The sequence below is a fragment of the Pseudomonas yamanorum genome, from assembly GCF_900105735.1.
Taxonomy (GTDB): domain Bacteria; phylum Pseudomonadota; class Gammaproteobacteria; order Pseudomonadales; family Pseudomonadaceae; genus Aquipseudomonas; species Aquipseudomonas yamanorum.
Genome location: NZ_LT629793.1, coordinates 6,145,922 through 6,202,019, shown reverse-complemented (window position 1 = coordinate 6,202,019; position 56,098 = coordinate 6,145,922). Strand labels below are relative to the sequence as shown.

Genomic DNA, 56,098 nt, shown 5'->3' with positions numbered 1-56,098 from the left:
CATCCCAACCTGGGTGCGTTGCGCCAGGTCGTCACGCCGATCTTCAGCGACGCCGCGCCGACCGAGCTGCAACGACCCCCGCCGCTGCTTGGGGAGCACAGTGTCGAAATCCTCCAGCAAGCCGGTTTCGACCCGGCCTCGATCCAGGCCTTGCTCAACTCCCATGTCATCTTGCAAGCCACGCACCCCGAACACGCCACAGGAGTCGCACCATGACCGTCAACGTTTCCCTCACACTGCTCGACAAGCGTATCGCCCGCCTGGTGTTCAGCAACCCCAGCCAGCGCAATGCCCTCAGCGCGCAACTGCTCAACGGTCTCGACGAAAGCCTGGTCGCCCTCGCCGCCCAGGGCGTCGGCGTGGTGATCCTCGGCGCTGAGGTTGGCCATTCGGTGTGGAGCGCCGGCCACGACATCGGCGAAGTGGCGCACGACCGCGACCCGGTGGCCTACGGCAAGCCGCTGGAGCAAGTGCTGCGGCGCATCCGCGCCTACCCCGGTGTGGTGATCGCGGCGATCTCGGGCTCAGCCTGGGGCGGCGCCGTAGACCTGGCCATGAGCTGCGATATGGTGGTCGCCGACCACAGCGCCAGCTTCGCCATGACCCCGGCCAATATCGGCCTGCCCTACACCACCAGCGGCCTGCTGCGGTTCTTCAACAACCTGCCGATTCACGTGCTCAAGGAAATGTTCTTCTGCGCCCAGAAGCTCGACGCCGAACGCGCCGAACGCTTCGGCGTGATCAACCGCTTGGTGGCCACCGACGCCCTGGAAGCCACCGCCCTGGAGATCGCCCGGGGCATCGCCGCCAAGGCACCGTTGGCAATCCAGGCAGTGAAGGAGCAACTGCGTATCCTCGAAGACCTGCAACCGATGCCGGTACAGGCCATGGAGCAGATCGCCGAACTGCGACGCCAGGCCTGCGAGAGTGCCGACTTCGGCGAAGGGTTGGCGGCGTTTGCCGAACGGCGACCGCCGGTGTTTGAGGGGCGCTGAAGCGTTATTAACAAAATTTTCATGTTTGCGCGGCTATGATCCGCCACCTCGTTGGGGAGTAGCCTGCTTCGGATTCTCGAAGCGTTCGTATCAACATTCTCGGCAACATGCCGTGGTGCGAACACCATTTTGGTTGGTGAGACCAGCGACACATCCATGCCTAAAGTCGGGCGTGTGGTTGTGTCGTTGACTCATATAGCCCGACTGGAAGTCTTACCGTGAACCCCATTTCCCTCATCCTTCTCGCCCTTGCCATGTCCACGGACGCCTTTGCGGCGGCCATCGGCAAAGGTTCCAGCCTGCACAAACCCCGTTTGACCGAAGCCCTGCGGGCCGGTCTGATCTTTGGTGTGATTGAAGCCATCACGCCGATCATCGGCTGGGCTATCGGCCAGGCCGCCACCCGCTGGGTGGAACAGTGGGACCACTGGATCGCCTTTACCCTGCTGGTAGCCTTGGGTCTGCACATGATCTACAACGGCTTGAAGGCCGATGATCCAGAAGAAGAGAAACCGAGCCAGCACTCGTTCATGATTCTTGCCGTGACGGCGTTTGCCACCAGCATTGATGCCCTGGCGGTCGGTGTGGGCCTGGCGTTTGTTGACGTGAATATTCTGGTGGCCGCTGCGGCGATCGGCTTGGCGACCATGACCATGGTGACCATCGGCATGATGCTCGGCCGGGTGTTGGGGACTGTGGTGGGCAAGCGCGCCGAGATGGTCGGCGGCGTGGTGCTGATGCTGGTGGGTGCGACGATTTTGTATGAGCACCTGTCGGTCTGACCGACGCATAACAAATGTGGGAGCTGGCTTGCCTGCGATAGCGGAGTGTCAGTCAGCAACGATGTTGACGGGTACACCGCCATCGCAGGCAAGCCAGCTCCCACACTGGATCTACTGGAACTTATGGAGCGTATTTCAGGCCGCGTGTTTTTCTTTCTTCAAACTCTCGATGTCGATCACAAACCGATACTTCACATCGCCCTTGAGCATGCGCTCGTAGGCTTCATTGATGCTCTGGATGTCGATCATCTCAACGTCCGAGACGATCCCGTGCCTGGCGCAGAAATCCAGCATGTCCTGGGTTTCCTGGATGCCGCCGATCAACGATCCGGCCAGGCTGCGGCGCTTGAAGATCAGGTTGAACACAGTCGGTGACGGGTGTGGGCTGTCCGGCGCGCCTACCAGGGTCATGGTGCCGTCGCGCTTGAGCAGGTTGAGGAAGGCATCGAGGTTGTGGGACGCGGCCACGGTGTTGAGGATGAAGTCCAGGGAGTTGGCAACCTTGGCCATTTCATCCGGGTTCTTCGACACCACTACTTCGTCGGCTCCCAGGCGCAGGCCGTCTTCGCGCTTGTTCGGCGAGGTGGTGAACAGCACCACGTAGGCGCCCATGGCGTGGGCGATTTTCACCGCCATATGCCCCAGGCCACCCAGGCCGACGACGCCGACGCGCTTGCCCGGCCCGACCTTCCAGTGGTGCAGCGGTGAGTAGGTGGTAATGCCTGCACACAGCAGCGGCGCGACCGCCGCCAGGTTGCTCTCGTCGTGGGAGATGCGCAGGACGAACTTCTCCTTGACCACGATATTGTCCGAGTAGCCGCCGAAGGTGTTTTCGCCGCCAAACACCGGGCCGTTGTAAGTGCCGGTGAAGCCGTTTTCACAGTACTGCTCTTCGCCCTCGGCGCAGGATTCGCAGTGTTGGCAACTGTCGACCATGCAGCCGACGCCGGCCAAATCGCCCACCTTGAACTTGCTGACATTGGCGCCCACGGCGGTCACTCGGCCAACGATTTCATGGCCCGGCACCGATGGGTACAAGGTGTTGTGCCATTCGTCGCGCACGGTGTGCAGGTCCGAGTGGCAGACGCCGCAGTAGAGGATGTCGATTTGCACGTCGTCGGCCCCGGGGGCGCGACGTTCGAATGTGAAGGGTTTGAGTGAGTCCTTGGAGTCACGAGCGGCGTAGCTGTAAGTCTTGGCCATTTCGTTCACCTGTTTGTTCAGACGGTTGAAGTCAGTTGACCAGCATAGACGCTGAACCGTTCAACCGAGCACGCCCATACAATCCGCACGGCCGCCCGGCCCCTAAGCTGGCGACTTTTCGATCACGCTGAAAAGTGCTGGAGAATGGGCATGTGCAAGAAAGTGACGACGATATCCCTGGCCTTGACGCTGTTGGGCGCGCAGATGATGGGCAGCGCGTTGGCGGCAACACCGAATGTGGCCGTGGCGCCGCAATACGACACCAGTCACGTCTATGTCGCCCCGGCTGACGTGGACCGCTTTGCCCAGAGTTTCCTCGCCACATTCGGCGGAAAAAGCACGCCCCAGGTGGTGGTGAATGTACTGCCGGTGCCCAGCAGCACCACCTCGCAACTCCTGCAGACACCGGCGGGCACGGTGTCGCTGTTCGGCTTCACCACACCTGTCCCGCACCCGTTCGGCCAGGAGCGCAACGGCTACCTGGTCAAGGACATGGACGTTGCACTCAAGGCTGCCCGGGAAAACGGCGCGGCGGTGATTGTCAGTGATTTTCCCGACCCCATCGGCCGTGATGCGGTAATCCAGTGGCCAGGCGGCGTGAATATGCAGCTCTACTGGCACACCAAGGCCCCGGATTACGCGGCGTTCCAGACCGTTCCGGAGAACCGTGTGTATGTCTCCAACGACCGCGCCGACACGTTCATCAAGTCTTTCGTCGGGTTTTCCCACGGCAAGGTCCTGGCCGATGACAAGCATGCCCCGGCGGTGGATATCGGCCAGGCCAGCGGCAGCTATCGCCGCGTTGACATCGAGTCGCCGTTCGGACGCATGGCGGTGCTGGTCACCAACGGCCAACTGCCCTACCCCTTCGGCCATGAAACCACCGGCTACCAAGTGGCCGACCTGACCGACACGCTGGGCAAAGCCACTGGTTCCGGCGCCAAGGTGCTGGTGCCTGCGTTTGACACTAAGGGCCGGCGCAGCGCGCTGGTGGAATTCCCGGGCGGTTACGTCGCGGAGATTCACCAGCTCAGCGGCGCAAAATGATCCGCGGCACAGGCTGGGGCCTGGCGGTGCTGTGGCCGTTGCTGGCCGGCAGCGCCCACGCTGATGATCAACCGACGCGGCCGGACATCAAAGCCAACCGCTGGCAGGAAGACTGGTCCGTGCTCAAGGACCCGACGCTGCGCACCCAACCCCTGGACAGCCTGAAATACATCCCGCTGTCCAGTGCCAACCCGTTCACTTACCTGTCCCTGGGCGCGACCTTGCGTGAGCGCTTCGAGATGAACGACGCCGCCGGTTTCGGCGCGAAGAACGTGGCCCGTGACCAGTACCTGATCCAGCGTTTCCAGGTACACGCCGACCTGCACCTGGATGAAAACTGGCGGGTGTTCACCCAGTTGGAGGATGCGCGGGCCTATGACAAGACGACGATCGGCGGCGCCGACCAGAACCGCGTCGACCTGCGCCTGGCCTTTGCCGAATACATCAACACCTTCAGTGCCGGTACGTTCAAGGGCCGCGTCGGTCGGCAGGACTTTGCCTTCGACTTGCAGCGCTTTATTTCTTCACGGGACGGACCGAATGTGCGCCAGTCCTTTGATGCGCTATGGGCTGACTGGGAAACCTCGAACTGGCGTTTTATCGGGATCGCCAGCCACCCGGTGCAGTACCAGGACGAGCGACACTTCGACGATAAATCCAACGCTGATGCGCAGTTTCACATGCTGCGGGTCGAGCGGCTGGTAGGTGGCAAAAATGAGCTGTCGGCCTATTACGGGGTGTATGAACGCAGCGATGCCCACTACCTGGACGGCGAAGGCGATGAGAAACGCCAGTTGTTCGACGCCCGGCTGGGGGGCGCAGCCCTGGGGTTCGATTGGGACATTGAAGCCATGCTGCAAGGTGGCTCAGTGGGCCACAAGGATATTCGCGCCTGGGGTGGCGGCAGCCGCGTGGGCTACACCTTCGACAGCCTGGCCTGGACACCGCGCCTGGGGCTGCAGATGGATATCGCCTCGGGCGACCGCCACGCCGGTGACGGCACGGTGGGGACGTTCAACCCGCTGTTCCCCAATGGCTACTACTTTTCCCTGGCGGGTTATACGGGCTACAGCAACCTGATTCACGTCAAGCCGTCGATCACCGTCAAGCCCATCGCCAAGCTCAGCGTTCAGACCGCCGTAGGCCTGCTCTGGCGGCAAACCACCGCAGACGCGGTCTACACTCAGCCCAACCTGCCGGTTGCCGGCACCGCAGGCCAAGGTGAACGCTGGACCGGCGCCTACGCTCAAGTTCGCACCGACTATGGTTTTACCCCCAACCTCACCGGCGCCGTCGAGGCCGTGCACTACGCGGTCGGCCAAACGCTGCGGGATGCGGGCGGCCATGACAGCAATTACCTGGGGGGGGAACTCAAGTTCAGCTGGTAACCCCAACCAAGCACACCCGTACAAGCGCTGCCTGCGCCTGTTCGACAATAGTCAGCCTTTGCCTTCGTACTCACCCAAGGAGTTTCCATGAGCACTTTACTCACCAAAGACGGCACCGAAATCTACTTCAAGGACTGGGGCAGCGGTAAACCCGTGCTGTTCAGCCATGGCTGGCCGCTGGACGCCGACATGTGGGAATACCAGATGGAGTACCTGAGCAGCCGCGGCTACCGCACCATCGCGTTTGACCGCCGTGGTTTTGGCCGCTCGGACCAACCCTGGACCGGTAACGACTACGACACCTTCGCCGACGATATCGCCGAACTGATCAACCATCTGGACCTGCAGGACGTGACGCTGGTGGGCTTTTCCATGGGCGGTGGCGACGTCGCCCGCTATATCGCGCGCCATGGCAGCGCGCGCGTCGCCGGCCTGGTGTTGCTGGGGGCGGTGACGCCGCTGTTCGGCCAGAAACCCGACTACCCGCAAGGTGTTCCCAAGGATGTATTCGACGGCATCAAGGCCGGCCTGCTGAAGGACCGCGCGCAGTTCATTTCCGACTTCAACACACCGTTCTTCGGCATCAACAAGGGCCAGAAAGTCTCCGACGGTGTACTGACCCAGAGCTTGCAGATCGCCCTGCTCGCCTCGCTCAAGTCCACCGTGGATTGCGTCACTGCGTTCTCGGAAACCGACTTCCGTCCAGACATGGCCAAGATCGACGTACCGACGCTGGTCATCCACGGAGACGGCGATCAGATCGTACCGTTCGAAACCACCGGCAAGGTGGCCGCCGAGATGATCAAGGGCGCCGAATTGAAAGTGTACAAGGATGCGCCACACGGCTTCGCGGTCACCCACGCCGAAGCCTTGAACGCAGACCTGCTGGCGTTCCTGAAACGCTGAACCGACTGCATCACGCTGCTACACCTCTTTTTTGGCCGGGCTTGCACCCGGCCTTTTTTATTCAGGCGTAACGCAGCGCGCCGGCCCACCGCTGGTTGAACGCTATTCGCCCGGGCCCGGCAATCAGGATGCTGGTGAAAATGATCAACAGCAGCCAGCCAAACTGCCCTTCGAGCAGTGTCCATTGCGGATGCACCACCAGCATGGCGATCAGCAGCACACTCAGGATCGGCAGGCAGGCCAGGCGCACCAGCACCCCGGCGATGATCAACAGCGGGCACAGCACTTCGGCGAAAATCGCCAGCAACAGTGTCACGCTCGCCCCCATGTGGAAGGGATCCTCGATCACCTTCAACTGTTCACCATAGTCCAGCAGCTTGGGCAGGCCATGGACCCACAGCAGGAACAATCCCCCGCTGACCCGCAAAAACAGCAGCCCTAAATCCCGTGCCCCGTCATCCCGTAGTAATGCGTTCATAAGCGACCTGTTCCCGTGACGTTTTACCGACGTTTTTACGCCGGAACCGGAGCCGATTGTGCGGCCACGGACGCCTCAGAAATTGCAGCGTTGTGCTGACCTGGGACCTTACTCACCCGTGTCGGCAAACCCGGCGACGATCTCATCGATCACCACCCGCACCCGCGCGGTGTGCCGCAAGTCGGCGTGGGTCACCAGCCACACGTCGTAGGGCAGCGGTCGCGTACGCTCCGGCCACAGCCGCACCAGCCCGTCCCGTTCGCCGGAAATCAGCGGAATCTCACCGATGCCCAAGCCCGCGGCGATGGACCGGCGCACCAGCAGGCTGGAACTCATGGCCGCAACGATGCGCCCGCGCCCCAACGGCTCGGAGACCAGGGTCAGGTCTTTTTGGCTTTGCAGGTGTGGCTGGTACACCACCAGGTCGTGTCCTTCGAACAGGCTGCCAGGCTGCGGTGCGCCGTGGCGGGCGATATACGCCTGCGAGGCAAATAGCCCCACCGGCCAGCGGGCGATGCGCCGGGCGATCAGGTCGGGGTTGTCCGGGCGGGTGTTGCGCACGGCGATGTCGGCTTCACGCTTGGCCAGGCTCAGGATCTGGGTCGAAGCGTCCATCTGCACCCGCACGTCAGGGTGCGCGTCGTGCAGCCGGGCGATGGCCGGGATCAAGAAGTCGATGGCCAGGGAGTCGGTGGTGGTCACCCGCACGGTGCCGGTCAGACGGTCGTCCAGGCCCTGGACCTGACGTTCCAGGTCAATGGCCGAACGCTCCATTTTCTCCACTGATTGCAAGGCGGCCTCACCCACGGCTGTCAGCGCATAGCCTTCGGAGGTGCGCAAAAACAACGTCGCGTTCAACGACTTTTCCAGGGCATTGACCCGCCGCCCCACAGTGGCTTGATCCACCCCCAGCACCCGCGCGGCACCGCGTAATGTGGACTCGCGGCACACCGCGAGAAATACCCGGGCATCGTCCCAGTTCATGATTCCCCCCCTTCTAATGCATTTATGCATCACTGTGACGTGTAATCGCAGCATTATTGCATCACTTATCCCGGATATGCTGGGCGCCAGAGAAAATCCTCCGGATCGCCAGCCTGCTGAACCGCCCGGTACCGGGCGCGGTCCCAACCCATACGTTCATTGCTACAGGTGCGCTCAAATGAATCTGCCCCACGAAATGACCCTGATCGAAATCACTAGCCCCGGCGGCCCCGAGGTTCTGCAACCGCGCCAGGAGCCCATGCCTGTTGCCGGCCCCGGCGAAGTACTGATCCGCGTGCACGCCGCCGGTGTCAATCGCCCGGACGCCCTGCAACGCGCCGGCACCTACCCGATGAAACCCGGCATGAGCCCGTTCCCCGGGCTGGAAGTGGCCGGTGTGGTGGTCGCGCTGGGCGAAGGCGTCAACGAGTACGCATTGGGCGACAAGGTCTGCGCCCTGACCAATGGCGGCGGGTATGCACAGTACTGCGCGGTACCCGCCAGCCAGACCTTGCCGGTTCCCGATGGTCTGGACTGGATTCAGGCGGCAGCGATTCCGGAGACCTTCTTCACTGTGTGGGCCAACCTGTTCGGCATCGGCGGCGCGCATAAAGACCAGCGCGTACTGATCCACGGCGGCACCAGCGGCATCGGCACCACCGCGCTGATGCTGTGCCGCGAGTTTGGTATCGAAGCCTTCGCCACCGCCGGCAGTGCAGAAAAATGCGCCACCATCCGCGAACTGGGGGCCGAACCGATCAACTACCGGGAACAGGATTTCGCCCAGGTCATCGCTGACAAAACCGCTGGCGAGGGCGTCAACGTGATCCTCGACATCATGGGTGGCTCCTACCTGAACAACAACATCAGCGCCCTGGCCATGGAGGGTCGGCTGGTGATGCTGGGCTTCCTGGGCGGCGCACGCGCCAAGGACATCGACCTGCTGGCGATCCTCGGCAAACGCGCGATCGTGACCGGCTCGTTGCTGCGCTCGCGCACCCGGGAAGAAAAAGCCGCGATTGCCGCACAGCTGCGCGAACACGTGTGGCCGGTGCTGTCGGCCGGGCGTTGCCTGCCGATGATCGATGAGGTGTATGCCTATACCGACGCCGCGAAGGCCCATGCGCGGATGGAAGGTGGTGACCATATCGGCAAGATTGTGTTGCGGGTGGACTGAAAAAAACGCTGCGGGTCAGGCCTGGGGTTTCAACAGGGCCTGATACGCTTGCGCCTCGGCGAACAACCACTCGGAAAACTCTCGCTGCTTGTTCGCCGCACGCTCCCGGGGCGGCCACACCAGCCAATACGGATAACGGTACGGTGCGGTGATCTCACTCAACTGCACCAACTCACCTCGCCCAATGGCGTCCTGCACCAGGCTGCGCCGATCCAGCGCGATGCCCTGCCCTAGCCGCACCGCCTCCAGCACCAAGTTCGAATCGTTGCTGCACAGGCCTTGGCGCTCCACAGCCATTTCCACACCCGCCGCCTGGCACCAGGGCAACCAGGATTCGGTGCTGTGAATAATCCGGCTCGCGATGATCTGCGCGGGCGTGCGCGGCAGTTGCCCGCCATTGAAGTGCGGCGCCGCGACTACCACCACTTCGTCATGAAACAGTAACGCCTGTTCCACCCCCTCCCAATCGCCTTTGCCCATGCGAATGCCGATATCCACCGACTCCTGATGCAGGTTGGAAACCGTCAGGCTGGCTTGCAGGCGGATGTTGATGTCCGGGTAACGCTGCTGAAACGCCGGCAGCCTGGGGATCAACCAGGCGCGGGCAAACGAGGGGATGACGGCCACCACCAGTTCGCCCATTTTCGGCTGGGCCTGGATTGTCCGGGTAGCGTGCTCGATGTCCGCCAACGCCTGGCGGATTTGCAGCGCGTACAAGCGGCCATCCTCGCTGACACGCAGCCCGCGACCTTCACGCACAAACAGGGTAAGGCCGACCATCTCCTCCAGCGCCTTGATCTGCTGGCTGATTGCCGAGTGGGTGACGTGCAATTCCTTGGCGGCCAGGGTCACGCTGCCGAGCCTGGAGGTGGCTTCGAAACTACGCAGTGCGGCCAGGGGTGGGAAAGCGTTCATGTAAGCGCGGCTAACCTTTCGTGATAAAAAAGATCGATATTGCAGGAATGGATGCCCCGATAAAGTAATCTGAATTTAACACTGCGGTAAATGGAGGCTACATGAAACTGGTCGGCATGCTGGACTCGCCCTACGTGCGCCGCGTGGCAATTTCCCTGGAGCTTTATGGTGTCGCGTTTGAACACCAGTCACTGTCGGTGTTCAGCACCTTCGACGAGTTCTCCAGGATCAACCCGGTGGTCAAGGCCCCGACACTGGTGCTCGACGACGGTACGGTGCTGATGGATTCCGGCCTGATCCTCGAATACCTGGAAGCCCTGGCGCCGGCTGACAAAAAGCTGTTGCCCCAGCAAGCAGTGGCACTTGCCCGGGATCTGCAAGTGATCGGCCTGGCGCTGGCCGCGTGCGAAAAGACCGTGCAGATCGTCTACGAACATCACCTGCGGCCTGCCGAAAAACTTCACCAGCCATGGATCGACCGTGTGACCGAGCAACTGCTGGCCGCTTATTCGTTATTGGAGACGCTGGTGGCCGATCGCAACAGCGACACGCCGCTGAACCAGGCGAGCCTGACGGTTGCGGTCGCCTGGTCCTTCACCCAGCTCAAGATAGCCGACGTCGTGAAGGCCGATGCGTTCCCGCACTTGCAGCGCCATGCGGCACGTGCGGAACAACATTCGGCGTTTCACAAGTACCCGACCGAGTAGCCGCGTTTACCCGGCGTACACCGGGTAATCGGTAAAGCCCACTTCCGTGCCGCCATACAGGCCGGCAGCGTTCAACGGGTTCAGCGGCCAACCGTTGAGCAGGCGCTGGGGCAAGTCGGGGTTGGCAATGTATGGCCGGCCAAATGCAATCAGGTCTGCCTGCCCCGCCTCTACCAGTCGCACGCCGCGCTCTGCGGTGTAGCGGCCGGCGTAGATGATGCGACCGGTGAAGGTGTCGCGCACAGCCCGGCGGAACGACTCGGGCAATTCCGGCGCGTTGTCCCAGTCAGCCTCGGCGATGGACACGTAGGCGATGCCGGCCGCCTCAAGCACCTTGATCGCCTCAATGTAGGTGTGATGCGGGTCTTCCTCGACCAGGCCGATGTAAACCCGGTCCTGGTCAGTGCCGCTGAACAACGGCGCAAAGCGCACACCCAGGCGTTCCGGGCCGACCACTTCGGCCACCGCCTCGACGATTTCCCGCAAAAAACGCAGGCGATTGTGCAACGAGCCACCGTATTCATCGTCGCGCTGGTTGGAATGCGCCGAGATGAACTGGTTGACCAGATAGCCGTTGGCCGAATGAATCTCCACGCCATCGAACCCGGCGGCCAACGCGTTTTTTGCAGCCTGGGCATACAGCCCCACCAGCTCCTTGACCTCTGCGGTAGTCAAGGCGCGGGGCACTGGTGGCTGCACCAACTCACCGGTACCGGGCCCGGTTGCAACGAATGCCTTGGCTTGCTGCGGCTGGATCGCCGACGGCGCGATGGGGGCTGCGCCGTCAGGTTGCAGGTCGTGATGGGACACGCGGCCCACGTGCCAAAGCTGGGCGAAGATCACACCGCCTTCGGCATGCACGGCATCGGTCACGGTGCGCCAGCCGTCGATTTGCTCCGGCGTGTAGATGCCCGGAGTCCAGGCATAACCCTGGCCGCGAGGCTCGATCTGCGTGCCTTCGCTGACCATAAAGCCGGCGGTGGCGCGCTGGCGGTAATAGAGCGCCATCAAGTCCGTGGCGATATCACCGGGCTGTGCACTTCGCTGGCGGGTCAGTGGCGGCAGGACGATGCGGTTTTTCAGGGTGTGGTGCCCCAATTTGATCGGGGTACCTAAAGCGCTGTTACTCATGATGGGGGTTCCAGAAGCGAATTTCGGGCGTGCAGAAGTGGCCGGCTCCCGCTCAGGGGAGCCGCCAACCACTTACTTTGGGGGGATTTAGCGGGTTACGCGGTCAGCTTCAACAGCGCTTTGGCGACGTCGCTGGAACTGGCAGGATTCTGCCCGGTGACCAGCAGGCCATCTTCAATCACAAAGGACTGCCAATCGGCACCCTTTTCATACTTGCCGCCCAGTGCCTTGAAATCGTCCTCGATCAGGAACGGCACTACGTCGGTCAGGCCAACCGCGGCTTCTTCGGAGTTGGAGAAGCCGGTGACGCGTCGACCCTTGACCAGCGGTTCGCCGTTGACGGCCTTGACGTGACGCAAGGCGCCCGGGGCATGGCACACAAAGCCAATCGGCTTGCCGGCACGCTCGAAGGCTTCGATCAGGGCGATGGAGGTTTTCGACTCTGCCAGGTCCCACAGCGGGCCGTGGCCGCCTGGGTAGAAGACGGTATCGAAGTCGTCGACGTTGACCGAGTCCAGCTTCAGCGTGGTGGCCAGGGCCTGCTGTGCCGCCGGGTCGGTGGCGAAGCGACGGGTCTGGTCGGTTTGCGAATCCGGCAGGTCGCTGACCGGATCCAACGGCGGCTGACCACCGGCTGGCGAGGCCAGGGCCACGTCGGCCCCGGCGTCCTTGAACGCGTAGTAGGGAGCAGCAAATTCTTCGAGCCAGAACCCGGTCTTGCGGCCGGTGTTGCCAAGCTGGTCGTGAGAAGTCAAAACCATCAATACTTTCATGTGCCAGTGCCTCGGGGTGATGTGGGGTGGAATGGAGTGAAGCTTAGGAGCCGGGCCAACACCGCACAATGTCATGTCCGCAAGGATTCCGGACATTGTGCCAAGCCGGTTGCCGTTTACCGGTTACACGCCGACAATCACCGCTCCGCGCCCCTTGGAGAGATGAGATGCACAGCATTGCGCTGATGGTTTACCCGAACTTTCAATCCCTCAGCCTTAGCCTGGGCTCGGTGTTCGAGTGCGCGAATCTGCTGCGGGGCGAGCAGGCCTATGAGTTTCACCTGGTGTCGGAGAGTGGCGGCCCGATCATGACGTCCCAAGGGTTCTCGGTGAACAGCACACCGATCCGGCCCGAGGGCTATGACACATTGATCGTCAGCGGCTACCTGGAGTTCCAACTGCCTGATGCCAACCTGCTGAGGCTGGTCCAGGCGGCCTCCAAGCAGTCCCGACGGATTGCGTCGCTGTGCATGGGCATCTTCGTGCTGGCCGAAGCCGGGTTGCTCGAGGGCAAGCGCGCCACCACCCACTGGCTGCATGCGCCGGCGTTCGCCAAGCGTTACCCGCAGATTCGCCTGGAAGAAGACAAACTGTTCGTCGTCGACGGCCAGATCTGGACCGGCGCCGGCATGAGCGCCGGGGTGGACCTGGCGCTGGCGATGGTGGAGAACGACCTGGGCAGCGACCTTGCCCGTCGCATCGCGCGCAAGCTGGTGATTGCCCAGCGGCGTGGCAGCGAACAGTCGCAATTGTCGGCGCTGCTGGAACTGGACCCCAAATCCGACCGCGTGCAGCTGGCCCTGGCCTACGCTCGGGAGAATCTGACTCACGACCTTTCAGTCGAAGCGCTGGCGGCCGTGGCGCGCCTCAGCCCGCGCCAGTTCAGTCGGGTGTTTCGCGAGGAGACCGGGCAAACCCCGGCCAAGGCCATCGAATCCCTGCGAGTAGAAGCTGCGCGGGCGATGATGGAAACCAGTCGCCATCCGGTGGAAGTGGTCGCCCGCGAGACCGGGTTCGGTGATCGCGAGCGCATGCGCCAGGCGTTCCTGCGCGCATTCGGGCAGCCGCCTCAGGCGATGCAGGCGGCGCTGTTCAGTGCAGGGGCTGGTGCAGCGTTTAGCTGAGGCCTCAGTGCAGCGCCGCCCGGGTCACGAGGAAGCTCAGCAGGTTCGGCTCATCATCCAGCTCAATGGCCTGCACCGGACGGGGCAGGTTATCCAATACCGTGCGCCAGAACGCCTGGCTCACTTCGTCCTGATCATAGAAACGCACCAGCCAGTTCGCCTCGCCACTGCTCAATACCTGAGTAGCGATGGCGCGGCCGATGCCCTTGCGGCGGTAGCGTTTCAAGATGAACAGGTCCGCCAGTTCCAGCGCATCAATCCCCGGCAATTCGCTGCCTTCAATCAGCAGAAAGCCGGCGATATAGCCGTCCACCAGCAGTAGGTTGGCACTCCACTGCGGGTCTTCCCAATAGCGGGCCAGGTGCTCCTCATGGATGTAGAAGCGGCCGTCCACCTCGACGTCTTCCTGTTCCCAGTCCGAGGACTCGTAGGCGTAGAACTGGTAAAGGTTGGCGATCAGCGCGGCGTGTTCCGGGCCGGCCTCGATCAATTCGACGGTGGTATCGGGGATTGCAGGCATGGGCATCTCGGCAAAAAAACAGGGCGCCATTGTCAACAAAGCCACAGGCAATGCCAATACACCGGCGAAGCTTTCTGTTGGCTGAACCGATCGCGCTTTTCTCTTGTCAACGACAAAATCATTACAAAGTTAGACTAAACTCCGCAGCACTTCCCTCCCCTCGCTTTCAGGATAAGTACTTTGACAAACGTCTGCACCAGCGGCCTCGATGTCGGCTTTGCATCCCTGGATTACCTGCAAATCGGCATCCTGGGCATCATTCAGGGCATCACCGAATTGCTGCCCGTGTCTTCCACCGCCCACATGCGCATCGTGCCCGCCCTGCTCGGCTGGCCAGATCCCGGCTCGGCGTTTTCCGCGGCCATGCAGCTGGCCGCACTGGCGGCGGTGGTCAGTTACTTCTGGAAGGATGTGCGCCAGGTCACGGTGGGCAGCATCAGCGCGGTGCGCCAGGGCGACTACAACAACCAGTGGTTCAAGCTGGCGGTGGCGATTGTGCTGGCGACGATTCCGATTGGTATAGCCGGGATTGCCTTATCGTCGACGCTCAACTCGTGCAACTCGCCGTTGCGCGGGCTGATGGTGATCGGGATTTCCTGCCTGGTGATGGCGGTGCTGCTGGCCGCGGCTGAACTCAGCGCAAGGCACAAGCGCACGGTGGGCGAAATGCGCCTGCGGGATGCGCTGATTGTCGGCATTGCGCAGATCGGCGCGCTGATTCCCGGGGTTTCCCGCTCGGGTTCAACCCTGACCGCCGCACTGTTCCTCAACTTCAAGCGTGAAGAAGCGGCGCGGTTTTCGTTCCTGCTGGGCTTGCCGGCGATCGCCCTGGCGGGATTGAAGGAGCTGTGGGTGTTGTTCCACGCCGACCTTCCGGCCCATGCCTGGCCGCACCTGATCTTTGGCCTGGTGGTCGCCAGTGTCTCGGCGTTCTTCGCGATCTGGGGCCTGATGAAGTTCCTGGAGCGGTTCTCCACCTGGCCGTTCGTGATCTACCGTGCGGTGCTGGGGGTGTTCCTGATTGTGGCTGTGAGCACCGGGTTGTTGGCTTAAGGCACGCGGTCGGCCAGTTCCTCGAGCAAATCCGCAGACGGTATGAAGAACAGGCCGCCGGTGACCGCCGTGCTGAAGTCCAGCAGGCGGTCATAGTTGCCGGCCGGTCGACCGACAAACATGTTCTCCAGCATCAACTCCAACGGCTCCGGCGAGCGCGCGTAGCCGATGAAGTACGTACCGAACTCCCCGGCGCCTGGACGGCCAAAGGGCATATTGTCCCGCAGGATCTTCACTTCCTCGCCGTCCTTGGTGATGGTGGTCAGCGCACTGTGGGAGTTGGTCGGCTTGGCCGCGTCGTCGAGTTCGATGTCCGACAGTTTCGTGCGCCCGATCACCCGCTCTTGAGCCTCGACTGACAATGCGTTCCAGGCCGTCATGTTGTGCAGGTACTTCTGCACCAACACATAGCTGCCGCCGCTGAAGTCCGGGTCCTCATCACCGACAATGGTAAAGCCCACCGCCTTGCGCCCGACCGGGTTCTCGGTACCGTCGACAAAACCGATGATGCTGCGCATGTCGAAGTAACGGAAACCCTGGACCTCGTCCACCACCGTCACCGCATCGCCCAACGCCGCCATCAACTGCGTAGCCAGCTCAAAACACAGGTCCATCTGATCGGCACGGATGTGCAGCAGGATATCCCCCGGCGTAGCGGGTGCCAGACGGCCTGCCACGCCCACTTCCATGAACGGATGCAGCGCTGCCGGGCGCGGGCTGCCGAACAGCGCGTCCCAGGCCTTGGAGCCAAAACCTGCAACACAGGACAGGTTGCCCGCCGGCACACGCTTACCGACTGAACGCACCAGGCCGGCAATATCAGCGCACCAACTGCGTACCGCCTCCGCCGAGTCGCTGCCAGGAGCCAAGGTGGCGACCATGAAAATGGCGCTGCTGGTGATCGGGCTGCAGACGGATTGGGGTTCAAGGTTTGGATCGGTTGGGGTTGTCATTGAGAGGTCCACGGGTGGCGGTCGATATTTCAACGAACGCAGATTAGCAGACAGAAGAAGGACGGTCGCGGCTCAGCGCTTAGAGGGTGGTCCCGCCTGCCGGGCTACAACGCTCGGCATTCAATCCTCAGCAATTGAGGGCCTTGTTCGTGGCTCTCAAGTACCACCGGCAAAAACCGCTGGATCACCGCCATGTTGCTCTGCAGGTGCTCGGTCATCCGCGGCGTGGTGAAACTGCCGCCGCCCGCGAGCGCCATCGGCAGCAATAGCTGGTCGGCCAGATGCTCGGCGGCGACCGCTTCGCTGGCAAGCCACTCGAGCGCCTGCTCGATGGCCTGATCGGCCACCGCCTCTGCGCGCAACCTGGCCTGGCCAAATGCGCTGAACACTTCGGTGACGTGCGCATGAGCATATTCCAACAACAGGACATTGCCTGGCCCGTGCTCCGCGTCAAGGTTCACCGCGTGCAACTGCTCTTGCTTGATCGTCAGCCGCTGACGAACACGCTCCAGCTCACGCTCGGCCACATGAACAGGCAACCCGGCACTCAGTGTGGTGGCTCGAGAGCCCCGCAACTCACCCCGCTCTGTGAGGTGCAACGGCATCAATGTGCTCGGATGTATAAACGCCACAAGCTCGCCACCGCCCGCCGGTACAAAACCGTGACGCACCAGTGTCAGTTCCACTCTGGCGCCCATCCGCCGCAATTGCGGCAACCAGGCGCGGTCAAGAAAATCCACCGGAGGCGCCATCGGATTGTGGGTGCCTCCGCAAATGCTGACGCGACTGGCTTGCGGCGCCAGCAGCAATGCCGGCAACACTGTCTGCAATACCAGGGTGCAACTGCCGGCCGTGCCGATAGAAAATTTATAGTCCCCGCCCTGAATCAGTCCAGGCTCGAACAGCAACGCCTGGGAACCCAGCTCGGCACCTTCGACCCGGGCGCCACATACCTGGGCAGCGGCCAGAACCGCCGTCAGGTGCTGACGCAGCAGCCCTGGCCGACTGCGCCTGGCACGAATATTTTTAATCCGCAGCGTGCGCCCCGTCACCATCGACAGGCTCAAGCCACTGCGCAACACCTGGCCGCCGCCCATGGCGCCGTCCAACTCGATCACATCCTGGTCCATAACCATTCCTTATGCGTAGTGCTTTACCGTTTCCCTCAGGTAGTGGTCCAGCAAGTGCGTGTGTTCCTGGGTACGTGGCAATTTGGGGACTTCGCGCTCCAGCTCTGCCGAGATAAACCGGTGCAATGCCGGGCGCCTGGGTCCATACGCCGCTTCCCCGGCATTACGTTTCAGGGCCAGCAACGTCGCCACTTCATCCAGCAAGAGTGGGTCCGTGACCGTCGACAACAGGTCGGCAAATGTCATCGGTGGCCGTCCGAGCCCAAGGTCGATCCAGCGCACCGCCAGCAACGGCCGCAGCACATAGAAGTACTTTTTGAAGCGCACCGTGTCGCCTTGCAGGTACCCACGAAAGGTCTTCCTGGCCATCGACAAATAGTGACTGCGGGCCGCAGGCGGGCTGTAGAACGCTTCCGCCAGGGCCTGCAGGCGCGAGGTCGCAGGCGTCTCGCTGCGATACACCAGCGGCGAATCGAGCCACTCCAGCAGCGTCGGGTTGGATTTACGCAGCAGACCGAGGGTCTTGCGCAACTCCCAGCCGCTGATATCCAGCTCGTCGTCCAGCGGGCGTTCGATCACGTCCCGTGGCGTATCCACCTGGACAAACCAGTCCGGCTTTTCCACATAGACGAAACGCACGTCGTAATCACTGTCGGTGGACGCAAAGCCCCAGGCACGACTGCCGGATTCACAGGCATACAGCACCGTAACGTTTCGCTCACGCTCTATGCGCTCCAGCTCAAGCAAGACCCGTTCGCGCATGGCGAGACTGAGGGGGTGACCGTCGTCTTGTTCCCTATTCATGTTTAACGCTCCTGTACAACCATCAAATTCCAGACTTTATCCCTTCACGCACACCACCTGACGCAAGGTGTGCAGCACTTCCACCAGCTCGCGCTGGGCGTGCATGACTTGGTCGATATCCTTGTAGGCCATCGGAATCTCATCGATTACCGAGGCGTCCTTGCGGCATTCCACGTGGGCCGTTGCCCGAACCTGGTCGGCCACCGTGAAGGTGTTTTTGGCCTTGGTACGGCTCATGGTCCGGCCAGCACCATGGCTGCAGGAGCAGAACGACTCTTCGTTACCCAGCCCCCGCACGATGAAACTTTTCGCGCCCATCGAGCCGGGAATAATCCCCAGCTCACCCTTCTTTGCCGACACCGCACCCTTGCGAGTGACCAGAATGTCCTCACCGAAATGCCGCTCTTTTTGCACATAGTTGTGGTGGCAGTTCACCGCCTCCAGCGCCACTTCAAACGGTTTGTGGATCACCTTGCGCGTCGCCTCAACCACCGCCCGCATCATCATCTCGCGGTTCTGACGGGCAAAATCCTGGGCCCAGCCGACCGCCTCCACATAGTCATCGAAGTGCTGGCTGCCTTCCTCGAAGTAAGCCAGGTCGCGATCCGGCAGGTTGGCGATGTGCTGACGCATGTCTTGTTGAGCCAACTGGATAAACAGGTTACCGATAGCGTTGCCGACGCCACGGGAGCCGCTGTGCAACATGAACCAGACCCGGTTGGCTTCATCCAGGCAGACTTCGACAAAGTGGTTACCCGATCCTAGCGTCCCCAAGTGTTGGCGGTTGTTAGTGTTCTTCAGTTTCGGGTACTTGTCGGTGATCGTTTTGAAGCGTGGCTGCAACGCCGCCCAAGCCTGGTCGGCCTGCTGCGGAACAGTGTCCCAGGCACCCTTGTCACGCCCGTTACGGCCACTGGTGCGACCATGGGGCACCGCCGCCTCGATCGCGCAGCGCAGGCCGTGGAGGTTATCCGGCAGGTCGGCGGCAGTCAGCGAGGTACGAGCGGCAATCATGCCGCAGCCGATATCCACGCCAACCGCGGCTGGGATAATCGCGCCCACGGTGGGGATCACGCTGCCAATGGTCGAGCCCTTGCCCAGATGCACATCCGGCATCACCGCAAGGTGTTTGAAAATGAACGGCATCTTCGCCGTGTTCATCAATTGCTGGCGCGCCTCTGGCTCAACCGGTACCCCTTGGGTCCAGAGTTTGATGGGCTTGCCGTTGGCAACTTCCAGCAGTTGGTAGGTCTTCTCTTGCATGATCTCGATTCTTTTTGTATGTGCCGCAGGCGCGGCGTTTCAAGTAAACAGACGGCGACAAAAGAGGGGGGAAACATGCGGCACGCTCTCCCGCTGAGCTACAGTCTTGCGACTGGCGGGACTCGAACCCGCGACCATTCCGTACTGTAGTTTCACCGGCATTCGCCGAGGCAATCGTAATAAGGCGGCACGACAAAAAGTGTGACTGAGCGCCGGAACATACCGGCTTACCATAGATGTACAGCCACAGGCATTCGTGCCTTCACCGGCGCTGACAAGGGTCTGACGAGACGTCTTGGATGTAGTCCCGTCGGCATTCAGCGCCGGTGAAATCAAACGTCTACTGCTTCAATCGCCTGCACCCAATGTTGCGCACCGTAGCGCCCTTCGGCGAACTGCGCGACCACATCAAATACCGCATCACTGAAGCCTCCCACATTCAAAATATCCTGGCGGTCTGCCGCCTGCGTGGTTGCACCGGGCTGCATATCGATACACACCAACCGCGCTTGCGGGTTGACCTGCTTGATCAACGCCCACTGACGCATGGTTTCGGTACCACGTTGGCGCCTTGCGTCAATCCACGACTCGTTGTCGGACACCAGGATCACCGTGTCCACTTTCATTTTGGCGCTGGCTATTTTCGCCAGCGGCGCCGAGCAGTTAGTCCCGCCTCCGCCGATGGCTGCCAGCTTCTGCGCATTGCTCATCACACTGTCACGCGGGTTGAGGCGGATATCCACCACATGGTTTTCAAACGGCATCAAGCGTGCGTCTGGCTGCTTGCGCAAGATCGCCGCGCCGATCAAGGCCGCCACATCTATGCAACGTACAGCGCTGGTGGCGCCCTCGCGATACCCGGTGACCGGGTTGTGCATCGAGCCCGACACATCAGGGCAAACCACCACCGAACCTTGCAACACCGGCACGTTGGCCAGGGACAACTCGAGGGCGTCCTGCAGGGCTTCACGCACACAGGCCGGTACGTCATCCCCCGCCATTCGATACGCCGCCAGCAACTGGTACGGGTAAACCCGCGCCTTGGCGATCGCCTCTGCATCAGCCAACCGCGCCGCTACTTGCCATGCGAACCCTGGCACCTCGAACGCGCCTTGGCGTGCAAAGGTATTAAGGTTCATGCGCAGGGCCTGCCAACCCATGTTATCGGCCTGGGCAGCCCATTGTTCTTTGCTGAGCTTCTCGTTCCCCAGCAACTGGAACGGTACTGCCGGCACTTCAGTGGTGGAACCACTACGGAAGGCGAGCAAAGCCCGCGTCAACTCCGGCAAGGCTTGTACGTCCACCGGCCGCCCGATCAACCAGGCGAAGAACGCTTCACGCCATGGTTCAGTGGGCTTGGGGTGAACCATTTTCACCACATCCGCCAACGACGGCTGATTACCGACTGACGCCTGCAGAAGCTGACGCTCCGTCGCCGTGTTCAACCAGTTCTGCACCAGGCGCTTGGGCTGCGAGCCCAGGGACTTGCGCCCCGTCACACCGCTGCGCAGGATTTGCACGAAGTTGCGCAACATCTTGCCGCTGTCCACCACCTGCTCGAACACCTGCGGCACCATCACCGAACGCTGCGCCACCAATGCGGCCAACAGCAGCGCGGGCATGTCTTTCATGTGGCCTTGGCGGCGGGCATAGCACGCAACCTTGGCGACATAGCGGCTGTCCAGCTCGCTGGCCAACTGCAACACGCTCTCCAGCTGGCTTTCTGCCGAGGCGTGGAAGGTCTGGTTCAGGCAACCGGTGACTGCCAACTGGGCCAGCTTGTGCTTGGCGCTGTAGGCATAAGCCGGTACCCGTGTGGCGTTCAAGGTGTCGCATGCAGGCAGTTTCGCCTGCTGGGTGTTAAAGATCTGGGAGTTGGCCATCGCGGCGTCTCGCTCTGTTGTGGGTTCCGTTGCGAGAGTTATTGCAGCTGCCATGCCAGTTTTTTATTTCCGCCGTTAAATATTTTTATCTATTTGTTTTATATGAATATTTTTAATTTAAATAACTAATCGACTCGACTGCGATGACATTCCCATCAGAAATTACTTATCCTTACATATCGCCATCTATATTTTGGTATCGCCATGATTCAAAAGCGCACGGTCGCCATAGGTTTTATCGGTTCAACCCTGGACCGGGTCGGCAAAGGCGCCAACCGCTGGAACCATTGGCGGCCCAGCGTGGGCCTCTGCCAGCAGCAGGAAGTACTGATTGATCGCCTGGAGCTGATTCACGGCGTCGACGCACGAGACGTCAGCCTGGCTCAGCGGGTACGCGACGACATCCTGCAGGTATCGCCGGAAACCGAGGTGCGGCTGCACCCCATGCACCTGAAGAACCCCTGGGATTTCGAGGAGGTGTACGGCGCTCTGCACGACTTCACCACCAGCTACCGCTTCGATACCGACCACGAGGACTACCTGGTCCACATCACGACCGGCACCCACGTTGCGCAAATCTGCTGGTTCCTGCTGACGGAAGCGCGCTACCTGCCAGCCCGCTTGATCCAGACGTCCCCGGCTCGCCGCCGCAACGAAGAGGAGCGTGCCACCGGCACCCATGCGCTGATCGACCTCGACCTGTCGCGCTACGACCGCATCGCATCGCGCTTCGCCCACAAGCGCCTGGAAAGCCTGGCCTTCCTCAAATCCGGAATCGCCACACGCAACCCGGCCTTCAACCGCTCCATCGAACAGATCGAACGCGTGGCCGTGCGCTCCAAGGCGCCGATGCTGCTGATCGGCCCTACCGGTGCCGGCAAGTCATTCCTCGCGCGGCGCATCTACGAACTCAAGCGCAGCCGGCATCAGGTCCAGGGGCGTTTTGTTGAAGTGAACTGCGCCACCTTGCGCGGCGATGGCGCGATGTCGGCTCTGTTCGGCCATATCAAAGGCGCCTTCACCGGCGCCCAGAACGCTCGCGATGGTTTGCTGCGCGCGGCAGATGGCGGCATGTTGTTCCTGGATGAGATCGGCGAGCTTGGGCTCGACGAACAGGCGATGCTGCTCAAGGCCGTCGAAGAGAAACGCTTCTTCCCCCTCGGTGGCGACCAGGAAGTCACCAGCGACTTCCTGATCATCGCAGGCACCCACCGCGACCTGCGCGGCCGCGTCGCCGAAGGGCTGTTCCGCGAAGACCTGTACGCCCGGATCAACCTCTGGACCTTCGACCTGCCGGGCCTGGCCGGGCGTCATGAAGACATCGAACCGAACATCGACTTCGAACTGGAACGCCATGCCCGCGAACAAGGCCAAGTGGTGCGCTTCAACCTCGAAGCCCGGCGGCGCTACCTCGCCTTTGCCTGCTCCAGCGAAGCGGCCTGGCTGGGTAACTTTCGCGAACTGTCTGCCTCCATCACGCGCATGGCCACCCTGGCGGACAGCGGGCGCATCGACGAAAACCAGACCCAGGAAGAGATCGACCGACTGCGTTACGCCTGGGGCCTGGCGTCGCCGCAAAACGATTGGCTGTCACGCCTGGGCGTCGATACCGAACTGGACCTGTTCGACCAGTTGCAACTCAACGCCGTGATCGAAACATGCCTCCAGTCCGACAGCATTTCCGATGCCGGACGACGCCTGTTCGGTGTTTCCCGACAAGCCAAGGCGCAACCAAACGATGCCGACCGACTACGCAAATACCTGGCGAGGTTTTCGATTGAGTGGAAACAGTTGGCGGAGTTGAAGGGCTGACGGATACCTAGAGCGCAGCAGCCTGGCCTTGTGCCGCCTGAAACAACGCATCGGCAGTCTCCTGAATTTCTTCACGCTGCCACACCCTGCCCAACCACTCGATTGGAATGCCCTGCACGCCGTAATACGCACCAGCCAACTGACCCACGATCGCCGCAGTAGTGTCGGCGTCATCCCCCAGGTTTGCCGCAGCCAGCACGGCCTCGGCAAAGCTGTTGGTGTGATAAAAACACCATAGCGCAGCTTCAAGCGAAGCCACCGCGTAACCAGAACCAACGATGTCGCTGCGCGCCTTATCGAGGTAGTGCCCATCAGCAATGTCCACAACTTTGGGTTCGCTCAAGTCCAGATAGTCAACCTTTAGTACCTGCGCTTTCGAATCCCCACGCAGCGCATTGGAAATACACTCCGCCAGCACCAGGCAGCACTCAATCGCCTCCAACGCGCCATGAGTAGTGCGGGAACTGTCGACGGTAAACTCCCGCAAGCGCTCGGCTTCAGGGAAACAGAACAGCACCACCGGGGCCAGGCGCATCATTGACCCGTTACCCGCCGAGTACGGGTCGGTGGAGCCCGCGAACGGATCGCCTGTGTGCTGATACTTCGTCAATGCATCACGAACGGTTGTGCCGATATCGAAACACTCCCCCGTAGCACTCAGGTAGCCCCACTTCCACCAGTTCAAATAACGCCCCATCTGATCGGCAGCGTCGAAACCATTCTTGCGCAGCAGGCTTTCGGCCAGACACAGCGCCATGGAAGTGTCATCCGTCCACTGACCAGGCAAAAGCTGGAACGGTCCACCCCCCACCATATCAGTGACCGGGGCAAACGACCCACGGCGCATGAACTCAACCGTAGTCCCTACTGCATCACCACAGGCCAGCCCAAGCAGGCTGCCGCGATAACGGTCTGAAAGCATCATCAACACCACTCCTTTGCACAAATAACACCCTAACCGCAGAACCATACCGGAGCGTTCTGTTCTGTGGGTCATTGCGCATTTCTACGGGAAATTTCCTACTCAAGCACTCCCCTCCCCCAGCCTCCCGATGGTAGTGTGTGAAATTGTTTCTGACCTTCTGATCAGACATTTCTCACTCACTCCCTGCAAAGGAATGCCCTCAGCAATGGATTTTTCCCTCAAGCAACTGGCCGTAGCCACCCTGATGGCCGCCAGCCTTTCGGTGTTCAACACCCAAGCGCAAGCCAACCTCACCCCGCAACAGAACGCGATCATCCTGAAGACCTTCAGCGATGCTTCGGTGAAGGATTTCAGGCAGTTTCTCGGTAGCCTGGCCAAGAGTGACGTGGCGAAGAGCGACAACCTCGGCCCGGCCATCAGCGCGTTCCTCGACAACAAGGACCTGACCGCCGACCAGCAGAATGAAATCCATCGCCTGCTGGGCCTGTATGCGCGAGTGAAGTACGGCGCTGCCGCCACTGAAACCCTGCGCGAACTGGTGGAGATCCCGACCTTCCAAGTGGCCGGCGTGGCCCAGCACGACAACCCCGAGTTCATCAAGATCGCCGCCAAGATCAAGAGCCTGGCCGAGTCGTTCAACCTGAACTTCCGCAATATCGATAACCGTGTCTATGAGATCTCCCTGGAAGGCAGCGGCGATGAAGTCGTCGGCATCCATGCTCACGCCGATGTGGTACCGGTAACCCCGGAAAACTGGGTGCTCAAGGACGGCACCAAGCTCGATCCGTTCAAGGTCACGCTGATTGGCGATCGCATGTATGGCCGCGGCACCGAGGACGACAAGAACGGCATCGTGGTAGCGATGTATGCGATGAAGGTGATCAAGGAAGAGAAGCTGCCACTGGCACGCAATTTCAAGCTGCTGGTGGACACCACCGAGGAAACCTCCGGCGACGCAATCCCGTACTACTTCGAACACAACCCAACGCCCAACTACAACCTGGCGCTGGATGGCGGCTACCCGGTGGTGATCGCCGAGAAAGGCTACGGCACGGTCATGGCCAAGTTCCCCAAGCGCAAGGCTGAAGGCAAAGGCGCAGAAATCATCTCGATGACCGGCGGCAAGGCCACCAACCAGATTCCGTCGGCGTCGGTGGTGACACTGTTGAGCGACAAGCCCGCTGAACTGGCCGCCAGCCTGCAAAAGGCCGGTAGCGAATACGCCAAACGCAATGGCGGTGACTTCGAAGTGGCAGCCAAGGTCGTCGGCAAGGACGTCCAACTGACCGTCACCGGCGTGTCCGCCCACTCCTCCGAGCCGGAATCCGGGGTGAACCCGGTGGCCCGGATACTCGATTTCCTCAACAGCCTCGACGGCAAAGTCACGCTCAAGCACAACCAGTTCACCGACGCCGCGCGTTATGCCGCCAACAACTGGGGCCTGGATTACCTGGGCGGCAAACTGGGTGTGGGCTTCTCCGATGCGTTCATGGGGCCGCTGACCACCTCGCTGACCTATGTGGGTGAGGATGACAAAGCCTTCAAGCTGGCAGTCAACCTGCGGGTGCCAAAAGGCAAGTCGCCGGAGGCGCTCAAGGCTGAAATTGCTGACAAGCTGGCCGCGTGGACCAAGAAGAGTCACGTAGCCGTGAGCTTCGACTACTCGATCGCCGAGCCGATGTACCGCAACCCTGAAGGCGAGTGGGTCAAGGCGCTGTTGGCGGTGGCCAGCGAGAACCTGGGCATGGAACACAAGTACGGCACTTCCGCCGGTGCGACCTCGGTGCATGAGCTGCCTAATGGCGTGCAATTCGGCCTGGCGCGGCCGGAGGTCAAGTACACCGGCCACACCGACAGCGAGTTCAAGACCGTCGACCAGTTCCTGCTGGACCTGCAGATTGTCACCGAAATGATGGGCCGCATCGGGCAACTGCCGAAGCTCTGACCCTGCGCTCGGACCCGCCGTCCTGGCGGGTCCACTAGGCGATACGCCACCCCTTCGACGCCCGCCGCTGTGCCAGGAACCGGGCATAGCGCCCCTGGCGGGCCGTCAGTTGTTCAGGCGTGCCGTGCTCTACGATCCGGCCCTCTTCAAGCACCACGATCTGGTCGGCCATCACCACCGTCGACAGCTGATGCGCGATCACGATCAACGTGCACGTGCCGCGCAAGCGTGCCAGGGTTTCGGCGATGACCGCCTGGTTCTCGGCGTCCAATGCAGCCGTAGCTTCGTCCACCAACAGGATCGGCGCGCCCTTGACCAGCGCCCGGGCGATCGCAACACGCTGGCGCTCGCCACCGGACAGGCGTGCCCCGCCCTCGCCCACGGTGGTCGACAGGCCCATGGGCAGGCGCTCGATGATTTCTTGCACGCCGGCCTGTCGCGCGGCCTTCAATACTTGCGCATCGCTGGCATCGGGCTTGCCGAGGCGAATGTTGTCGGCGACGCTGCCCTGGAACAGGTAGGTGTCCTGGAAAATCTGGCTGATCTGCGCGTTGAGTTGCTCGCCGGACATCTGTCGCACATCCACGCCACCGATACACACCTGGCCCTGGCTGACCTCGAAAAATCGCGCGACCAACCGCAAGAGCGTGGTCTTGCCGGAGCCGGATTCCCCTACGAGTGCGGTCATGCTGCCAGGCTCAATACGCAGGTTCACGCCACGCAACACGTCCCGAGGACTACCAGGGTGACGAAAGCTGACGTCGCACAATTCCACGGAGGCATCCCGCGGACACTGCGGCGCGCTGGGTTCCTTCATCGGCAAAGCTGCAAGGATCTCGCGCACCGCCTCAAGTTGTATCCCGGCGCCGCGCAACGTCTCGCCATAGCCGGCCACCTCCAGCAGCGGGTCAACGAAGCGGCTGACCAGCAACAGCGAGACCATCACCGCGATCACCGAACCCACGTACAAGGCATTCCCCAGGTAGGCGTCAAGCCACAACGCGGCGGCGATCAACAAGGCGGCGAACACCACCTGCACCAACCACATATTCAGCAGTACCGAGGTTGCAGACAGCAGGATCAGGCGTGCCCCTGTCGCGTGTTGCTGTTCAATCGCCCGCTGCAGGAACACCGAGCTACCGCCGCCACTGAACGCACGCAACACCGACTGCGATTGGGCGAACTCCAGCATGCGTTGGCTGGTGTCGGCCGAACTGCGCTGAAACGCCCGGTCGGCACGCCGGCCCAGCCGGGCGCTGAACCAGAACGCAGCACCGAGAATCGGCAATGCCAACAAGGCGATCAGGCCCATTTTCCAGTTCAACACAAACAACGCCAGCACCAGCACCAACGGCGTCACCACGCCGCTGAGCACCGGGGTAAATACATGGGCCGGCAGTTGGGCCACGGTCATCATGCCCTGGGTCACCACCTGGTTGAGCCGCGCGGTGTTATCCGGCGTAAACCAGCCGACGGGCAGCCCGGCCACATGATCGCCAATCCGCTGGCGACCGCCTTGCAGCACCGCCACGCCCACCGCGACGCCGGCCTTTTCAACTTCCCGTCGCGTAGCCCAACACGTCGCCACCGCCGCCAGAAACACCACCAGCCACAACGCGGCTTCGGCAAGATCACCGTTCAGCATATCGGTCAGTACCGGCACCAGCGCAGCGATGGTCAGCCCACAGAGCGCGCCGTAGAACACCACCTTTCCCACATAGCGACGCAAGACTGGCCCGTCGTCGCCCGACAGTTCGATAAAGGTTTTCAGCATGTCGGCAGCGCCTGTTCGCGAGTCTGTTTGTAGCCGCCCGACGCCCACAGGCGCGCGTAGCGGCCCTCCTGCGCGATCAGTCGGGGATGGTTGCCCTGTTCAACGATGCGGCCGTTTTCCAGCACGATGATGTGGTCGGCGTGCATCACGGTGTCGAGGCGGTGGGCGATCACCAGCAGCGTGCGCCCTTGGGCAACGCGTGACAGCGCGTCCTGGATCGCCACCTCGTTCCCGGCATCGGCGGCGGCCGTGGGCTCGTCCAGCACCAGCACCGGCGGCGCCAGCAATACCGCGCGGGCGATGCTGATGCGCTGCTGCTCACCGCCGGACAACTGCGCGTCCTCGCCGATCACCGAGGCGTAGCCCCGTGGCAAGCCGATGATGCATTCGTGGATATTCGCGGCCCGGGCGGCCGCCTCGATTTCCTTGCGGCTCGCGCTGGGCCGGCCGAGGGCGATGTTTTCCGCAATGCTGGCGTGGACCAGGCGCACCTCTTGCAACACGAATCCAATCAGGTTGTAGAGCTGCGAGGTCTCGATCTGCCGCAGGTCGACGCCGCCCAGGGTGATACGCCCCTCGGTCGGGTCAAAAAAGCGCAGCAGCAGGCGCGCCAGGGTCGACTTGCCCGAGCCCGAAGCGCCGACGATGGCGGTGACGGTGCCGGGCTTGAGGGTCAAGCTGATGTTCGACAGTACCGGGTTCTGCGGGTCGTAGGCGTACCCGAGGTTTTCCACGCGCACCTCGGCGTCCTTGGGCAGCCGCTCGGAACCCGGTTCCACCTGTGCCAGCACCGGTGTCGCCAGCAGTGCCTGTACACGCTCGGCGGCGCCAACGGCGTTGTTCAGGTCGTGAGTGATGTAACTCAGCAGCATCAGCGGCGCACAAATACCCGGCGCGACAATGGCGAACGGCAGCACCTCTACGGCGCTGATCCAGCCCAGGCTGATAAACACCAGGCCGAACGTCAGCACCGTTGCCAGCACCGTCACCGGGGCGATCATTGCATTGGCGTTGGCCATCGTCCCCACCAGCGGCCGGGTGAATTCAACGAAGGCTTTGCTGAAATCATCCACCGCTTTGCGGTAGCTTGCGTGGGCCTTGCCGATGGCACCGAAGGCCTTGACCACCGGAATGCCATTGACGAACTCGACGACTGCGTTATTGACCCGGGTCATGCGTTCGACAAAGGCCTGCCTGGTGCGGCCGCTGGCGTTCATCGCACGATTGAAGAACAGGAAGAACCCCGGAAACGGCAACAGCGATACCAGCGCCATGCGCCAGTCGACCGAGAACAGATACACCGCCGACAACAACACTGCCCCGGCGCAACGCCCGGCGGTGGTATAGAAATGCGCAGTCAGGCTGTGCAGGGTGCCGATGTCGTCCTGCATCGCCTGCTTGACCTCGCCCGACGCCCGCTCGGTGAACCAGCCCAGCGGCACCTGGCTCAGTCGCTGGGCGATTGCCAGGCGCAGGTGGCGAGTGATGTGGTTGTCGGCCAGGTGCGCGACCGTCTCCGCAACCGTCATCAACAGCAGGCCCGCGAACAGGCTCGCCAGGCTGACACAGAGGGTCAACCACACCTCGCCCGACGCCTGGGCCATGGACGGCCAGCCGAGGGCGACCCTGGCGATATGCACGATGCCGCCCAGCGGCACCAACGTCAGCATACTGCCCACACCGGCCAGCAGTGCCGCAGCGATCAGTCGCCCGCGCACCGGCCGCAACACTTGCGAGACCGCGCCCCGCCCCCTGGGTTTGGCCGCAGCCACATCCTTGTTACTCATGAAGTCTCCCTGACTGAATGAGCCTTTGCTCGCCCTTATCTTATCTTCCGAACGAGCCGCCAAAACCCTCAATCAAACCTCAAGTTTTTTTCAGGCAGGGGCACGTACTGTCACCCAATAGCGGGTGCGCCTCACCACTTGTATCGGCAACGCGGCGGCCAGGTTGTTCAGGGCCAGGTCGGTATTGTCCAGGTGCAACACGCCGCTGACCCGCAGCATCGCCACCTCCGGCGCACAGCGCAGCACTCCGGGGCGGTAGCGCGCCAGCTCGGCGATCAGCTCGTCGAGCCGGGTACCATCAGCCACCAACAGCCCCTTGACCCAGGCGATGCTGCGGTCAGTCACCGCCGCAGTCGGGTGCACCTTGTCCCTGGAAACCGTGGCACCTTGCCCCGCCTCCACTCGCACCGCTGGGCCATGGTCCGGCTGCACGTGTACGGCGCCCTCAAGCACTGCCAACTGACAGCTGTCGTCGCATTGGCGGACGCTGAAGCGCGTGCCCAGGGCCTGAAACACACCTTGGCGACTCTGCACCCGAAACGGTCGAGATGACGGCGCGGTAGTGATGAAGACCTCGCCGGCCCGCAACCGTACCAGGCGTTGGCGGTCGTCGAATTGCACGTCAATCGCCGAGGCCGAGCCCAACACCAGGCGGGTACCGTCGGGCAATACGACTTCGCGAATTTCGCCAGTGCGGGTGCTGTGGCCGGCACTTGCCAGTTGCCAGGCGTCGGTGCGGCGCACGCCGTAGGTGAGGCCACCGGCTGCTACCAACAGGCCCAGCAGGCGCAGGGTGCTCCGGCGATCGGGGGAGTCGGGAGCGTCGGGTTCGGCCAGGCTGTGCCTGGCTACTGCGGCGGGGACGCTGTTGAGTTTTTGCTCGAAGCCCAGCAGGCGTGTCCAGGCCAGTTCGTGATGGGGGTGTTCGGCACGCCAGCGCAGGCAGTTGGCGTGGTCTTGGGCGCTGGCGTCATCGGCCCACAGGCGGGCCATCCAGGCGGTGGCGCGCTCGATAATATCGGGGGCGATTGGCTGTTCGGTCGACATCGCCGTGGGTCAGCCGTGCAGGGTCTGGTAGCAGGCCAGCAGGCCGGCGGCGATGTACTTTTCTACCGAGGAGACGGAGACCTGCAGCTCGGCGGCGATCTCGCGGTAGCTCAGGCCATCGAGCTTGCACAGCAACAGGGCCTGGCGTGCCTTGGGTGGCAGGTTGTGCAGGGCGGCGTCGATTTCGATCAGGGCTTCGATGGCCAGGGCGCGGGTTTCTTCATCGGGGGCGCAGGGTTCGGGCAAGAGGGTCAGGGCTTGCAGGTAGGCGGATTCGATCTGGCGACGGCGGTAGAGGTCGATGACCAGGCCGTTGGCGATTTGGGTCAGGTGGCGGCGGGATTCGCCGGTGGGCGGGAGTTGGCCCTTGCGCATGAGTTGCAGGTAGACGTCGTGGGCCAGGTCGGCGGCGTCGAATGCATTGCCCAGCTTGCGCCTTAGTACGGTGCGCAGCCAGCTGTTGTGGTCGACGTATAGGGTTTCAACCTGGCGTTGAAAGGCGAACTGTCCGATGTTCACAAACCTCTCCTTTTACCCAATGGGCCCGGGGGCATTGGGGTTTTGGTAATGGTTGGCAAGACTATCGGCTCTGGGGCGTGGGTGCAATGTGGAGGGGCTGGGCGGGGTGGTGTGTGCATATCCGTTATTTAGGTAACGGCGGCTTATGGTTCCGCTCTTACAGCGGCTCACTTTTGAACAGCGCAAAAGTAAGCAAAACGCTCTTGCCCCACCACTCGGCACCTCGCTTAGGCTCGGTGTGCCCACTCCGGCTTTGGACCGTGGGCCGCCGCGATGGGCCATCCTTGGCCCTGCGCGGCTAACCCGGCGTCCTGCCGGGTTACCCACGCTCCAAAGCCTGCGTTCGGCCAGCGTGGTTTAACGGGGCGCCTAAGATCAAGATCAAAAGCAAGAGCACAGCGGCCTACCGGCCGGCTTGAGTGTGGTGAAGCAACAGCAAGAGCAACAGCAAAATCAGAAGCGGGCACGGTCAAATGTGAGAGCTGGCTTGCCTGCGATGGCATCAACTGGGTGTACCTGATGCACCGAGGTGTCTGCATCGCAGGCAAGCCAGCTCCCACAGAAAAGCAGAGCTTCATCAGCTTCAGATTTGGCTTTCGCTCTGGATCTTGCCTTTGCTTTCAACACTCAAGCCGGCCGGGAGGCCGCTGTGCTTTTGCTTTTGATTTTGATCTGACTGCCCCAATAAGCCCGAGGCCGAACGCAGGTATTGCGGAGCGGGTAAACCGGCAGGACGCCGGTTTAGCCGCGCCGGGCCATGGATGGCCCGTCGCGGCGGCCCGCGGAGCAATGCCGGAGTGAGCAACCGTGTCGAATCTCAAGCCATTTCAGCGAAATGTTTTTGATCTCGGACCATCGCATTCAGGATCGTCAGCAGCTTTCTCATGCATGCAACCAGCGCCACTTTCTTCGTCTTCCCTGCAGCAAGCAGACGGTTGTAGAACCTCTCGATCACCGGGTTATGGCTCTTCGAGGACAAGACAGCCATGTAAAGCACACTTCGCACCTCAGCTCGACCACCCCATATCCGTCTACGTCCTTTGTACAGGCCGCTATCGCAGTTAAAAGGGGCCACACCAACCAATGCAGCCACTTGTTTGCGATTCACTTTGCCTAGCTCAGGAACCATCGCCAGCAGCGAAAGTGCGAGCACATTGCCAACACCTGAGACCTCGCGCAGCAAATCATAATTGGCCTTCCAGGCCGGCGAAGCTTTGATCGCTTCGTGCAAGTCATCGTCTGTACTTTTAAGACGCTTTTGAAGCCAGACGATATGTGCCTTGATATCCCGTCGAAGCGCCTTGAATACCGCCTGTTTCAGTCGAGACTCCTCCGCCACGATCATATCGATAAGCTGACGGCGTCTAGTCAGTAGATCTGCCAGTTCACGAGCGTGTTCATCTGGCATCTCCCGAATTTCGGGTTTGACCGCCTGAGCAAACTCCGCAATCACCTGGGCATCCAGAGCGTCGGTTTTAGCCAGCCGTCCGGTAGCCTTAGCGAAATCACGGACCTGACGGGGATTGACAACAACGACTGGTAATCCAGCAGCGCAAAGCTCGGCAGCGGCAAGCCGCTCATATCCGCCAGTTGCTTCCAGCACCACTAAAGCGGGCATCTGAGCCTTGAGATGCTTAGCTAAACGCTGGATATCTTCTGGAGTATTGAAAAACTGCTCGACTTGGCCAGTAGTGCTGACGAATGAGTCGAGCTTGTTTTTGGAAACATCAATTCCGACGAACGCAGAGTCATGGTCCATGGCGTTTTCCTCACGTCCAACCTTGCAGAATCGGGCTTTACGCCCAGGCAACCGTTCGGACTAGTTTAGAAAAGAACCTGCTTCGACCCATGCTCACTCACGATCTTGAAATCTGAGGGCACCACGGTCTGAAGCAGGTGAAAATAATCTTACAAGGGAACGCCGAGCCACAGCGAGGCGCCGACAGGCGGGGCAGAGCGCTTTGGTTACTTTGCCGCTTTTGCAAAGTGACTCGCTGTAAGAGCGAAACCATAAGTCGCCGTTACCTAAATAACGGATATGCCCCCAATCAATGCGCAATACACACCGACTTCAGCTCGGTATAAGCCTCAATCACCGCCCGCCCAAACTCCCTCCCCATGCCCGATTGCTTCACCCCGCCAAACGGCATCGCCGGATCCAGCAACACATGCGCATTCACCCAAACCGTCCCCGCCTCGATTCGCGGCACCAGGTTCATCGCCTTACCCAGATCATTGGTCCAAAGACTGGCCGCCAACCCATACCGATTGTCATTGGCCAGCTCAATCACCGCATCCTCATCATCAAACGCCATCACCCCCAACACCGGCCCAAACACCTCCTCCCGGGCCACCGCCATCCCATGATCGATATCCGCCAAAATCGTCGGCCGCACATAAAACCCCTCACCCGCGACCTCATCCCCACCGATCACCACCCGCGCCCCTTCAGCCCGGGCCTGCTCGATATGGCGCAGTACGCCTTGCTGCTGCTTGCGCGACACCAACGGATTAATCGCCGCCTCACCATCCATCCCCGCCCCCAACGGCATCGCCGACACCGCCGCCGCCAACCCCTCGACAAACCGGTCATAAACCGAACGATGCACATAAAAGCGCGAAGCCGCCGCACACACCTGCCCGTTGTTCAGCAACCCACCCAGGATCGCCCCCTGGATCGCCTTATCAATATCCGCATCCGCCAACACGATCATCGGATTCTTGCCCCCCAACTCCAGGGCAAACCGCGTCATGTTTTCCATGCACGCCACCCCCACACTCTTGCCCACGGCAGTCGAACCGGTAAACGACACCTTGCTCACCAACGGATGAGCAGTCAGAACGCCCCCCACCGACGCCCCGCCGCCGGTCACCACGTTGAACACCCCCGCCGGAATCCCCGCCTCCAGCGCCAGCTCCGCCAGGCGCATCGCCGTCAGCGGCGTTTCCATCGCCGGCTTGATGATCACCGTGCACCCGGTCGCCAGCGCCGGCATCAACTTCCAGGCCGCAATCAGCAGCGGGAAATTCCACGGCACGATGCCCACCACCACGCCCACCGGCTCACGCTTGGTGAACGCAGTGAACCTGGCCCCCGGCGGCAAAGGGATCGACACGTCAAAGGTCTGCCCTTCAATCTTGGTCGCCCACCCCGACATGTAGCGCATGAACTCCACAGTGGCGTTCAGATCCAGCCCCCGCGCCAGGTTGATCGACTTGCCCTGGCTCAGGGTTTCCAGCTGCGCCAGTTCCTCGGCATGGGCCTCAACCAACGCGGTGAAGTTCAGCAAAATCCGCTCACGGTCGGCCGGGCGCAAGCCAGACCACACGCGGGACTTGAACGCCGCATGGGATGACTGCACCGCCTGTTCCACCACGTGCAGCGGCGCATCGAGGGTTTCGCACAGGGTTTGCCCGGTGGCCGGGTTGACCACCTTGATGTGTTCGCCCTCGGCAAATACCCACTGGCCATCGATAAAGCAGCCATGACGACGGTCCAGGAATGCAGCCACCTGCGGCAGGATTTCAACGTTGCTCATGATTCACCTGTATTCAATGTTGTTCTTTGAGAAAGCAGGCGACCGCTTGGCGATCGTCGGCCGAAGCCAGGCCCATGTAGGGCATGTAGGTGCCGGGCACAAACGCCTGGGGCTGGGTGATGAATTGCGCGATGGTCTCGGCTTGCCACTCGACGTTTTTGTCACGCATCGCCTGGGAGTAGCTGAAGCCCGCCAGGGAGCCGGATTTACGCCCGTAAATGCCCGCCAGGTTTGGCCCCATCATTGTCGTGCCGCCCTTCGCCACCGCATGGCACACGCCGCATTCGTTGGCGAAAACCTGGGCGCCACGGCTCTGGTCAGGGCCGCATTCAGCGGCGAATGCGCTGTGGGCCAGGACCAGCGACAGCACGCCGGCCAGGGACAATCTGTGTGCAGTGAACATAGAAAAACGACCTTGGAAATCATCGAAGTTGCCGACGATTGTCAGGGCTCAAGGTCGCTCGGGTTTTGCCCTGCGTGCCAGTCGTATTGGCCGGGCTGCCAAACCGTGGATTCTGGCAAGCACAGTCAAGTCTTTGGCAACCAGACAAAAGGCACGTCACTTCGCCAGCATTAGTATCGCGGCAGACCCCAACCCTGTGGTCATGAACAAGAATGGATGCCACACCATGCTCAAGTCCCCCTTGCTTCGTCTCTCGACCCTCGCGCTGATGATCGGTGCCAACCCGGCCGGCGCTTATGAGCTGTACGCCGATGACAGCAGTCATCTGAACGCCACGCTGGAAGCGGTATTCGGTGTCTTCCACAGCCAGCAGAACTACAGTCAATCCGGCCGCCTCGCCAAGGGCTCCTCGTCCTGGCGCGAGGGCTACGTGAAGTACGGCCTGAGCTTCGACAAGAGCTTCAGCGGCGCCGGCACCACCTACGGTGCGGCCAACCTGCTGAGTTCCGGTACCTGGGGCGACGGCGATGCCGCAGGTTTCAGCGACGGTTCGGAGCGCACCACAAAATTCGAAGACGCCTACCTTGGCTGGCGCTCGGGCACGTTGTTTGAGGCTCTGGGCGAGAATGGCGTGGACCTGTCCTTCGGCCGCCAGAACATCGTGGTCGGCGACGGTTTCCTGATTGACGGCGACGCGCTGAACTTCGGCAAGGGCGTGGCCGATGGCGACCTCAATCGCGGCGGCGGCTACTACATCGCCGCCCGCAAGGCCTTCGACGAAACCGCCGTGTTGCGCCTGGGCGGCAAGGACGGCTGGCGCAGCGACCTGATGTGGCTCAAGTCCGACAACCGTGCCCAGGCCAAGACCGAGATGTACGTCGCCACCCTCGAACACGTGGCCGCCGAAGGCACCGTGGGGCTGACGTACATCGACACCACCGATGTCGACAAGCAGTATGCCTCCCCCACGCAGCTGGAACGCGATGGCATGAAGACCTACAGCCTGCGGGCCACGGGCAATGCCGGGGTGACCAACCTGTTCCTGTCCGGCGAATACGCCTGGCAGGACAAGCCCCACACCGGCAACGAAGACGCCTGGTACCTGGAAGCCGGCTGGGCCTTCTCCGACGTGACCTGGACGCCGTATGTGAGCTACCGCTACAGCCGTTTCTCGGAAGGCTTCGACCCGCTGTTCTACGGTTTCAGCCGTGGCTACGGCACCTGGTTCCAGGGTGAAGTGGCGGGCAACTACGCCGGGCCGTTCAACAACAACTCACGCATCCAGAACGTCACGTTCAAGGTTTCGCCCCTGCAGAACCTCAACGTCGGCGCGGTGTTGTTCGACTTCAAGACCATCGACCGCAACCTCGGCAACAACGACGGCCACGAGCTGGACCTGTATGCCGAATGGCACGTCAACGACCACCTGACGGTGATGCCGCTGATCGGCCTGTACCAGCCGGACAAGAGCGCCGAGCAAGGCGGCACGCAGCTGGGCAACCACGATAAAAACCTCTACAGCCAAGTGGTGTTCGCCACTAACTTCTAACCAACGAAGCACGTCCCCTGTGGGAGCTGTCGAGTTTTAGCGAGGCTGCGATGACGTCGGCACAGTCAATAAACAGGGTGCCTGACCCTCCGCTATCGCAGCCTCGCTAAAGCTCGACAGCTCCCACATTTGATCCTCTGCATCTTCAGCAATGGGCGCCAGCATGTTCAATTCGGTGAAACAGCCGATTGAAGTACACCAGGCTGTCACCCTCCTCCCGAACGCCTATCCGCGACAACTCCACAAACATCACTGAATGGGAGCCCACTTCCTTGCACTCACTGATCCGCCCTTCCAGCTGCACCAACGCGTCCCGAAGCACCGGCACACCTGTCTCGCCGCCATCCCACAGATCCCAGGCAAACCGCTCCGCCATGGGCACCTGGGTCATCCCGGCAAAATGCCGCGCCAGTTCCTCCTGCTCCCCGCACAGTACGTTCACACACAGCTGACCATTGGTACGGAACACATCATGGGTCGCACTCCCACGGTTCACGCACACCAACACCGTGGGTGGCGAATCCGTCACCGAGCACACCGCACTCGCCGTGATCCCGCAACGCCCGCCCGGGCCGTTGGTGGTGATGATGTTCACCGCGGCCGGCAGTTGCGCCATGGCGTTGCGAAAGTCGATTTGCTGCTGGCTCAGGTCGGCCATGTCGGTGCCCCTTTACGGTCCGTGGGTGATGCCACAAGACTAAGACGCCCCATGCAGCGCGACCATTCAGACGATCCCCATGCCGACTAGGTGGTTTCTTTATCGTCAGGGCCGTTCACACTGGGTATTCTGCTGGCAAGGCTCCACAGATGAGCCAATGTCCGCCGCAGCGTGCCCGCGTGCGAAAACAATAATTAGAAATTCTCGTGGCAGTCCCTGATGGAAATTCGCACACCGATCGTTTACATCGTTGATGACGACAAAGACCTGCGTACCTCGCTGGCCTGGCTGCTGGAGTCGGTCAGCGTAAAGGCCCAATGCTTCGCCGGGGCCGAAGAGTTCCTTGAGCACTACGACCCGCGACAGCCCGCCTGCCTGGTGCTGGATGTGCGCATGCCGCAGACCAGCGGCTTCCAGTTGCAGGAGATCCTCAACCGGCGCGGCAGTACCTTGCCGACCATCTTCGTGTCGGCCCACGGCGACATACCGATGTCGGTCACCGCAATGAAAAACGGCGCGCTGGATTTCGTCGAGAAGCCCTACAACCCGCAACAGATGATCGACCGCATCCAGGCCGCGCTGAAGACCGCTGTACAGGCCCAGGCCGACCAGGAACAGCGCGAGCACCTGCAAGGCAAGCTGGCGCTGCTGACGAGCCGGGAGCGAGAAGTGTTGATGCTGGTGGTGGACGGCAAGGCGAGCAAAGTGATTGCCCGCGAGCTGAACATCAGCGTGAAGACCGTTGACGTGCACCGCACCAAGATCAAGGAAAAGATGGGCGTGACCAGCATCGCCATGCTGGTCCGCGAGGTGTTGTATCCGTAGCGCGCGATGATTGAATGTGGGAGCTGTCGAGCTTTGGCGAGGCTGCGATGGGATCGCTGCGGTGTACCTGTCAGACCGAGTGGTCTGCATCGCAGGCAAGCCCGGCTCCACAGGAAAATGCATTCCAGGTCCGGGGGCGGCACGCATCAATGATGGCTATAGCGCTTGCGGTACTCGCCCGGTGACACGCCGAAGCGCAACTTGAACGCCGATGAGAAGTAGCTGGAATCGGAGAAGCCCCAGGCATAACAGAGTGCCGACAGCTTCTGCTCCGCCGGCGAATGGCGCAGGGTTTCGGCGCAGAAATCCAGGCGTCGGTGCTTGATGTATTGCGCCACCACCAGCCCGCGCTTGGAAAACATCCGGTACAGCCCGCGCACCGACACCCCGACTTCCCGGGCAATCAGCTCGGGGCAGAGTTCTTCAGCGCCGATGTGCGCGTCGATGTAGGCGATAGTCTTGCGAAACTGCCGTTCCTGGGTATCCACGCCGTTGTCCCGGGCGCTGATCCCCGGCAGCAACAGGCTGACCAATGCATCCAGCACGGCTTCGCTTTCCTGCATGCCCAGGTCGTTTTGCTGGCGGGTGTCGAGCACCATCTGGCTGGCCATCAGCGCCAACGGCGTGCGCGCCGAGATACGGGTCGCGCAGTTGACCGCAGTGAAGTGCGAACCGCGCTCCACCACCTGGCGCGGCAGGATCAGCGACAATTGCCGGGAGTTGTCGTGGTAGGTCATGTCACTGGGACGGCAAGCGTCGATCAGGGCGATGTCACCGCAGCCCAGTTGCGCGCGGTTGTCGCCCTGTTCCAGCTGCGCGCTGCCCTGCAACTGGAACACCGCGTAATAGTGCCCCTCGTTGCCGGTACTGACTTCCTTGCTGCTGCGATACAGATGCACCTGGGCCATATCAACCACGCTGAGCTTGATCGCGCCGCTGCGAAACTCGCTCAACTCCCCATAAAACCCAGCGCCCAGGGCCCGGGCATCGAAGCGTCCACAGGCCTGGTTAACCTGCTGTAACCAACGCTCGAACGATTCATTACGTTGCACCGTTGAACTCATCATGACCGCAAGGCCTCACGTTTTTTATTTTTTTGGTCCAAGCAATCTTACGGGTAGCGCCGATCAAATATCCAATACCAGACGAGCGGAAACTGCCCGGGAAACACACGCACAAATCTGCCGGTTGGCGGCCTTCTCCTTGGTCGACAGGCAATTGTCACGGTGCTCGGGCACGCCTTCCAACACCTCGACAATGCAGGTGCCGCAGATGCCTTCGCGGCACTCGGTGTCGATGTCGCAACCATGGGCCTGCAGCACGTCCACCAGGCTGGAGTTCGCCGGTACTTGCAGCACCACGCCGGAGCTGGCCAGCTCCACCTCGAAACCACCACTGGGCCCGGCGTTCGCCGCCGGATCGGCCTGGAAGTGCTCCAGGTGGATCGCCTCCTCGGGACGGCTGCGGACTGCGACTTCCACCACCTTGTGCATGAACGGTGCGGGGCCGCAGGTGTAGACGTGGGCAGCCGCGCCCGCCTGCTCCAGGCAGGTGCTCAAGGCTGCATCCAGCGCACCCGGCTCGACACCGTAGTGAAACTGCACATGCTCACCGAACGTATCGGCCAACAGCTGGGTAAACGCCGCGTACTGCGCCGAACGTGCAAAATAGTGCAGGCGCCACGGCTGGCCGCTGTCGGCCAGTCGATAGGCCATGCTCAACAGCGGCGTCACCCCGATACCAGCGGCAAACAGCGCATGGGCCGGCGCCTCCGGGTCGAGGCGGAACAGGTTGCGCGGCGCACCCATCTCCAGCTCCATGCCCTCCTGCACCTGCTCATGCAGGGCCAGGGAGCCGCCACGGGATTGCGCCTCTTTCTTCACCGCCACCAGGTACGCGCGGCCATCGTGGGGCGGGCTGCACAGCGAATACTGGCGGGTGACGCCGGTCGGCCCGGTAAGGTCCACATGGGCCCCGGGTTCATAACTGTCGAGAGGCTGGCCGTCACTGCGCACGAGGCGAAAGGAACGGATATCCAGCGCTTCATCGACGATGCGTTCGATCTTCACCTTCATCATTGCAGCACCTGAATCCTGTTGTTTCGGTTGAACGCTATCCTGTGGCGAGGGAGCTTGCTCTCGCTGGACTGCGCAGCAGGCCCACTCTCTTCGGGGGTGACTAGCGCATGAACAGCCCGCCATTGATGTCCCAGCACGCGCCCGTGATCGAGGCGGCGTGGTCGGCGATCAACAGCAGCACGGTGTCGGCGATGGTGCGCGGGTCACCGAGGGTGCCCGTGGGGATGATCTTGAGGATCTGCTCCAGGCGCTCCGGGGCCACGGTTTCGTGCACCACCGGCAAATCAAGCGGGCCTGGCGAAATGCTGTTGACCGTCACGCCCCGGGGCGCCAGTTCACGGGCGAAGACCTTGGTCAGCGTGGCCACGCCGCCCTTGGCCGCCGCGTAATGCGCGCCAGTGGCAGTGCCGCCGTTTTGCCCGGCGAGGGAGGCGATATTGACGATGCGCCCGAACCCTCGTTCGGCGAAATGCGCACCAAACACCTGGCAGGCCACGAACGTGCCCCGCAGGTTGATCGCCATCGATTCATCGAATTCCTCGGGTGTGATGTCCATCAGCGCCGCAACTTTCGACACCCCGGCGTTGTTCACCAGGATATCGGTGCCACCCCAACGCTCGCCGAGCAGGTCCCGGGCACGGATAAAATCCGCCTTGTTGCGCACATCCAGCTCGAGGGCGATGGCGGTTTCGCCGTGGTTGTCGAGTTCAGAGGCCAGGCGCTGCACGCCGTCCAGGTGCACATCCGCCAGGCCCACGCGGTAGCCTGCGGCGTGCAGGCGCCGGGCGATGCATTCGCCAAGGCCGCGGGAGGCGCCGGTTACAAGGGCGATTCGGTTCATCAGGGTGTCCTCATTTCAAATGTGGGAGCTGGCTTGCCTGCGATAGCGGTGGGTCAGTACCTGAAGTGCTGGCTCACACACCGCTATCGCAGGCAAGCCAGCTCCCACATTGGTTCTGTGTGGTGGGTCAGATCGGGTTCACAGCAGGAAGCCGAGTGCACTCAGGCTGTCGGTGGAATTGATCAGCCGCACCACCTTGCGCTCCAGGGTCGCTACCCCGGCGCTGAAGCGGATGCGGTAATTCAGGTCAGCCACGAACGGCGTGTGCACCCCACGCTTGTAGGCATACAGCAACTGCGCGCAGTTAACTTCCACCACCTCTCCCGCTGCTTCCACCAGGGTGAATCGCGAAACGCTGCGCACGGTTTTCGCCGCATCCACCGCCGACGGTGAATACCCCGCCGTCAGCCGTTCGATGCGCAAGTCACGCATGCGCGCATCATCAAAGGCGTAGTTGAGGTTGGCTTCAAAATCGTCAGTGTCCGGGTCGATCGGCACGACGTAGCGCCCGCTCTCGCTCCACAACGCGGCCCATTGCACGTAGTCCTTGTGGTCCAGCAGTTCGGCTTCACGCCAGATGAATTCGATGGCCTGGGCCAGCGGTGCGGTAAAACCAGTCAGGGTGTTCATTGGCTCATCATCCTTTTCCACATGTCATAGGCCCCGCGCATGCCGCCTTCATCAGTGGCGTGGGATACCTTGTCGCCGTTGTCGGCCAGCACTTCGCGGTTCAGGCCACGGTTGACCAGGATCGGCGCATCCACGCCGGCATACGAGCCGCGTTGCACCCGGTCCCAGGCCTCGGCGTCGTCGGGGCTGCCAAAGCCGAACGGGCCCTGGAAGTGTTCGTGGATGCGCAGGCGCTCGCGGTTGGCAACCTGCGGGCCGCCCTCCATGCCCAGGGCGACGTGGCGGATTTCGGTCTCGGTGACCGACACCGGGCGCAGCACCCGGAAGAACGACATCGACATGGCGACGTTGGGAAACAGGTTGAGGTTGAACCCGGCGCCGTGCAGCGAGCGCACGATGCGTCGCACCTGGGCCGGCTCCATGGTTTTCGACAGTTCTTCGGTGACGTGGGCGAAACGCTCCTGCAACTGCTCGGTACCGTCGTCATGGTCCAGGTCGACATGCTCGGGCACCATCACCATCACGCTGTGGCCATTGCCCAGGGAGTGGGTGACGGCCTGCTCGTCGGTCATGAACGAGAGCATTTCCGAGGTCTCGGCGTCCACCGACGACATGAACGACTTGTGCACGATCGGGAAGTGGTAGCCGTCGGTGGTGTTTTCCAGCTGGATCTTCCAGTTGCCCTTGAAGCTGAACTTGTGTTCGCCTTGGGTCTTGATCGGGTAGCCGGCGCCCTGTTTCATGAACAGGTCCATCCAGTGTTTGGCCCCACCGAGGAAGTCGGCCAACGGTTCAATGTCGTCGTTGTAGCTGGCGAATACCATTCCCGCGTAGCTGTCGACCCGCAGGCTGGTCAGGGGTAATTCGGACTTTTCCAGAATGCCTTCGTAGCCGTCCGGGTAAGGCAGCGCCCGCAGCTTGCCGTCCAAACCATAGGACCAGCTGTGATACGGGCAGGTGAAACCGGTGGCGTTGCCCTTGTGCTTCTCGCAAACCGTGGCGCCACGGTGACGGCAGCGGTTTTCCAGCACGTTGATCGCGCCTTTCTTGTCGCGCACCACGATCACCGGGCGCCGGCCGATGGTCGCGGTCTTGAAGTCGCCGCTGTTGCGCACTTCGCTTTCATGGGCGACCCAGACCCAGGTGCGGTAGAAGATCTTTTCCAGTTCGGCCTCGAACAGCGCCGGGTCGTTGTACAGCGAGACGTCGACGCGATCGTGCTTGACCAACTCGTCGAGGCTTTTCGATTTGGCAATCAGCCGGTATTCATGGGTACTCATGGAGCCCTCCTCAAGGCGTTGTTCTTATTGGCGAGCCGTGATGCTCTGTTGCAGCTGTGCGCCAAGGGCACACACCCATTCGTCCTGGCCCTTGCGGCCGACAATCTGCAGCCCCACCTTCAGCCCGCTGTCGGCCAGGGTCACCGGCACCGTCAGCGCCGGGTGGCCGCTGAGGTTGAATGGCCGCACCAATGGCGTCATGCGGGCCACGGCCTGGCTGCCGTTGCGGGCTTCGGCCAGGGTCGGCGGCAGGTCAGGCATCGTCGGCAGCAGCAACACGGAGAATTCTTCGAGCGCGGCGTCCACCTGATGGCTGAAGCGGGTGCGCACGACTTCGGCTTCGGCCAAATCAGCGGCGCTGGTGCGGCTGGCAGCCAACAAGCGTTGTTCGACATCCGCACCGATCAGTCCCTTGCCGGTGAGGTGACCGAAGGCTGCCCAGTTTTCGACGTTAATCACCGTAAGGCCCGCACCGAACGCTGCATCGAAATCCTCCAGATGCAGACGCTGCTGACGCCAGCCGGCCGCGTCGACGGCAGCCATCAGGCTCGCCTTCAGCCATGGCTCACAGGCAACATCCAGAAAGCCCACCTGCACGCTGCCGGACGGCGCAGCCTGTGGCTGGAAACCCGGGCAAATCACCTGCATCGCGGCGATCAGGTCCTGCATGTTCGCGGCAAACGGACCGACGCAATCGAGGCTGGATACCGCCGGTTGCGCACCAGTGCGGCTGACTCGGCCATAGGTCGGCTTCAAACCGGCAACCCCGCAGCACGCGGCCGGGACTCGCACCGAGCCGCCGGTATCGGTGCCAATGGCGATATCCGCCAGGCCCGCCGCAACGGCCGCGGCCGAACCGCTGGAGGAGCCGCCCGGTACCCGGTCAGGCGCCTGGGGATTGATCGGCGTACCGCTCCAGTCGTTGATGCCGGTGACCCCAAATGCCAGTTCATGCAGGTTGGTCTTGCCTACGATCTGCCAGCCGGCGTCGAGGACCAACCGCACTACGTCTGCATGCCGGGTCGCGGGCGACGCATCATCAAAGGCACGGCTGCCCGAGCGGGTCGGATACCCGGCGATGTCGATGGAGTCCTTGATGGCTACGCGTTTTCCGCTGCCACCCAAGAGAAATTCGCTGACGAAGGTACTCATGGGTTCACCCCCAACATGCTATTGAACAGGCGCTGCGTACGGAAATGCGCGATCAGCCAGGTGCCGTCGACGCGACGAAAATCGATGGTCAGCCGCGTGCCGAACAACTCGCTGCGCTGGTCGGCGTAGGTGGAAATCTGCTGCATGATCCACTGCCCCGCAGCGGTGTTGCCGTCCACCTGAATCGACTCACTGGTGAGGTAATGCAGGTTCAACGCGAAGTGATCCGACGGTGGCAGGTAGCTGCCGACAAACGCCGCCAACGCGTCGCGCCCCTGATGCTGGCCGAAGGTCTGCGCGGCACTTGTGCCAATGCCTTCCCAGACCGCATCCACGGTGAACAACCCGGCCAACTCGCGGACGTTCATCGCCGCCCGGGGCACGTCGCACAGGTCCATGTAGCGCGCCATCAAGCGCCTTACCTGGCTCTCCCCTTCAAGGGTTTCAACACGCTGCAACAGGTCCATGGCTCACACCCTGGCCGCTTCGGGAATGGTCAGCGGACGGCCAATCCGCGCTTCAACCTTGGCGTAGCGCCACAGGCTGTATTCACCCACCGGCGTGGTACGGAACAGGTTGCAGGCGTCGATCACCGACTGGTGGCAGTCAACGTCGGCCATGATGTAGACGGTCCACGGCGAGGTGGTCGACGGGCCGACCATCAAGCGATCGTCATCCATCGCCCCCAGCACATTGATGCCCGGCATGGCGCCGAGGTCGCCCATCATCTGGCTGAAGCCTTTCCACACGCTCAGGCCTTCGCCGGTAGGCAGGTCGAAAAAGTTCTGGGTGATGCCGATGCAAAACACAACGCGCAGCGGTTCTTGAGTGGCTTGGGACATGGGTTGATCCTTGAAAGTCAGATGTAGCCAGGAAATGGAGGAACGCCGAGGAACACCGAGCCCGCGCCGTCGTACAGTCCTTCGCTGAGGAAGGCATGCTGGGTCACCACCATGGCGTCGCGCAGGTAGCGTTGCAGCGGGTGGCGCAGGTAGATCGCGGTGGTGCCCGCCAGGCTGTAGGCGCTCTGCACCACGGCGGCGCCGGCCTGGGACACGTGAATGGCGGTCAGGCGCAGCAGGCTGGTTTGCTCGGCCGTGACCGGGTTGCCGGCGAGGATCGAGTTCCACACTTGTTCGGTGGCGCCGTAGAAAAAGCCCCGAGCGGCGCTCAGCCGGGCTTCGGCCTTGGCGATTTCGATGCGCACGTAGGCGCGGTCCGCCAGTTTCGGTGCGCCGGTGATGCCGCTGCCGCTGGCCATGGCGCTGATTTCATCGAGGGCCGCACGGGCCAGGCCCAGGTTGACCACCGCCAGCACCTGGGCGGCATAGGCAATCGACGGGTAACGGAACAGCGGCTCATCAATGGTGGCAGCGCCGCCACGGATGAAGGTCCAGCGCTCGTCGATGAATTGGTCGGTAACGCGCAAGTCATGGCTGCCGGTGCCCTTGAGGCCGACCACGTCCCAGTTTTCGATGATTTCAACCTGGCTGGGGTTGAACACGGCAGTGCGTGGCTTGCCGCCCGCCGCGCCGATGCCCACGCCCAGCAAGTCGGCGCCTTTGCAGCCGCTGGCAAACTTCCAGGTGCCGGTGACCTGCCAGCCGCCCTCGACGGTTTCTGCCGGTTGCAACGGGAACAGGCCACCGGCAAACACCAGGTCGGGGCTGTCGGCATACAGTTCGGTGAGGGTTTCCTGGGGTAAGGCCGCGAGATACACCCCGGCGCTGCCGAAGCTGGCGACCCAACCGGCGGAGCCATCGGCTTCGGATATGCGCTCGATCATCTGCAAGAACTTGGCCGGGGCCAGGGCATCGCCGCCGAAACAACGCGGCGTGGCCGCCCGGTAGATGCCCACCTGCTTGAAGCGTTCGATCATGTCCCGTGGCACGTGGGAGCCTGCGTCAAACTCGTCGCGGCGCTGACGCACCTCATCGAGCACCTGCTGGAACAGCGCGGGCTGCACGTCGGGTAAAGCGTCTGGTTGCACGAGGGCCGAACGCAGCATGGGCTTTCTCCGTTGTAGTTGTTATGGACGCCGTGGCAGGCGTTGATGGGGCCAGTGTAAAAAGCCCGTCCACCGTCAACTATTGGGGCGTGCAGCCCACCGGCTAAAGAAATCCCCTACTGCGCCCCCGATTACTTCTGAGCGTGCCCCCGGCTGCAAACCGGTATAACTTGCCACCGTAGTCGTCCCCTCCACCGCCAAGGGCTACGCGATGTACCTACCCAATAACGATGATTTCCACACCCTGATCGAAGCCATGCCGATCTGCACCATCCTTCACGATGCGCAGAGCAAGGACATCCTCTGGGCCAACACCGCGGCGCTGTCGGCGCTGGGGTTTACCCTGGAAGAACTGATCCCGCTCAAGGCCCCGGACATGACCCGGGACGCACCGAAGTACAAGCGCTCCATCGGCCTGCGCTGGCTTGAGCGCGCGGCCCGCAGTGGCCAGCGCACCATCGAGTGGTGTTATCGCTCCAAGGCCGGGGTGGAGATTCTTTCGGAAGCGGTCGCGACGCTGGTGCACCTGGACGGGCGCGACGTGCTGATGGTGCAGTTCCGTGATATTTCCCGGGAAGACAAGGTGAAGCGGGACCTGATCCGCGCTGAGGAAGCCCGGCGTGTCAGTGAACAGCAGCTTGAATACCTGGCCCGATACAACGCCATGGGCGAGATGGCGGTGGCGATTGCCCATGAATTGAGTCAGCCGTTGGCGGCCACCCGCAATTTTATCGAGGGGGTTTTGATTCGTCTGGGCGATACCCACAGTGCCGACCAGGGAGTGAACTGGGGGCTGCAAAGTGCCGTGCGACAGGTCGAGCATGCGTCAACCATCATCAAGAGCGTGCGTGATTATGTGGTCAAGCTGGAGCGGAGCGCGGAGTGGGTGGACCTCAATGAGTTGCTGCAGGAAACCCAATATTTCATCAGCCTGCGGGCTGAGCCGAGTCAGGTGCGGCTGGAACTGTTCCCCAGTATTGAACCGCTGATGGTGCTTTGTGAAAAAGTGCTGATCGGGCAGGTGATTCTGAACCTGGCATTCAATGCTATTGAAGAGATGAGCGAGCTGCCCGTCGAACGTCGGGTGCTGCGGTTGCATGCCTGCCGTGATGGAAGCGTGGCGCGGTTGAGTGTCGAGGATTGTGGACGCGGGATTCAGGCCGTGGCGCGGGAGAAAATCTTTGACGGGTTCTTTTCGTCGAAGGTGGGTGGTAACGGGATTGGGCTGGCGTTGTGCAAGAACATCATTGGTCGGCATCAGGGGGATATCTGGGCGCAGAACCTGGAGCCGTGTGGGGCGGTGTTTAGTTTTTCGTTGCCTTTGGTGGGTTCTTGAGAGGGGGGGTATATCCGTTTCTTCGGTAACGGCCACCTATGGTTCCGCTCTTACAGCGGCTCACTTTGGAAAAGCCCCAAAGTAAGCAAAGGGCTCTGCCCCGCCTGTCGGCGCCTCGCTAGGGCTCGGCGTTCCCTCTCTCCGGCATTGCTCCGCGGGCCGCCGCGACGGGCCATCCATGGCCCGGCGCGGCTAAACCGGCGTCCTGCCGGTTTACCCGCTCCGCAATACCTGCGTTCGGCCTCGGGCTTATTGGGGCAGTCAGATCAAAATCAAAAGCAAAAGCACAGCGGCCTACCGGCCGGCTTGAGTGTTAAAAGCCAGATCAAAAGCCAGAGCGAAAGCCAAATCTGAAGCTGATGCAGCTCTGCTTTTCTGTGGGAGCTGGCTTGCCTGCGATGCAGACACCTCGGTACATCAGACACACCGAGGCGAGGCCATCGCAGGCAAGCCAGCTCCCACATTTGACCGTGCCCGCTTTAGCTTTTGATTTTGCTCTTAACACTCAAGCCGGCCGGTAGGCCGCTGTGCTGTTGATCTGCTTTTGATCTTGATCTTAGGCGCCCCGTTAAACCACGCTGGCCGAACGCAGGCTTTGGAGCGTGGGTAACCCGGCAGGACGCCGGGTTAGCCGCGCTGGGCCAAGGATGGCCCATCGCGGCGGCCCACGGTCCAAAGCCGGAGTGAGGGCACACCGAGCCTGAGCGAGGTGCCGAGTGGTGGGGCAAGAGCCTTTTGGTTACTTTTGGGCTCCTTTCAAAAGTGACCCGCTGTAAGAGCGGAACCAATACCAGCCATAACAAAAATAACGGATATACACCCCACCCCACCCCATTGGCACAGACACACAACCACTTGGCAGCCACAACAATTCTTGCAATCCCCCCACAAGGCAGAATCCAGTTGCAAGAATCTGCCAAAGCACCCGCGATTAGCAAAACACAAAAAATTCAGGGAGTGCCCCTAATGCGAAGCAACAGGATCAACGTACAGTCAGCGCTGGGTCTGGGCCTGCTTGTACTCGGCTTGAACAGCGCCCAGGCGGATTTACCGCCAGACACCATAGGCCAGACCACCCTGGCTTTCCCACCGGAAGCCCACCGCGCCTTCGTGGTAGACGTCGAATTCGAAAGCTTCGTAGTCGGCCGCGTCACCGTGGTAGATCCCGACAAAAAGCGCGTCCTCGGTATGGTCCCCACCGGCTTCGCCGCCCCCTCGGCCCTCAGCCACGACCAGAAGACCCTGTACAGCGCCGACATCTACTACTCCCGCGGCACCCGAGGCGACCGCACCGACGTGCTCACCGCCTGGGACAGCTCCAGCCTGTCACCTTCGTGGGAAGTCCTGATCCCGAACAAACGCGCCGAATCCCTGACCCAACGCTACGGCCTGAAGACCAGCGGCGATGACCGCTTCGTCTACATCTACAACTTCACCCCCTCCACCTCCGTGACCGTGGTCGACACCCAGTCCCGCTCCGTCACCGCCGAAATCGCGATCCCCGGCTGCGTACTCAACTACCCCGTAGGTACCCGCCGCTTCGCCTCCCTGTGCGGCGACGGCAGCCTGCAAGTGGTCACCCTGAATGACCAGGGCCAGGAAACCTCACGCAACCGCACGCACTTCTTCGACCCCAACGCCGAGAAGCTCAACGAACGCGCGGTGAACGTGGGCGACACCTACTACTTCACCACCACCACCGGCACCATCCGCCCGGTAGATTTCTCCGGCGATGAGCCGAAAATCCTGCCGTCCTGGTCACTCACCACCGACGCGGAAAAGAAAACCGGCTGGGCTCCGGGTGGCTGGCAGTTGATGGCTGTGGCACCAAAGCTCAACCGCATGTACGTGCTGATGCACGACAACCACGAGCCGATGAAGTGGGAAGACCCGAGCACCATCATCTGGGCCTATGACCTCAAGACCATGAAGAAGATAGCCACCCTGGAAGCCCCGACCCCGGTCTGGAGCATGCAGGCCACCGGCGACGACAAGCCCCTGTTGCTGGGCGCCGACGTCGAAGGCGGCTTGCAGATCTTCGACCTCAAGACCAATAAACTCACCGGTAGCATGGCCAAGGTAGCGAAGACCGCAACCCAGATCATGAGCTACTAAAGAGGTTCGGCCATGCATATCGACCCGATCTTCATCATTGCCAGCGCCCTCGCCATCGCGGTGTTGCTGGCCAGTGCCGCGACCCACAAGTTGCGCGCACCGGCACGCTTCGCCCGGCAACTGGCCGATTACCAGTTGCTGCCAGAGGCAGTGACTCGCCCCGCCGCCCGGGTAATCCCGGTGCTGGAACTGGTGATTGCCTTTGCCCTGCTGGTTCCGGCCAGCCGTTCCTGGGCCGCCCTCAGCGCCGCCGGCCTGATTGCGCTGTACGCCGCCGCCATTGGCATCAACCTGTGGCGCGGCCGCCGGGACATCGACTGCGGCTGCGCAGGCCCCGACCAGGCGCAGCCGTTGCGGCCGATCCTGCTGTTGCGCAACGGCGCACTGGTGGCCGTGGCCCTGCTGGCCAGCGTGCTGCCGATTGCCCGTGACCTGGGTTTTTTCGACGGCTTCGTCACCGTCGCCGCCAGCGCCGTCGCGCTGCTGATTTACGCCGCAGCCGATGGCCTGCTGGCGAACTCCCCTCTTCTGCTCAAACTGATTGGTAGGTGATCAATGGAAGGCCTTATTGTTTCCAACGTACTGCTGTGGGTACTGCTGCTGGCGCTGGCGTTTGCCGTGATGGGCCTGGTGCGCCAGATTGGCGTGCTGCACGGGCGCATCGCCCCGGCCGGCGCGCTGATGGTCGACAAGGGCGTGGCGGTGAATGAGCCGGCGCCGCAAGTCACCGCTTCCGACCGTAAAGGCCGCCCGGTGAACTTCGGCTATGCCGGTGAGAAGAACCAGTTGCTGTTCTTCCTCTCGCCCACCTGCCCGATCTGCAAATCCCTGTTGCCGGCGATCAAATCCATCGCCAGGGAACAGGCCGATCGCCTTGATGTGGTGTTTATCAGCGACGGCGACATGGAAGCCCAGCAAGCGCTGATCACCGAGCACAAGCTGGACGACGTCACCTACGTGGTCGGCCCGGAAGTCGGCATGACCTACCAGATCGGCAAGCTGCCGTATGCCGCGCTGATCGACAAGAGCGGCACCTTGCGCGCCAAGGGCCTGGTCAATTCCCGCGAGCACCTGGACAGCCTGTTCGAAGTCGAACACCTGAAAAGCGCGACGCTGCAGGAATACCTCAACAGCCAGCCGCATCCCCACGACCACAGCCACGGCCATAGCCATTGATTAAGGCAGGGAGACTCTCATGAAATTGCTGGATCTGTTATTCGAGCGCTCGACCCGTCGTCTGGCCGACACCACGTCGCGACGCAAACTGTTGGCCCGCATGGGCTCGCTGATGGTCGCAGGCGCCGCATTGCCCCTGCTGCTGCCCCTGGACCGCACCAGCAAGGCGCTGGCTGCCGATAACCCGAAAGCCGGTGATCCGGGCGACCCGAACAGTTGCGACTACTGGCGCTACTGCTCCATCGACGGTTTCCTGTGCAGTTGCTGTGGCGGTTCGGTGACCTCTTGCCCACCGGGCACCGAGGCGTCCCAGGTGACCTGGATCGGCACCTGCCGCAACCCGGCGGACGGCAAGGACTACATCATTTCCTATAACGACTGCTGCGGTAAGCAAAGCTGCGCGCAGTGCGCGTGCACGCGTAATGACAGTGAAGAACCGGCATACCGACCGTTCAACAACAACGATGTGAACTGGTGCCTGGCGGCCAAATCCCACATCTACCACTGCACGGTCTCGATCATTCGCGGCGTCGCGGTTTAGCCCGATTGGGGCGGCTGGTCCAGGCCATCCGCCCCGACACACTAAGGTGATCGTCATGCACAGGTTGTTATTGCTGGGGCTGGTATGTGCACTGGCTGCCCCGCTCGCCCAGGCTCGGGCCATTCCCAATCCAAACCAGAAGCACGCACCGGGGAATGAGTCGCCACAAACGCCGATTGCCCAGGCCGGGTACAGCGTGGCGACCAACTATCAGCTGCAGTGTGCCGGCTGCCATCTGGGCAGCGGCATGGGTTCGGCGGCGAACGACACGCCGAGGATGACCGGGTTTGTCGGCAACTTTCTGAAGGTGCCGGGTGGTCGGGAGTTTTTGGTACGAGTGCCGGGGATGTCGCAGTCGGCGCTGAACGATGGGCAACTGGCGGATTTGCTGAACTGGCTGATGCGCCCGGACGGGATGGCGGGCAAGAGTACGCCGGTGGATTACAAGCCTTACAGCGCTGAGGAAGTCACTGAGTTGCGGCACAAAGCGATGCTCAATCTGCCGGGCACAAGGGCGGGGTTGATCAACGAGATGCGGGCGCAAGGGATTGCCATTGAAGATGGAATGCCCAACTGAACGAAACGCGATCCAAATGTGGGAGCGGGCTTGCTCGCGAAGGCGGTGTGTCAGTCACCCAATGCATCAACTGAACCACCGCCTTCGCGAGCAAGCCCGCTCCCACATTTTTGATCAGGCGTGTTGTTTGCGGTACTCACCCGGCGCAATGCCGAACCGTGACTTGAACGCCGTCGAAAAATAACTCGAATCCGAAAACCCCCACGAGTACCCCAACACGGAAAGCTTTTCCTCCACCCTGGATTGGCGCAGGGATTCAGCACACAAATCCAGACGCCGGTTCTTGATGTACCGCGCCACCACCAGGCCCTTGCGGGCAAAGATCCGGTACAGCCCGCGCACCGACATTCCCACCTCCCGCGCCAGCCACTCGGGGCACAGCTCTTCGGAGCGAATATGCTGGTCAATGCACTCCAGCGTCTTGCGGAACACTCGCTCATGGGCGTCGCTGCCCTCACCCGCCTGGCTGATCGCCGGGCGCAGCAGGTTGATGATCGCCTCCAGCGTCGCCTCGCTTTCCTGCAAGGTCAGGTTGTCTTGCCGGGTGGCCTCCAGAATCAGCTGCCGGGACAGCATCGCCATCGGCGACGTCGCCTCGATGCGGTGCCCGCATTTGACCGGGTTGAAACGCAAGGTCTGCTCCACCAGGTACGACGGCAGGATCAACGACAACTGCCGCGAATTCTCGCTGTAGGTGAAGTCGCTGGGGTGCGCCGCATCGATCAGGGTAATGTCGCCGGCGCGCAACAGCGCCTTGCTGTCGCCCTGGGCCATGCCCGCCGTGCCGTCGAGCTGGAACACGGCAAAGTACTTGCCGCCCTCGCCCGCCGCGATTTGGCTGGGAGTACGAAACAGCCGCGCCTGGCAGGCGTCGACAAAGCTGAGTCTCAGCGCGCCGCTCTGGTACTCGCGGATCTGCCCGGAAAAACCATCCCCCAGGATCTGCCCATCGAATGCGCCACAGATCTGATTGATCTGATGGATCCATTGGTCGAATCCATCACGGCGCTGTGCAATTGAAGACATCATGTTCAGGCCTCACGCAGGCTTATTTTTATTCTCTACGCCACCTCACTCCACCCGTTCTCCTGAACAGCGTCGCTCCTTATTTCAGGCCCCCGAACCGCCGGTAAAAACTCTCGCCCACGTCCGGCAACGGGCCGTCGGCAGTTTCCAGCGCGCTGTTCAGCCATTCCTCGGCCTTGGCGTAGATCAACCGGTAAATATTGCGGCACAACTGGCGGGCGGCGCGGCCTTCCCAATCGCCGGGGAGCAATTCGTCGGGCAATTGCGGGTCGCGCAGCAGCAGTTTGCGGTACTCATGAATAAGCAGGACCCGTGCCAGGAAACAATCCGAAGGCTGTAGCTGTTCCTGCTCGCGAAGCGCTTGCCAGAGCGGTCGGAACAGTTGGATGAACTCGCTGTAATGGGCCGCCAGCTCCTCGATGTTCCAGCTCTCGCGCACCTGCACCCGCAGGGCCTTGGAGGCCAGTACATCCTGGGCGGTGGTCTCGAAGACGATGGTGTCTTCCTGCGCACCCAAGTCGAGCAAGGTGGCATTGACGTCGGCGCGGTCACTGCGCGGGCAGGCCAGCACGGTCGGGGCAATCGCACCAAAACCTTGCCACTCCAGCTCTTCACGCACTTGTTTGCGCTTGTCCTGGGTCAGCTGCGTGAGCATCACCAGGCACCACGAACCATCCCACGCCGGCACGCTGGAGCTATAGACCCGCTTGAAGGCCTTGTCGAAACGCCGACGCCCGGCACCGGTCAGGCTGTAGTAGCTGCGGCGCCCGACTTTTTCGGCGGTCAGCCAGCCTTCCTTGGTCAGGCGAAAGATCGAGGTGCGGATCAGCCGTTCATTGATGCCGATGGGTTCGAGCAACTGGATTAGGCTGCCCAGCCACACCGTCCCGCCGTGGGGTTCGATGGCGTCCCCGTACAAGGTGATGATCAAGGAACTGGCGCGAATCGGCGTCTGCTCCTGGAAGCGGGTAATCAGTTGGTTCAGGGGTGTCAGTGACGACATGGGCGTACCGAGGCAAAAAGAGAAAATATACCGTTTTTAGCGGCGTCGGGATGCAGGCGATTCATCTGCCCTTGGGCCGCAGGCCGCTGTCGCTGATGCGTGGGCGATCATCTTCCGGTGCGCTCAGGGGTGCGCATTCCTGCATCTGCTCCAGGCAACGCTGGGCCAGGCGCTGGTATTCGCGGGTGCCGGTTTGCTTCCAGTGCACCTCTTCATCACTGAGGCTGCGCTTGACGCTGGCCGGCGTGCCCATCACCAGGGACTGCTCGGGGCACTCAAAACCGGCTTTGACGAACGCCGCCGCCGAGACGAATGAGCGAGCGCCGATACGGGCGTTGTCCATCACCACCGCATTCATGCCCACCAGCGCATCGGTGCCGATCCGGCAACCGTGCAGCACGGCGCCGTGGCCGATATGGCCGTTGCGCTCGACCACCGTGTCGCTGTCCGGGAAGCCGTGCATCACACAGGTGTCCTGCAGGTTGGCGCCTTCTTCGAGGACGATGCGCCCAAAGTCGCCGCGCAAACTCGCCAGCGGCCCCACATAGCAATGGGGGCCGATGATCACATCGCCGATCAGTACCGCCGAGGGATGGACGTAGGCCGTGGGGTCGACCACCGGGGTCAGGCCGTCGAGGCTGTAGCAAGTCATGGGGATTCCTTTTATGGCGTATTCGCAAAGCGATGCCGATCTTGGTTTATTTTGTATCACATCATTTTTACAAGCACAAAGCTGAAAAAGCGTATCGCTTGGATCAAGTGTCGTCCTGACGTGATATGGCGCCGTCAATATTCGACTTAAATCCAATGAAATAGGGGATTTATCAAGTATTTATCGACCAACACAGTGAGCAATTCATTTTTATCAAACCCAAAACAAGACACACCAAATCAATTTTATCGTTGCATTTATGTATCGCGTTAAAGCTATACTCCGGCAAAACCGGCTGACCACGCCGATCCAATAATGAGCCGGCTGACCGCCGAGCGTGCACCGTGAGGGCCTCACGACCATGAACTTCGAACACATCCTGTTTTCCATCGAGGCCGGCGTCGCCCTGCTCAGCCTCAATCGCCCCGACCAGCTCAACAGCTTCAATACGCAGATGCACGGCGAAGTCCAGCAAGCGTTGAAGCGGGTCCAGGAAAACCCCGACGTGCGCGTGCTGCTGCTCACCGGTGAAGGCCGCGGCTTTTGCGCCGGGCAAGACCTCAGCGACCGCAACGTGGCACCCGGCAGCGCGGTGCCGGACTTGGGTGAATCCATCGAGAAGTTCTACAACCCGCTGATCCGCCAACTGCGCGACCTGCCCCTGCCGGTGATCTGCGCGGTCAACGGCGTGGCGGCCGGTGCCGGCGCGAACATCCCCCTGGCCTGCGACCTGGTGCTGGCAGCCCGCTCGGCGAACTTCATTCAAGCCTTCTGCAAGATCGGCCTGATCCCCGACTCCGGCGGCACCTGGACCCTGCCGCGCCTGGTGGGCATGGCCCGCGCCAAGGCCCTGGCCCTGCTGGGCAATCGCCTGAGCGCCGAGCAGGCCGAGCAATGGGGCCTGATCTACCGCTGCGTGGACGACGCCGAATTGCGCAACGAAGCCCTGACCCTGGCCCGCCACCTGGCCACGCAACCGACCTACGGCCTGGCGCTGATCAAGCGCAGCCTGAACGCCAGCCTGAGCAACAGCTTTGACCAACAGCTGGAGCTGGAGCGCGACCTGCAACGCCTGGCCGGGCGCAGCGAGGATTACCGCGAAGGCGTCGCCGCCTTCATGGAGAAACGCAGCCCAAGCTTCAAGGGCCACTGAAAGGAGCGCACCACATGACCAACCATGAAGCCATGAACCTGGCCAACCAGTGCGCCCAGGCCATGTTCAGCCGCGATGCCGCCAGCCAGGGCATGGGCATGCGCCTGCTCTCGGTGGCGCCGGGTTGCGCACGACTGGGCATGAGCGTGCGCGCCGACATGATCCAGGGCCACGGCACCTGCCACGGCGGCTATCTGTTTGCGCTGGCGGACTCGGCATTCGCCCTGGCCTGCAACAGCTATAACGATGCCACCGTGGCGCTGGGCTGCAGCATCGACTACATCGCCCCGGCCCACCTGGGCGACACCTTGAGTGCCGATTGCCGCGAGCAAAGCCGCTCGGGTCGCACCGGCAACTACGACGTCCGTATCGAAAACCAACTGGGCCAGCTGATTGCGCTGTTCCATGGCAAATCCTACAAAGTGCGCGGCACGGTGCTGGCGCAGGAGAATCCGAATGAATGACGCCTTGATCATCGACGCAGTCCGCACCCCGATCGGCCGCTACGCCGGTGCCTTGAGCAGTGTGCGC

General features: G+C 61.9%; 56 protein-coding genes and 1 riboswitch (2 of these 57 cut by a window edge). Of the genes, 23 read left to right on the top strand and 33 right to left on the bottom strand.

What is annotated here, in order from left to right; all coding sequences use genetic code 11:
• From BLU46_RS28945 to mntP, 3 genes are all read left to right on the top strand, one after another.
• On the top strand, positions 1–216 hold the final stretch of the coding sequence (locus tag BLU46_RS28945; protein ID WP_093208649.1) for a CaiB/BaiF CoA transferase family protein. Its footprint begins 1,008 nt before the window's first position; the window shows 216 of its 1,224 coding nt (coding positions 1,009–1,224); its start codon lies beyond the left edge, outside the window; the stop codon is at positions 214–216.
• Positions 213–995, top strand: coding sequence for a methylmalonyl-CoA decarboxylase (scpB, locus tag BLU46_RS28940; RefSeq protein ID WP_063029110.1), 783 nt, complete (start codon positions 213–215; stop codon positions 993–995). The genes BLU46_RS28945 and scpB overlap by 4 nt, the downstream gene beginning before the upstream one ends.
• 40 nt (positions 996–1,035) lie before the next feature.
• Positions 1,036–1,203, top strand: a riboswitch (yybP-ykoY riboswitch).
• A 10-nt stretch (positions 1,204–1,213) separates the two neighbouring features.
• Positions 1,214–1,777, top strand: a complete 564-nt coding sequence (gene mntP / locus BLU46_RS28935) for a manganese efflux pump MntP (protein ID WP_063029108.1) — start codon at positions 1,214–1,216, stop codon at positions 1,775–1,777.
• Between the two features lie 135 nt (positions 1,778–1,912).
• On the opposite strand, the gene BLU46_RS28930 is transcribed toward mntP, so the two are convergent.
• On the bottom strand, positions 1,913–2,980 hold the full coding sequence (locus BLU46_RS28930; protein ID WP_093208646.1) for an NAD(P)-dependent alcohol dehydrogenase: 1,068 nt from the start codon (positions 2,978–2,980) through the stop codon (positions 1,913–1,915).
• A 150-nt stretch (positions 2,981–3,130) separates the two neighbouring features.
• Here BLU46_RS28930 and BLU46_RS28925 point away from each other — a divergent pair, with 150 nt between their 5' ends.
• From BLU46_RS28925 to BLU46_RS28915, 3 genes are all read left to right on the top strand, one after another.
• Entirely contained in the window at positions 3,131–4,027 is an 897-nt protein-coding gene (locus BLU46_RS28925) for a VOC family protein (protein ID WP_093208641.1), read from the top strand.
• A complete protein-coding gene (locus BLU46_RS28920; RefSeq protein ID WP_093208638.1) occupies positions 4,024–5,415 on the top strand; it encodes an alginate export family protein in 1,392 nt (463 codons plus the stop codon). The genes BLU46_RS28925 and BLU46_RS28920 overlap by 4 nt, the downstream gene beginning before the upstream one ends.
• A gap of 87 nt (positions 5,416–5,502) precedes the next feature.
• Positions 5,503–6,321, top strand: coding sequence for an alpha/beta fold hydrolase (locus BLU46_RS28915; protein ID WP_093208634.1), 819 nt, complete (start codon positions 5,503–5,505; stop codon positions 6,319–6,321).
• 61 nt (positions 6,322–6,382) lie between these two features.
• On the opposite strand, the gene BLU46_RS28910 is transcribed toward BLU46_RS28915, so the two are convergent.
• Positions 6,383–6,799, bottom strand: coding sequence for a DoxX family protein (locus tag BLU46_RS28910; protein WP_093208629.1), 417 nt, complete (start codon positions 6,797–6,799; stop codon positions 6,383–6,385).
• A 108-nt stretch (positions 6,800–6,907) separates the two neighbouring features.
• Entirely contained in the window at positions 6,908–7,783 is an 876-nt protein-coding gene (locus tag BLU46_RS28905; RefSeq protein ID WP_093208622.1) for a LysR family transcriptional regulator, read from the bottom strand.
• A gap of 178 nt (positions 7,784–7,961) precedes the next feature.
• Between BLU46_RS28905 and BLU46_RS28900 the strand changes: the two genes are divergently transcribed.
• Positions 7,962–8,960: an NAD(P)H-quinone oxidoreductase gene (locus BLU46_RS28900; protein WP_093208619.1), complete on the top strand. Its 999-nt coding sequence runs from the start codon at positions 7,962–7,964 to the stop codon at positions 8,958–8,960.
• Between the two features lie 15 nt (positions 8,961–8,975).
• Here BLU46_RS28900 and BLU46_RS28895 read toward each other — a convergent pair whose 3' ends face one another.
• The gene (locus BLU46_RS28895; RefSeq protein WP_093208616.1) at positions 8,976–9,875 is read right to left on the bottom strand and encodes a LysR substrate-binding domain-containing protein; all 900 of its coding nucleotides are present in this window, start codon (positions 9,873–9,875) and stop codon (positions 8,976–8,978) included.
• A 101-nt stretch (positions 9,876–9,976) separates the two neighbouring features.
• Here BLU46_RS28895 and BLU46_RS28890 point away from each other — a divergent pair, with 101 nt between their 5' ends.
• Positions 9,977–10,582, top strand: a complete 606-nt coding sequence (locus BLU46_RS28890) for a glutathione S-transferase (protein ID WP_093208613.1) — start codon at positions 9,977–9,979, stop codon at positions 10,580–10,582.
• A 6-nt stretch (positions 10,583–10,588) separates the two neighbouring features.
• Here the strand turns inward: BLU46_RS28890 and BLU46_RS28885 are convergent, their stop codons facing one another.
• Together BLU46_RS28885 and BLU46_RS28880 are read right to left on the bottom strand one after the other, a co-directional pair.
• On the bottom strand, positions 10,589–11,713 hold the full coding sequence (locus BLU46_RS28885; RefSeq protein ID WP_093208610.1) for an alkene reductase: 1,125 nt from the start codon (positions 11,711–11,713) through the stop codon (positions 10,589–10,591).
• Between the two features lie 95 nt (positions 11,714–11,808).
• Positions 11,809–12,486: a type 1 glutamine amidotransferase domain-containing protein gene (locus tag BLU46_RS28880; RefSeq protein WP_093208605.1), complete on the bottom strand. Its 678-nt coding sequence runs from the start codon at positions 12,484–12,486 to the stop codon at positions 11,809–11,811.
• 167 nt (positions 12,487–12,653) lie between these two features.
• Between BLU46_RS28880 and BLU46_RS28875 the strand changes: the two genes are divergently transcribed.
• Positions 12,654–13,610, top strand: coding sequence for a GlxA family transcriptional regulator (locus BLU46_RS28875; protein WP_063029087.1), 957 nt, complete (start codon positions 12,654–12,656; stop codon positions 13,608–13,610).
• 4 nt (positions 13,611–13,614) lie between these two features.
• On the opposite strand, the gene BLU46_RS28870 is transcribed toward BLU46_RS28875, so the two are convergent.
• The gene (locus tag BLU46_RS28870; RefSeq protein WP_081253123.1) at positions 13,615–14,130 is read right to left on the bottom strand and encodes a GNAT family N-acetyltransferase; all 516 of its coding nucleotides are present in this window, start codon (positions 14,128–14,130) and stop codon (positions 13,615–13,617) included.
• A 180-nt stretch (positions 14,131–14,310) separates the two neighbouring features.
• On the opposite strand from BLU46_RS28870, the gene BLU46_RS28865 reads away from it, so the two are divergent.
• Positions 14,311–15,183: an undecaprenyl-diphosphate phosphatase gene (locus BLU46_RS28865; protein WP_093208602.1), complete on the top strand. Its 873-nt coding sequence runs from the start codon at positions 14,311–14,313 to the stop codon at positions 15,181–15,183.
• Here BLU46_RS28865 and BLU46_RS28860 read toward each other — a convergent pair.
• The 5 genes from BLU46_RS28860 to BLU46_RS28840 form a co-directional block, all read right to left on the bottom strand.
• Complete coding sequence (locus BLU46_RS28860) at positions 15,180–16,136, bottom strand: Dyp-type peroxidase (protein WP_093208598.1); 957 nt, start codon at positions 16,134–16,136, stop codon at positions 15,180–15,182. The two genes, BLU46_RS28865 and BLU46_RS28860, sit on opposite strands and share 4 nt — an antisense overlap.
• 104 nt (positions 16,137–16,240) lie before the next feature.
• Positions 16,241–17,266, bottom strand: coding sequence for an RNA 3'-terminal phosphate cyclase (gene rtcA / locus BLU46_RS28855; RefSeq protein WP_093208595.1), 1,026 nt, complete (start codon positions 17,264–17,266; stop codon positions 16,241–16,243).
• A gap of 9 nt (positions 17,267–17,275) precedes the next feature.
• Complete coding sequence (locus BLU46_RS28850) at positions 17,276–18,070, bottom strand: nucleotidyltransferase domain-containing protein (RefSeq protein WP_063029082.1); 795 nt, start codon at positions 18,068–18,070, stop codon at positions 17,276–17,278.
• Positions 18,071–18,106: 36 nt separating this feature from the next.
• Positions 18,107–19,333, bottom strand: coding sequence for an RtcB family protein (locus BLU46_RS28845; RefSeq protein ID WP_063029080.1), 1,227 nt, complete (start codon positions 19,331–19,333; stop codon positions 18,107–18,109).
• A 332-nt stretch (positions 19,334–19,665) separates the two neighbouring features.
• Positions 19,666–21,216, bottom strand: a complete 1,551-nt coding sequence (locus BLU46_RS28840; protein ID WP_093208591.1) for a vWA domain-containing protein — start codon at positions 21,214–21,216, stop codon at positions 19,666–19,668.
• A 204-nt stretch (positions 21,217–21,420) separates the two neighbouring features.
• Between BLU46_RS28840 and rtcR the strand changes: the two genes are divergently transcribed.
• Complete coding sequence (rtcR, locus tag BLU46_RS28835; RefSeq protein ID WP_093208588.1) at positions 21,421–23,028, top strand: RNA repair transcriptional activator RtcR; 1,608 nt, start codon at positions 21,421–21,423, stop codon at positions 23,026–23,028.
• Between the two features lie 7 nt (positions 23,029–23,035).
• On the opposite strand, the gene BLU46_RS28830 is transcribed toward rtcR, so the two are convergent.
• Entirely contained in the window at positions 23,036–23,953 is a 918-nt protein-coding gene (locus tag BLU46_RS28830; RefSeq protein WP_408003253.1) for an ADP-ribosylglycohydrolase family protein, read from the bottom strand.
• A gap of 205 nt (positions 23,954–24,158) precedes the next feature.
• Here BLU46_RS28830 and BLU46_RS28825 point away from each other — a divergent pair, with 205 nt between their 5' ends.
• Entirely contained in the window at positions 24,159–25,898 is a 1,740-nt protein-coding gene (locus BLU46_RS28825; protein ID WP_093208582.1) for a dipeptidase, read from the top strand.
• A gap of 34 nt (positions 25,899–25,932) precedes the next feature.
• On the opposite strand, the gene BLU46_RS28820 is transcribed toward BLU46_RS28825, so the two are convergent.
• From BLU46_RS28820 to BLU46_RS28785, 7 genes are all read right to left on the bottom strand, one after another.
• Positions 25,933–27,672, bottom strand: coding sequence for an ABC transporter ATP-binding protein (locus tag BLU46_RS28820; RefSeq protein WP_093208578.1), 1,740 nt, complete (start codon positions 27,670–27,672; stop codon positions 25,933–25,935).
• Positions 27,666–29,459: an ABC transporter ATP-binding protein gene (locus BLU46_RS28815; protein ID WP_063029069.1), complete on the bottom strand. Its 1,794-nt coding sequence runs from the start codon at positions 29,457–29,459 to the stop codon at positions 27,666–27,668. Before BLU46_RS28815 ends, BLU46_RS28820 begins: the two co-directional genes overlap by 7 nt.
• Before the next feature lie 90 nt (positions 29,460–29,549).
• Positions 29,550–30,506, bottom strand: coding sequence for a FecR domain-containing protein (locus BLU46_RS28810; RefSeq protein ID WP_063029067.1), 957 nt, complete (start codon positions 30,504–30,506; stop codon positions 29,550–29,552).
• Positions 30,507–30,515: 9 nt separating this feature from the next.
• The gene (locus tag BLU46_RS28805; protein ID WP_093208575.1) at positions 30,516–31,025 is read right to left on the bottom strand and encodes a sigma-70 family RNA polymerase sigma factor; all 510 of its coding nucleotides are present in this window, start codon (positions 31,023–31,025) and stop codon (positions 30,516–30,518) included.
• Positions 31,026–31,842: 817 nt separating this feature from the next.
• A complete protein-coding gene (locus BLU46_RS28795) occupies positions 31,843–32,784 on the bottom strand; it encodes an IS110 family RNA-guided transposase (RefSeq protein WP_093200084.1) in 942 nt (313 codons plus the stop codon).
• Positions 32,785–33,073: 289 nt separating this feature from the next.
• Complete coding sequence (locus BLU46_RS28790) at positions 33,074–34,564, bottom strand: aldehyde dehydrogenase family protein (protein WP_093208571.1); 1,491 nt, start codon at positions 34,562–34,564, stop codon at positions 33,074–33,076.
• A gap of 13 nt (positions 34,565–34,577) precedes the next feature.
• Positions 34,578–34,967, bottom strand: coding sequence for a c-type cytochrome (locus BLU46_RS28785; RefSeq protein WP_063029061.1), 390 nt, complete (start codon positions 34,965–34,967; stop codon positions 34,578–34,580).
• Between the two features lie 226 nt (positions 34,968–35,193).
• Here BLU46_RS28785 and BLU46_RS28780 point away from each other — a divergent pair, with 226 nt between their 5' ends.
• Positions 35,194–36,516 (top strand): alginate export family protein, encoded by a 1,323-nt coding sequence (locus tag BLU46_RS28780; protein ID WP_093208567.1) that lies wholly within the window; start codon positions 35,194–35,196, stop codon positions 36,514–36,516.
• Between the two features lie 145 nt (positions 36,517–36,661).
• Here BLU46_RS28780 and hpaC read toward each other — a convergent pair whose 3' ends face one another.
• Entirely contained in the window at positions 36,662–37,174 is a 513-nt protein-coding gene (gene hpaC / locus BLU46_RS28775) for a 4-hydroxyphenylacetate 3-monooxygenase, reductase component (RefSeq protein WP_063029057.1), read from the bottom strand.
• Between the two features lie 219 nt (positions 37,175–37,393).
• Here hpaC and BLU46_RS28770 point away from each other — a divergent pair, with 219 nt between their 5' ends.
• Complete coding sequence (locus BLU46_RS28770; RefSeq protein WP_087695222.1) at positions 37,394–37,999, top strand: response regulator transcription factor; 606 nt, start codon at positions 37,394–37,396, stop codon at positions 37,997–37,999.
• Positions 38,000–38,145: 146 nt separating this feature from the next.
• On the opposite strand, the gene feaR (BLU46_RS28765) is transcribed toward BLU46_RS28770, so the two are convergent.
• The 9 genes from feaR (BLU46_RS28765) to BLU46_RS28725 form a co-directional block, all read right to left on the bottom strand.
• Positions 38,146–39,066: a transcriptional regulator FeaR gene (gene feaR, locus BLU46_RS28765; protein ID WP_063029053.1), complete on the bottom strand. Its 921-nt coding sequence runs from the start codon at positions 39,064–39,066 to the stop codon at positions 38,146–38,148.
• Positions 39,067–39,126: 60 nt separating this feature from the next.
• The gene (locus tag BLU46_RS28760) at positions 39,127–40,077 is read right to left on the bottom strand and encodes a PDR/VanB family oxidoreductase (protein ID WP_093208561.1); all 951 of its coding nucleotides are present in this window, start codon (positions 40,075–40,077) and stop codon (positions 39,127–39,129) included.
• Between the two features lie 100 nt (positions 40,078–40,177).
• Positions 40,178–40,918 carry an SDR family NAD(P)-dependent oxidoreductase gene (locus BLU46_RS28755; RefSeq protein WP_093208557.1) on the bottom strand — a complete coding sequence of 247 codons (741 nt, stop codon included), beginning with the start codon at positions 40,916–40,918 and terminating at the stop codon, positions 40,178–40,180.
• A gap of 138 nt (positions 40,919–41,056) precedes the next feature.
• On the bottom strand, positions 41,057–41,548 hold the full coding sequence (locus BLU46_RS28750) for an aromatic-ring-hydroxylating dioxygenase subunit beta (protein ID WP_063029047.1): 492 nt from the start codon (positions 41,546–41,548) through the stop codon (positions 41,057–41,059).
• Entirely contained in the window at positions 41,545–42,828 is a 1,284-nt protein-coding gene (locus tag BLU46_RS28745) for an aromatic ring-hydroxylating oxygenase subunit alpha (protein WP_003208861.1), read from the bottom strand. Before BLU46_RS28745 ends, BLU46_RS28750 begins: the two co-directional genes overlap by 4 nt.
• Positions 42,829–42,852: 24 nt before the next feature.
• Positions 42,853–43,980, bottom strand: coding sequence for an amidase (locus BLU46_RS28740; RefSeq protein ID WP_093208554.1), 1,128 nt, complete (start codon positions 43,978–43,980; stop codon positions 42,853–42,855).
• A complete protein-coding gene (locus BLU46_RS28735) occupies positions 43,977–44,447 on the bottom strand; it encodes a nuclear transport factor 2 family protein (RefSeq protein WP_093208551.1) in 471 nt (156 codons plus the stop codon). Before BLU46_RS28735 ends, BLU46_RS28740 begins: the two co-directional genes overlap by 4 nt.
• Before the next feature lie 3 nt (positions 44,448–44,450).
• Positions 44,451–44,822: a hypothetical protein gene (locus tag BLU46_RS28730; protein ID WP_003208867.1), complete on the bottom strand. Its 372-nt coding sequence runs from the start codon at positions 44,820–44,822 to the stop codon at positions 44,451–44,453.
• Between the two features lie 17 nt (positions 44,823–44,839).
• Positions 44,840–45,988 carry an acyl-CoA dehydrogenase family protein gene (locus tag BLU46_RS28725; RefSeq protein WP_063029041.1) on the bottom strand — a complete coding sequence of 383 codons (1,149 nt, stop codon included), beginning with the start codon at positions 45,986–45,988 and terminating at the stop codon, positions 44,840–44,842.
• A gap of 211 nt (positions 45,989–46,199) precedes the next feature.
• Here BLU46_RS28725 and BLU46_RS28720 point away from each other — a divergent pair, with 211 nt between their 5' ends.
• The 6 genes from BLU46_RS28720 (at position 46,200) to BLU46_RS28690 (ending at position 51,733) form a co-directional block, all read left to right on the top strand.
• Positions 46,200–47,324, top strand: coding sequence for a sensor histidine kinase (locus BLU46_RS28720; protein WP_093208549.1), 1,125 nt, complete (start codon positions 46,200–46,202; stop codon positions 47,322–47,324).
• Between the two features lie 966 nt (positions 47,325–48,290).
• Entirely contained in the window at positions 48,291–49,439 is a 1,149-nt protein-coding gene (locus BLU46_RS28710) for an amine dehydrogenase large subunit (RefSeq protein WP_093210207.1), read from the top strand.
• 12 nt (positions 49,440–49,451) lie between these two features.
• Complete coding sequence (locus BLU46_RS28705; protein WP_063029037.1) at positions 49,452–49,991, top strand: MauE/DoxX family redox-associated membrane protein; 540 nt, start codon at positions 49,452–49,454, stop codon at positions 49,989–49,991.
• Positions 49,992–49,994: 3 nt separating this feature from the next.
• Positions 49,995–50,615, top strand: a complete 621-nt coding sequence (gene mauD / locus BLU46_RS28700; RefSeq protein ID WP_063029035.1) for a methylamine dehydrogenase accessory protein MauD — start codon at positions 49,995–49,997, stop codon at positions 50,613–50,615.
• A gap of 19 nt (positions 50,616–50,634) precedes the next feature.
• Positions 50,635–51,156, top strand: coding sequence for a methylamine dehydrogenase light chain (locus BLU46_RS28695; RefSeq protein WP_003208877.1), 522 nt, complete (start codon positions 50,635–50,637; stop codon positions 51,154–51,156).
• A 55-nt stretch (positions 51,157–51,211) separates the two neighbouring features.
• A complete protein-coding gene (locus BLU46_RS28690) occupies positions 51,212–51,733 on the top strand; it encodes a hypothetical protein (protein WP_063029033.1) in 522 nt (173 codons plus the stop codon).
• 114 nt (positions 51,734–51,847) lie between these two features.
• On the opposite strand, the gene feaR (BLU46_RS28685) is transcribed toward BLU46_RS28690, so the two are convergent.
• From feaR (BLU46_RS28685) to paaY, 3 genes are all read right to left on the bottom strand, one after another.
• Positions 51,848–52,762 carry a transcriptional regulator FeaR gene (gene feaR / locus BLU46_RS28685; RefSeq protein ID WP_063029031.1) on the bottom strand — a complete coding sequence of 305 codons (915 nt, stop codon included), beginning with the start codon at positions 52,760–52,762 and terminating at the stop codon, positions 51,848–51,850.
• 76 nt (positions 52,763–52,838) lie between these two features.
• Positions 52,839–53,762: a phenylacetic acid degradation operon negative regulatory protein PaaX gene (gene paaX, locus BLU46_RS28680; protein WP_063029029.1), complete on the bottom strand. Its 924-nt coding sequence runs from the start codon at positions 53,760–53,762 to the stop codon at positions 52,839–52,841.
• Between the two features lie 61 nt (positions 53,763–53,823).
• On the bottom strand, positions 53,824–54,414 hold the full coding sequence (gene paaY / locus BLU46_RS28675) for a phenylacetic acid degradation protein PaaY (protein ID WP_063029027.1): 591 nt from the start codon (positions 54,412–54,414) through the stop codon (positions 53,824–53,826).
• Between the two features lie 361 nt (positions 54,415–54,775).
• On the opposite strand from paaY, the gene paaG reads away from it, so the two are divergent.
• The 3 genes in view from paaG to pcaF are tightly spaced (at most 14 nt apart) and all read left to right on the top strand, a layout consistent with a single transcriptional unit that may run on beyond the window.
• Positions 54,776–55,567, top strand: coding sequence for a 2-(1,2-epoxy-1,2-dihydrophenyl)acetyl-CoA isomerase PaaG (gene paaG / locus BLU46_RS28670; protein ID WP_093208547.1), 792 nt, complete (start codon positions 54,776–54,778; stop codon positions 55,565–55,567).
• A 14-nt stretch (positions 55,568–55,581) separates the two neighbouring features.
• A complete protein-coding gene (gene paaI, locus BLU46_RS28665) occupies positions 55,582–56,031 on the top strand; it encodes a hydroxyphenylacetyl-CoA thioesterase PaaI (RefSeq protein ID WP_008431049.1) in 450 nt (149 codons plus the stop codon).
• Positions 56,024–56,098, top strand: partial view of a 3-oxoadipyl-CoA thiolase gene (pcaF, locus tag BLU46_RS28660; protein WP_063029023.1) — the 5' end (the start) only. It continues 1,137 nt past the right edge of the window; 75 of the gene's 1,212 nt are visible here — the first part of the coding sequence; the start codon lies at positions 56,024–56,026; its stop codon lies beyond the right edge, outside the window. The genes paaI and pcaF overlap by 8 nt, the downstream gene beginning before the upstream one ends.

Coding starts and splice junctions, on each gene's coding strand:
- scpB (WP_063029110.1), top strand. CDS start 213: ATGACCGTCAACGTTTCCCTCACACTGCTCGACAAGCGTATCGCCCGC.
- BLU46_RS28930 (WP_093208646.1), bottom strand. CDS start 2,980: ATGGCCAAGACTTACAGCTACGCCGCTCGTGACTCCAAGGACTCACTC.
- BLU46_RS28925 (WP_093208641.1), top strand. CDS start 3,131: ATGTGCAAGAAAGTGACGACGATATCCCTGGCCTTGACGCTGTTGGGC.
- BLU46_RS28920 (WP_093208638.1), top strand. CDS start 4,024: ATGATCCGCGGCACAGGCTGGGGCCTGGCGGTGCTGTGGCCGTTGCTG.
- BLU46_RS28915 (WP_093208634.1), top strand. CDS start 5,503: ATGAGCACTTTACTCACCAAAGACGGCACCGAAATCTACTTCAAGGAC.
- BLU46_RS28910 (WP_093208629.1), bottom strand. CDS start 6,799: ATGAACGCATTACTACGGGATGACGGGGCACGGGATTTAGGGCTGCTG.
- BLU46_RS28905 (WP_093208622.1), bottom strand. CDS start 7,783: ATGAACTGGGACGATGCCCGGGTATTTCTCGCGGTGTGCCGCGAGTCC.
- BLU46_RS28900 (WP_093208619.1), top strand. CDS start 7,962: ATGAATCTGCCCCACGAAATGACCCTGATCGAAATCACTAGCCCCGGC.
- BLU46_RS28895 (WP_093208616.1), bottom strand. CDS start 9,875: ATGAACGCTTTCCCACCCCTGGCCGCACTGCGTAGTTTCGAAGCCACC.
- BLU46_RS28890 (WP_093208613.1), top strand. CDS start 9,977: ATGAAACTGGTCGGCATGCTGGACTCGCCCTACGTGCGCCGCGTGGCA.
- BLU46_RS28885 (WP_093208610.1), bottom strand. CDS start 11,713: ATGAGTAACAGCGCTTTAGGTACCCCGATCAAATTGGGGCACCACACC.
- BLU46_RS28880 (WP_093208605.1), bottom strand. CDS start 12,486: ATGAAAGTATTGATGGTTTTGACTTCTCACGACCAGCTTGGCAACACC.
- BLU46_RS28875 (WP_063029087.1), top strand. CDS start 12,654: ATGCACAGCATTGCGCTGATGGTTTACCCGAACTTTCAATCCCTCAGC.
- BLU46_RS28870 (WP_081253123.1), bottom strand. CDS start 14,130: ATGCCTGCAATCCCCGATACCACCGTCGAATTGATCGAGGCCGGCCCG.
- BLU46_RS28860 (WP_093208598.1), bottom strand. CDS start 16,136: ATGACAACCCCAACCGATCCAAACCTTGAACCCCAATCCGTCTGCAGC.
- rtcA (WP_093208595.1), bottom strand. CDS start 17,266: ATGGACCAGGATGTGATCGAGTTGGACGGCGCCATGGGCGGCGGCCAG.
- BLU46_RS28850 (WP_063029082.1), bottom strand. CDS start 18,070: ATGAATAGGGAACAAGACGACGGTCACCCCCTCAGTCTCGCCATGCGC.
- BLU46_RS28845 (WP_063029080.1), bottom strand. CDS start 19,333: ATGCAAGAGAAGACCTACCAACTGCTGGAAGTTGCCAACGGCAAGCCC.
- BLU46_RS28840 (WP_093208591.1), bottom strand. CDS start 21,216: ATGGCCAACTCCCAGATCTTTAACACCCAGCAGGCGAAACTGCCTGCA.
- rtcR (WP_093208588.1), top strand. CDS start 21,421: ATGATTCAAAAGCGCACGGTCGCCATAGGTTTTATCGGTTCAACCCTG.
- BLU46_RS28830 (WP_408003253.1), bottom strand. CDS start 23,953: ATGATGCTTTCAGACCGTTATCGCGGCAGCCTGCTTGGGCTGGCCTGT.
- BLU46_RS28825 (WP_093208582.1), top strand. CDS start 24,159: ATGGATTTTTCCCTCAAGCAACTGGCCGTAGCCACCCTGATGGCCGCC.
- BLU46_RS28820 (WP_093208578.1), bottom strand. CDS start 27,672: ATGCTGAAAACCTTTATCGAACTGTCGGGCGACGACGGGCCAGTCTTG.
- BLU46_RS28815 (WP_063029069.1), bottom strand. CDS start 29,459: ATGAGTAACAAGGATGTGGCTGCGGCCAAACCCAGGGGGCGGGGCGCG.
- BLU46_RS28810 (WP_063029067.1), bottom strand. CDS start 30,506: ATGTCGACCGAACAGCCAATCGCCCCCGATATTATCGAGCGCGCCACC.
- BLU46_RS28795 (WP_093200084.1), bottom strand. CDS start 32,784: ATGGACCATGACTCTGCGTTCGTCGGAATTGATGTTTCCAAAAACAAG.
- BLU46_RS28790 (WP_093208571.1), bottom strand. CDS start 34,564: ATGAGCAACGTTGAAATCCTGCCGCAGGTGGCTGCATTCCTGGACCGT.
- BLU46_RS28785 (WP_063029061.1), bottom strand. CDS start 34,967: ATGTTCACTGCACACAGATTGTCCCTGGCCGGCGTGCTGTCGCTGGTC.
- BLU46_RS28780 (WP_093208567.1), top strand. CDS start 35,194: ATGCTCAAGTCCCCCTTGCTTCGTCTCTCGACCCTCGCGCTGATGATC.
- hpaC (WP_063029057.1), bottom strand. CDS start 37,174: ATGGCCGACCTGAGCCAGCAGCAAATCGACTTTCGCAACGCCATGGCG.
- BLU46_RS28770 (WP_087695222.1), top strand. CDS start 37,394: ATGGAAATTCGCACACCGATCGTTTACATCGTTGATGACGACAAAGAC.
- feaR (WP_063029053.1), bottom strand. CDS start 39,066: ATGATGAGTTCAACGGTGCAACGTAATGAATCGTTCGAGCGTTGGTTA.
- BLU46_RS28760 (WP_093208561.1), bottom strand. CDS start 40,077: ATGATGAAGGTGAAGATCGAACGCATCGTCGATGAAGCGCTGGATATC.
- BLU46_RS28755 (WP_093208557.1), bottom strand. CDS start 40,918: ATGAACCGAATCGCCCTTGTAACCGGCGCCTCCCGCGGCCTTGGCGAA.
- BLU46_RS28750 (WP_063029047.1), bottom strand. CDS start 41,548: ATGAACACCCTGACTGGTTTTACCGCACCGCTGGCCCAGGCCATCGAA.
- BLU46_RS28745 (WP_003208861.1), bottom strand. CDS start 42,828: ATGAGTACCCATGAATACCGGCTGATTGCCAAATCGAAAAGCCTCGAC.
- BLU46_RS28740 (WP_093208554.1), bottom strand. CDS start 43,980: ATGAGTACCTTCGTCAGCGAATTTCTCTTGGGTGGCAGCGGAAAACGC.
- BLU46_RS28735 (WP_093208551.1), bottom strand. CDS start 44,447: ATGGACCTGTTGCAGCGTGTTGAAACCCTTGAAGGGGAGAGCCAGGTA.
- BLU46_RS28730 (WP_003208867.1), bottom strand. CDS start 44,822: ATGTCCCAAGCCACTCAAGAACCGCTGCGCGTTGTGTTTTGCATCGGC.
- BLU46_RS28725 (WP_063029041.1), bottom strand. CDS start 45,988: ATGCTGCGTTCGGCCCTCGTGCAACCAGACGCTTTACCCGACGTGCAG.
- BLU46_RS28720 (WP_093208549.1), top strand. CDS start 46,200: ATGTACCTACCCAATAACGATGATTTCCACACCCTGATCGAAGCCATG.
- BLU46_RS28710 (WP_093210207.1), top strand. CDS start 48,291: ATGCGAAGCAACAGGATCAACGTACAGTCAGCGCTGGGTCTGGGCCTG.
- BLU46_RS28705 (WP_063029037.1), top strand. CDS start 49,452: ATGCATATCGACCCGATCTTCATCATTGCCAGCGCCCTCGCCATCGCG.
- mauD (WP_063029035.1), top strand. CDS start 49,995: ATGGAAGGCCTTATTGTTTCCAACGTACTGCTGTGGGTACTGCTGCTG.
- BLU46_RS28695 (WP_003208877.1), top strand. CDS start 50,635: ATGAAATTGCTGGATCTGTTATTCGAGCGCTCGACCCGTCGTCTGGCC.
- BLU46_RS28690 (WP_063029033.1), top strand. CDS start 51,212: ATGCACAGGTTGTTATTGCTGGGGCTGGTATGTGCACTGGCTGCCCCG.
- feaR (WP_063029031.1), bottom strand. CDS start 52,762: ATGATGTCTTCAATTGCACAGCGCCGTGATGGATTCGACCAATGGATC.
- paaX (WP_063029029.1), bottom strand. CDS start 53,762: ATGTCGTCACTGACACCCCTGAACCAACTGATTACCCGCTTCCAGGAG.
- paaY (WP_063029027.1), bottom strand. CDS start 54,414: ATGACTTGCTACAGCCTCGACGGCCTGACCCCGGTGGTCGACCCCACG.
- paaG (WP_093208547.1), top strand. CDS start 54,776: ATGAACTTCGAACACATCCTGTTTTCCATCGAGGCCGGCGTCGCCCTG.
- paaI (WP_008431049.1), top strand. CDS start 55,582: ATGACCAACCATGAAGCCATGAACCTGGCCAACCAGTGCGCCCAGGCC.